Source organism: Streptomyces sp. NPDC006655 (assembly GCF_040703965.1).
GTDB lineage: Bacteria > Actinomycetota > Actinomycetes > Streptomycetales > Streptomycetaceae > Streptomyces.
In genome coordinates this window covers 1-55299 of sequence record NZ_JBEYJU010000030.1, presented here as the reverse complement: position 1 = coordinate 55299, position 55299 = coordinate 1, and the positions used below count along the sequence as shown (strand labels likewise).

The 55299-nt window shown below is 69.3% G+C and carries 63 protein-coding genes (1 of these 63 only partly in view); 19 read left to right on the top strand and 44 right to left on the bottom strand.

Translation table 11 applies throughout. The annotated features are described in order from the left end of the window. The 10 genes from AB0958_RS19500 to AB0958_RS19455 form a co-directional block, all read left to right on the top strand. On the top strand, nt 1-303 hold the 3' portion of the coding sequence (locus AB0958_RS19500; protein WP_366891692.1) for a GAF domain-containing protein. Its footprint begins 306 nt before the window's first position; only the last 303 of its 609 coding nucleotides appear in the window; its start codon lies beyond the left edge, outside the window; the stop codon is at nt 301-303. Nucleotides 304-357: 54 nt separating this feature from the next. After that, nucleotides 358-1587 (top strand): acyl-CoA dehydrogenase family protein, encoded by a 1230-nt coding sequence (locus AB0958_RS19495; protein ID WP_366891691.1) that lies wholly within the window; start codon nt 358-360, stop codon nt 1585-1587. A 45-nt stretch (nt 1588-1632) separates the two neighbouring features. After that, nucleotides 1633-2415 carry a zinc-dependent metalloprotease gene (locus tag AB0958_RS19490; protein WP_366891735.1) on the top strand — a complete coding sequence of 261 codons (783 nt, stop codon included), beginning with the start codon at nt 1633-1635 and terminating at the stop codon, nt 2413-2415. 162 nt (nt 2416-2577) lie between these two features. Next, entirely contained in the window at nt 2578-3066 is a 489-nt protein-coding gene (locus AB0958_RS19485; RefSeq protein WP_366891690.1) for a hypothetical protein, read from the top strand. Nucleotides 3067-3085: 19 nt separating this feature from the next. Next, complete coding sequence (locus AB0958_RS19480) at nt 3086-3898, top strand: SAM-dependent methyltransferase (protein WP_366891689.1); 813 nt, start codon at nt 3086-3088, stop codon at nt 3896-3898. Further along, nucleotides 3895-4890, top strand: coding sequence for an endonuclease/exonuclease/phosphatase family protein (locus AB0958_RS19475; RefSeq protein WP_366891688.1), 996 nt, complete (start codon nt 3895-3897; stop codon nt 4888-4890). Before AB0958_RS19480 ends, AB0958_RS19475 begins: the two co-directional genes overlap by 4 nt. A 165-nt stretch (nt 4891-5055) precedes the next feature. Continuing rightward, nucleotides 5056-5814 carry a GntR family transcriptional regulator gene (locus AB0958_RS19470; RefSeq protein WP_366891687.1) on the top strand — a complete coding sequence of 253 codons (759 nt, stop codon included), beginning with the start codon at nt 5056-5058 and terminating at the stop codon, nt 5812-5814. Beyond that, complete coding sequence (locus AB0958_RS19465) at nt 5811-8027, top strand: tetratricopeptide repeat protein (RefSeq protein WP_366891686.1); 2217 nt, start codon at nt 5811-5813, stop codon at nt 8025-8027. The genes AB0958_RS19470 and AB0958_RS19465 overlap by 4 nt, the downstream gene beginning before the upstream one ends. A gap of 32 nt (nt 8028-8059) precedes the next feature. Then, nucleotides 8060-8995 (top strand): hypothetical protein, encoded by a 936-nt coding sequence (locus AB0958_RS19460; RefSeq protein ID WP_366891685.1) that lies wholly within the window; start codon nt 8060-8062, stop codon nt 8993-8995. A 161-nt stretch (nt 8996-9156) separates the two neighbouring features. Further along, nucleotides 9157-9822, top strand: a complete 666-nt coding sequence (locus tag AB0958_RS19455) for a hypothetical protein (RefSeq protein WP_366891684.1) — start codon at nt 9157-9159, stop codon at nt 9820-9822. Nucleotides 9823-9921: 99 nt separating this feature from the next. Here the strand turns inward: AB0958_RS19455 and AB0958_RS19450 are convergent, their stop codons facing one another. Then, on the bottom strand, nt 9922-10677 hold the full coding sequence (locus tag AB0958_RS19450; protein ID WP_366891683.1) for an IclR family transcriptional regulator: 756 nt from the start codon (nt 10675-10677) through the stop codon (nt 9922-9924). Nucleotides 10678-11209: 532 nt separating this feature from the next. Here AB0958_RS19450 and AB0958_RS19445 point away from each other — a divergent pair. The 4 genes from AB0958_RS19445 to AB0958_RS19430 all read left to right on the top strand — a co-directional run bounded on the left by AB0958_RS19445 (nt 11210) and on the right by AB0958_RS19430 (nt 12821). Further along, a complete protein-coding gene (locus AB0958_RS19445) occupies nt 11210-11575 on the top strand; it encodes an SH3 domain-containing protein (RefSeq protein ID WP_366891682.1) in 366 nt (121 codons plus the stop codon). After that, nucleotides 11563-11961, top strand: a complete 399-nt coding sequence (locus AB0958_RS19440; protein ID WP_366891681.1) for a hypothetical protein — start codon at nt 11563-11565, stop codon at nt 11959-11961. The genes AB0958_RS19445 and AB0958_RS19440 overlap by 13 nt, the downstream gene beginning before the upstream one ends. A gap of 14 nt (nt 11962-11975) precedes the next feature. Continuing rightward, on the top strand, nt 11976-12308 hold the full coding sequence (locus AB0958_RS19435; RefSeq protein WP_366891680.1) for a hypothetical protein: 333 nt from the start codon (nt 11976-11978) through the stop codon (nt 12306-12308). A 93-nt stretch (nt 12309-12401) separates the two neighbouring features. Continuing rightward, nucleotides 12402-12821: a hypothetical protein gene (locus AB0958_RS19430; protein ID WP_366891679.1), complete on the top strand. Its 420-nt coding sequence runs from the start codon at nt 12402-12404 to the stop codon at nt 12819-12821. Between the two features lie 85 nt (nt 12822-12906). Here AB0958_RS19430 and AB0958_RS19425 read toward each other — a convergent pair whose 3' ends face one another. The 19 genes from AB0958_RS19425 to AB0958_RS19335 form a co-directional block, all read right to left on the bottom strand. Further along, nucleotides 12907-13161, bottom strand: coding sequence for a hypothetical protein (locus AB0958_RS19425; RefSeq protein ID WP_366891678.1), 255 nt, complete (start codon nt 13159-13161; stop codon nt 12907-12909). A gap of 4 nt (nt 13162-13165) precedes the next feature. Continuing rightward, nucleotides 13166-13450, bottom strand: a complete 285-nt coding sequence (locus AB0958_RS19420; protein ID WP_366891734.1) for a hypothetical protein — start codon at nt 13448-13450, stop codon at nt 13166-13168. Between the two features lie 123 nt (nt 13451-13573). Continuing rightward, the gene (locus AB0958_RS19415) at nt 13574-13897 is read right to left on the bottom strand and encodes a hypothetical protein (RefSeq protein ID WP_366891677.1); all 324 of its coding nucleotides are present in this window, start codon (nt 13895-13897) and stop codon (nt 13574-13576) included. After that, nucleotides 13897-14532 (bottom strand): hypothetical protein, encoded by a 636-nt coding sequence (locus tag AB0958_RS19410; RefSeq protein ID WP_366891676.1) that lies wholly within the window; start codon nt 14530-14532, stop codon nt 13897-13899. The genes AB0958_RS19415 and AB0958_RS19410 overlap by 1 nt, the downstream gene beginning before the upstream one ends. A 98-nt stretch (nt 14533-14630) precedes the next feature. After that, nucleotides 14631-15587 (bottom strand): hypothetical protein, encoded by a 957-nt coding sequence (locus tag AB0958_RS19405; RefSeq protein WP_366891675.1) that lies wholly within the window; start codon nt 15585-15587, stop codon nt 14631-14633. 204 nt (nt 15588-15791) lie between these two features. Further along, complete coding sequence (locus tag AB0958_RS19400; protein ID WP_366891674.1) at nt 15792-17405, bottom strand: hypothetical protein; 1614 nt, start codon at nt 17403-17405, stop codon at nt 15792-15794. Between the two features lie 214 nt (nt 17406-17619). Then, nucleotides 17620-18225: a hypothetical protein gene (locus tag AB0958_RS19395; RefSeq protein WP_366891672.1), complete on the bottom strand. Its 606-nt coding sequence runs from the start codon at nt 18223-18225 to the stop codon at nt 17620-17622. Between the two features lie 93 nt (nt 18226-18318). Then, nucleotides 18319-19065 carry a nuclease-related domain-containing protein gene (locus AB0958_RS19390; RefSeq protein WP_366891671.1) on the bottom strand — a complete coding sequence of 249 codons (747 nt, stop codon included), beginning with the start codon at nt 19063-19065 and terminating at the stop codon, nt 18319-18321. A 28-nt stretch (nt 19066-19093) separates the two neighbouring features. Continuing rightward, nucleotides 19094-19969 carry a hypothetical protein gene (locus AB0958_RS19385; RefSeq protein ID WP_366891670.1) on the bottom strand — a complete coding sequence of 292 codons (876 nt, stop codon included), beginning with the start codon at nt 19967-19969 and terminating at the stop codon, nt 19094-19096. A gap of 10 nt (nt 19970-19979) precedes the next feature. Next, nucleotides 19980-20141 carry a hypothetical protein gene (locus AB0958_RS19380; RefSeq protein ID WP_366891669.1) on the bottom strand — a complete coding sequence of 54 codons (162 nt, stop codon included), beginning with the start codon at nt 20139-20141 and terminating at the stop codon, nt 19980-19982. Between the two features lie 54 nt (nt 20142-20195). Continuing rightward, on the bottom strand, nt 20196-20600 hold the full coding sequence (locus AB0958_RS19375) for an Lsr2 family protein (RefSeq protein WP_366891668.1): 405 nt from the start codon (nt 20598-20600) through the stop codon (nt 20196-20198). A 61-nt stretch (nt 20601-20661) separates the two neighbouring features. Next, nucleotides 20662-21861 carry a peptidase M23 gene (locus AB0958_RS19370; protein WP_366891667.1) on the bottom strand — a complete coding sequence of 400 codons (1200 nt, stop codon included), beginning with the start codon at nt 21859-21861 and terminating at the stop codon, nt 20662-20664. 3 nt (nt 21862-21864) lie between these two features. Beyond that, the gene (locus AB0958_RS19365) at nt 21865-22644 is read right to left on the bottom strand and encodes a hypothetical protein (protein WP_366891666.1); all 780 of its coding nucleotides are present in this window, start codon (nt 22642-22644) and stop codon (nt 21865-21867) included. Continuing rightward, nucleotides 22644-24776, bottom strand: a complete 2133-nt coding sequence (locus tag AB0958_RS19360) for a hypothetical protein (RefSeq protein ID WP_366891665.1) — start codon at nt 24774-24776, stop codon at nt 22644-22646. The genes AB0958_RS19365 and AB0958_RS19360 overlap by 1 nt, the downstream gene beginning before the upstream one ends. A 3-nt stretch (nt 24777-24779) precedes the next feature. Continuing rightward, nucleotides 24780-25394 (bottom strand): hypothetical protein, encoded by a 615-nt coding sequence (locus tag AB0958_RS19355; protein ID WP_366891664.1) that lies wholly within the window; start codon nt 25392-25394, stop codon nt 24780-24782. Beyond that, the gene (locus tag AB0958_RS19350) at nt 25391-27940 is read right to left on the bottom strand and encodes an ATP-binding protein (RefSeq protein WP_366891663.1); all 2550 of its coding nucleotides are present in this window, start codon (nt 27938-27940) and stop codon (nt 25391-25393) included. Before AB0958_RS19350 ends, AB0958_RS19355 begins: the two co-directional genes overlap by 4 nt. A 15-nt stretch (nt 27941-27955) precedes the next feature. Then, on the bottom strand, nt 27956-28441 hold the full coding sequence (locus AB0958_RS19345) for a hypothetical protein (RefSeq protein ID WP_366891662.1): 486 nt from the start codon (nt 28439-28441) through the stop codon (nt 27956-27958). A 65-nt stretch (nt 28442-28506) separates the two neighbouring features. Further along, nucleotides 28507-28740, bottom strand: coding sequence for a hypothetical protein (locus tag AB0958_RS19340; RefSeq protein WP_356313628.1), 234 nt, complete (start codon nt 28738-28740; stop codon nt 28507-28509). Nucleotides 28741-28777: 37 nt separating this feature from the next. Beyond that, nucleotides 28778-29908 (bottom strand): conjugal transfer protein, encoded by a 1131-nt coding sequence (locus AB0958_RS19335; protein WP_366891661.1) that lies wholly within the window; start codon nt 29906-29908, stop codon nt 28778-28780. Between the two features lie 147 nt (nt 29909-30055). Between AB0958_RS19335 and AB0958_RS19330 the strand changes: the two genes are divergently transcribed. Further along, entirely contained in the window at nt 30056-30448 is a 393-nt protein-coding gene (locus tag AB0958_RS19330; protein WP_366891660.1) for a helix-turn-helix transcriptional regulator, read from the top strand. Between the two features lie 302 nt (nt 30449-30750). Here AB0958_RS19330 and AB0958_RS19325 read toward each other — a convergent pair whose 3' ends face one another. From AB0958_RS19325 to AB0958_RS19315, 3 genes are all read right to left on the bottom strand, one after another. Next, nucleotides 30751-31635 (bottom strand): hypothetical protein, encoded by an 885-nt coding sequence (locus AB0958_RS19325; RefSeq protein ID WP_366891659.1) that lies wholly within the window; start codon nt 31633-31635, stop codon nt 30751-30753. Between the two features lie 206 nt (nt 31636-31841). Further along, the gene (locus tag AB0958_RS19320; protein ID WP_366891658.1) at nt 31842-32468 is read right to left on the bottom strand and encodes a hypothetical protein; all 627 of its coding nucleotides are present in this window, start codon (nt 32466-32468) and stop codon (nt 31842-31844) included. Next, the gene (locus tag AB0958_RS19315; RefSeq protein ID WP_366891657.1) at nt 32465-32944 is read right to left on the bottom strand and encodes an ATP-binding protein; all 480 of its coding nucleotides are present in this window, start codon (nt 32942-32944) and stop codon (nt 32465-32467) included. Before AB0958_RS19315 ends, AB0958_RS19320 begins: the two co-directional genes overlap by 4 nt. 431 nt (nt 32945-33375) lie before the next feature. On the opposite strand from AB0958_RS19315, the gene AB0958_RS19310 reads away from it, so the two are divergent. Further along, on the top strand, nt 33376-34257 hold the full coding sequence (locus AB0958_RS19310) for a helix-turn-helix transcriptional regulator (RefSeq protein ID WP_366891656.1): 882 nt from the start codon (nt 33376-33378) through the stop codon (nt 34255-34257). 1 nt (nt 34258) lies between these two features. Continuing rightward, nucleotides 34259-34492 carry a DUF397 domain-containing protein gene (locus tag AB0958_RS19305; RefSeq protein ID WP_366891655.1) on the top strand — a complete coding sequence of 78 codons (234 nt, stop codon included), beginning with the start codon at nt 34259-34261 and terminating at the stop codon, nt 34490-34492. Between the two features lie 104 nt (nt 34493-34596). On the opposite strand, the gene AB0958_RS19300 is transcribed toward AB0958_RS19305, so the two are convergent. The 7 genes from AB0958_RS19300 to AB0958_RS19270 form a co-directional block, all read right to left on the bottom strand. Beyond that, nucleotides 34597-34866 carry a hypothetical protein gene (locus AB0958_RS19300; protein WP_366891654.1) on the bottom strand — a complete coding sequence of 90 codons (270 nt, stop codon included), beginning with the start codon at nt 34864-34866 and terminating at the stop codon, nt 34597-34599. A gap of 238 nt (nt 34867-35104) precedes the next feature. Further along, nucleotides 35105-36193, bottom strand: coding sequence for a hypothetical protein (locus AB0958_RS19295; RefSeq protein WP_366891653.1), 1089 nt, complete (start codon nt 36191-36193; stop codon nt 35105-35107). Nucleotides 36194-36203: 10 nt separating this feature from the next. Continuing rightward, nucleotides 36204-36674, bottom strand: coding sequence for a hypothetical protein (locus AB0958_RS19290; RefSeq protein WP_366891652.1), 471 nt, complete (start codon nt 36672-36674; stop codon nt 36204-36206). Between the two features lie 12 nt (nt 36675-36686). Next, nucleotides 36687-37733 carry a hypothetical protein gene (locus AB0958_RS19285; protein ID WP_366891651.1) on the bottom strand — a complete coding sequence of 349 codons (1047 nt, stop codon included), beginning with the start codon at nt 37731-37733 and terminating at the stop codon, nt 36687-36689. Then, nucleotides 37730-38002, bottom strand: a complete 273-nt coding sequence (locus AB0958_RS19280) for a hypothetical protein (RefSeq protein WP_366891650.1) — start codon at nt 38000-38002, stop codon at nt 37730-37732. Before AB0958_RS19280 ends, AB0958_RS19285 begins: the two co-directional genes overlap by 4 nt. Further along, nucleotides 37999-38148: a hypothetical protein gene (locus AB0958_RS19275; protein ID WP_366891649.1), complete on the bottom strand. Its 150-nt coding sequence runs from the start codon at nt 38146-38148 to the stop codon at nt 37999-38001. The genes AB0958_RS19280 and AB0958_RS19275 overlap by 4 nt, the downstream gene beginning before the upstream one ends. Before the next feature lie 157 nt (nt 38149-38305). Then, nucleotides 38306-38470: a hypothetical protein gene (locus AB0958_RS19270; protein WP_366891648.1), complete on the bottom strand. Its 165-nt coding sequence runs from the start codon at nt 38468-38470 to the stop codon at nt 38306-38308. Nucleotides 38471-38749: 279 nt separating this feature from the next. Here AB0958_RS19270 and AB0958_RS19265 point away from each other — a divergent pair, with 279 nt between their 5' ends. Next, nucleotides 38750-39553: a GntR family transcriptional regulator gene (locus AB0958_RS19265; RefSeq protein ID WP_366891647.1), complete on the top strand. Its 804-nt coding sequence runs from the start codon at nt 38750-38752 to the stop codon at nt 39551-39553. A 313-nt stretch (nt 39554-39866) separates the two neighbouring features. On the opposite strand, the gene AB0958_RS19260 is transcribed toward AB0958_RS19265, so the two are convergent. Continuing rightward, complete coding sequence (locus tag AB0958_RS19260; protein ID WP_366891646.1) at nt 39867-41852, bottom strand: hypothetical protein; 1986 nt, start codon at nt 41850-41852, stop codon at nt 39867-39869. A gap of 495 nt (nt 41853-42347) precedes the next feature. Further along, nucleotides 42348-42659: a hypothetical protein gene (locus AB0958_RS19255; RefSeq protein WP_366891645.1), complete on the bottom strand. Its 312-nt coding sequence runs from the start codon at nt 42657-42659 to the stop codon at nt 42348-42350. A gap of 535 nt (nt 42660-43194) precedes the next feature. Here AB0958_RS19255 and AB0958_RS19250 point away from each other — a divergent pair. Next, nucleotides 43195-43398, top strand: a complete 204-nt coding sequence (locus AB0958_RS19250) for a hypothetical protein (RefSeq protein WP_366891644.1) — start codon at nt 43195-43197, stop codon at nt 43396-43398. A 4-nt stretch (nt 43399-43402) separates the two neighbouring features. On the opposite strand, the gene AB0958_RS19245 is transcribed toward AB0958_RS19250, so the two are convergent. The 12 genes from AB0958_RS19245 to AB0958_RS19190 all read right to left on the bottom strand — a co-directional run bounded on the left by AB0958_RS19245 (nt 43403) and on the right by AB0958_RS19190 (nt 54969). Continuing rightward, nucleotides 43403-44182, bottom strand: a complete 780-nt coding sequence (locus AB0958_RS19245; protein ID WP_366891643.1) for a hypothetical protein — start codon at nt 44180-44182, stop codon at nt 43403-43405. 236 nt (nt 44183-44418) lie between these two features. Next, a complete protein-coding gene (locus AB0958_RS19240) occupies nt 44419-45096 on the bottom strand; it encodes a hypothetical protein (protein WP_366891642.1) in 678 nt (225 codons plus the stop codon). Between the two features lie 12 nt (nt 45097-45108). Further along, nucleotides 45109-45978, bottom strand: coding sequence for a hypothetical protein (locus AB0958_RS19235; RefSeq protein WP_366891641.1), 870 nt, complete (start codon nt 45976-45978; stop codon nt 45109-45111). Next, complete coding sequence (locus AB0958_RS19230) at nt 45968-46360, bottom strand: DUF6211 family protein (protein ID WP_366891640.1); 393 nt, start codon at nt 46358-46360, stop codon at nt 45968-45970. Before AB0958_RS19230 ends, AB0958_RS19235 begins: the two co-directional genes overlap by 11 nt. Before the next feature lie 740 nt (nt 46361-47100). Continuing rightward, on the bottom strand, nt 47101-48225 hold the full coding sequence (locus tag AB0958_RS19225; RefSeq protein WP_366891639.1) for a hypothetical protein: 1125 nt from the start codon (nt 48223-48225) through the stop codon (nt 47101-47103). 170 nt (nt 48226-48395) lie between these two features. Continuing rightward, nucleotides 48396-49439 carry a phosphoadenosine phosphosulfate reductase family protein gene (locus AB0958_RS19220; protein WP_366891638.1) on the bottom strand — a complete coding sequence of 348 codons (1044 nt, stop codon included), beginning with the start codon at nt 49437-49439 and terminating at the stop codon, nt 48396-48398. Nucleotides 49440-49499: 60 nt separating this feature from the next. Beyond that, nucleotides 49500-51008 (bottom strand): hypothetical protein, encoded by a 1509-nt coding sequence (locus AB0958_RS19215; RefSeq protein ID WP_366891637.1) that lies wholly within the window; start codon nt 51006-51008, stop codon nt 49500-49502. Nucleotides 51009-51133: 125 nt separating this feature from the next. Further along, on the bottom strand, nt 51134-51919 hold the full coding sequence (locus AB0958_RS19210) for a hypothetical protein (protein WP_366891636.1): 786 nt from the start codon (nt 51917-51919) through the stop codon (nt 51134-51136). A gap of 96 nt (nt 51920-52015) precedes the next feature. Then, on the bottom strand, nt 52016-52591 hold the full coding sequence (locus AB0958_RS19205; protein ID WP_366891635.1) for a hypothetical protein: 576 nt from the start codon (nt 52589-52591) through the stop codon (nt 52016-52018). A 138-nt stretch (nt 52592-52729) separates the two neighbouring features. Beyond that, the gene (locus tag AB0958_RS19200) at nt 52730-53380 is read right to left on the bottom strand and encodes a hypothetical protein (protein ID WP_366891634.1); all 651 of its coding nucleotides are present in this window, start codon (nt 53378-53380) and stop codon (nt 52730-52732) included. 116 nt (nt 53381-53496) lie between these two features. Next, nucleotides 53497-54054, bottom strand: coding sequence for a hypothetical protein (locus AB0958_RS19195; RefSeq protein ID WP_366891633.1), 558 nt, complete (start codon nt 54052-54054; stop codon nt 53497-53499). Nucleotides 54055-54186: 132 nt separating this feature from the next. Beyond that, nucleotides 54187-54969: a hypothetical protein gene (locus AB0958_RS19190; protein ID WP_366891632.1), complete on the bottom strand. Its 783-nt coding sequence runs from the start codon at nt 54967-54969 to the stop codon at nt 54187-54189. Nucleotides 54970-55299 lie beyond the last annotated feature (330 nt).

Sequence of the window (55299 nt, the reverse complement as noted above, 5' to 3'; positions counted from 1 at the left end):
TTCATGGAACGCACCAGCGGGTGGTGTGTCCACACCGCCGACCGCCGCAAGGCGCTGCCCCTCAAGAACGTCATGGACTATCCCCGCTGGATGAACAGGGCCATCCACACGATCGGCGCCCGCACCTACCTGGGCGCCCCGCTCATCCACCGGCCCACCGGCATCGTCCTCGGCACGTTCGCTCTCGTGGGCCAGGAGACGACGGACTGGAGCCGCCAGGACGTCGACATGGTCAAGCGCTACGCCGACCAAGTCCTGGACTACATCGAAGCGCTGCCCGACGTCACCCCCCCGCTGCACTAGCGCGACCGCCCGCCGTAGCCAAGGCCCGCCAGATCAGAGGGAGGGGACGGACCGATGTCCACCGCGTACACGTACCTGACAGACGACCACCTGCGCCTGCGTGACCAGGCCCAGGAATTCGGTCACTCAGTGATCGCCCCCTACGTCCCGCACATGGAAGCGGCCGGAACACACACCGACCGGGAACTACCCCGGCTGATGGGCGAGTTGGGCTGGTGCGGCGTGATCCTCGATGCCGAGGAGTACGGCGGCATGGGCCTGGACCACCTCTCCAAGACGATCCTGATCGCCGAGACCGCGTACTTCAGCGGCGCCGCCGCCGGCATCCTGCAAGCCTCCTACATCCCGACCACCGCGATCCTCTACCTGGGCAGCGAGGAACAGAAACGGCTGTGGCTGCCGCAGATCGCCCAAGGACTGTGGACCGCCATCCTGGTAACCGAGCCCGACAGCGGCAGCCACGTCCTGGGCATGGACGGCACCGCCCGCCGCAAGGGCGGTGAGTGGATCATCAACGCCCGCAAGTGCTTCATCGGCAACTCGCACATCGCGGGTCTCCACGTCGTCGTCGTACGCACCGGCAGACCGGGCGAGCCACGAAGCCTGTCGGCCTTCCTCGTCGAAGCCGACCGAGACGGCATCGAGGTGAGCCAGCCGGACCTTGTCGGCATGCACGGCTTCGCCTGCGGAAACGTGAATCTGCGCGACGTCCGCGTACCCGCCACGAACCTCCTCGGGGACGTCGGCGACGGCCTCGCCGCCGCGTACACCGCCTCGGTCGTCTGCGGGCGCCCCAACCTCGCCGCGACCGCCCTCGGCCTCCACCACCGCGTCGTGGACGAGACGATCGACTTCCTCAACGGTCGCCACCGCAAGACCGGCAAACGCCACCGCGAGACGCGGAAGCTCTCTGATCTCCCTGTCGTCAGGCACCGCCTCGCGGACATGGAATCCCGCCTGATGACGGCCGAGAGGCTGGCGTACGACGCCGTACACCTGCTCGACCGGGGACAGCCGTGTGACGGGGAACTCGTCCAGTCGAAGCTGTTCAACAACGTGGCGGCCGGCGAATCTCTGCGGGACGCGACCTCGCTCCACGGCGGCTACGCCGCCCGCACCGACCACCCCATCACGCGCCTGATGCGAGACATCCAGCTCGTCGGCGCACCGGCAGGCCCGGACGACATCCAGCGGCACCGGCTGACCGAGAAGGCTCTCAAAGTCGACCGCACCCAGTGGTCCGAAGACTTCATCCGCCGTACCCGCCTCGCCGCGGCCGCGTGACTCCCTCCTTCCCTACCCGCACCACGAGAGACCGCCGTGACCGACATGTACGTTCAGCACGAGACCCGCCACGCCGAACTGGCCGACCACATAGAGGAGTTAGTCAGGGCGGCGGTGCCGTGGGTGGAGAAGGTCACCGGCCTGCCGCTGCCCCGCCCCAGGTTCGAACTCGTCGACGTCGACGGGCTCGCCCTCGCGTACCGCGCGTTCGTCCGCCGTCAGATGGAGCGCGACACCGCGGGGCTGGACCTCACCCGCTGGGAACAAGCCAAGCTGGTCGGGCAGCCGCAGGCCGCCGAACTCATGGTCCGCCGCGGAGGGCTGTCGAGGAAGCCCGTCCTCGTCGCGACCAGCATCGGGAAGCCCTCGACGCTGATCGTCCCCGAAGCCCTCGGCCTCCAGAAACTGCGCGAGACCCCCGACCTCCTGTGCGACCTGCTCGTCCGCTCCCTTGCCCAGCAGGCCCAGGTTCTCGCCGGCGACGGCCAGATCGTACCGGCCCCGGAATGGCCGAAGAGCCCGACGGCGAGACACCCCATCGTCCAGCTCAGCGAAGGCCACGCACAGTGGACCAGCAGCCAGGCGACCAGACAGATCACCGGCAGCACCCAGCAGAACCGGGGACCCCTGGCGAAACGCCTCGCCCGCAGCGTCCTGGAACCCATGGCCGACCGACGGGTGGCCCGAGCCAGCGCCCTCGTCGACCAGGCCGTCAGTGCCAGGGGCCTGACCGCGTTCAACGCCGTGTGGAACACCCCCGGCCTCGCCCCCACCCTCGACGAGTTCCGGCACCCCGGCCGGTGGATCGGCCGGATGCCTCCTCCCTAGCACCCGCCATGTTCCACCCGCTTCCCGCGCACGGGCTGCCCCCACCGGGCACCCGGCCGCCGCCAACTACCCACCCCCCAGATCCGAACGGTTCCCGTGACCCCTCCCATCCCTCTAGCCCCCGCGCCGCGGCCGGACTCAGCACTCACCCACCGGCCCGACGTGGCCGCCCCCCGCTGGACGGTCCCCACCCTGGACGACGGCGAGACGCACCGGCAGGCATACCAGCTGCTCGGCCCGGCCTGGCGGAGCTCCGCCCCCAGCGTCATCAGCACCGGAACGGGCTTCGACGTGGTGCAGGCGCCGCAGGACTACGCCGCTGCGGCCCTGGACCGTATGCGCACGCTCGGCACACCGGTCGGAGCCGTGTACGCCGAAGGCGACAACTGGCGGTTCTTCGTACCGCCGGGGTCCGGAACGCTCCCCTGGTCCGCTCCCGCATTGTGCCTGAGCGGTCCTGCCCTGCTGGCACCTGCGCGTGCAGCCCGCGGCCCCGGCCCGGATCTGCGGTGGATCACCCGCGGCGAGCCGTGCGGACAGCTCCTGTGGACACCGCCCACCGTCCTGTGGGCCGCGCTCGCCGCCCTTGCACCCCCAGCCCCCGCCCCGGTCACGCACACACCCGCGACACGGCCCGCTGACCTGAGCTGACAGCCCTCGGAAGAAACCCATGATCAGGCACTTCGACACGACGATCCCGAACTCCGCGCGCATCTGGAACTACTGGATGGGCGGCAAGGACCACTACGACGCCGACCGCCAGGCCGGCGACGCCTACCGCGCCATCGCCCCCCAGATCGTCACCATGGCCCACGAAGCGCGCGAGTACCTCAACCGCGCGGTCACCCTCCTCGCCGGTGACCTCGGCGTCCGCCAGTTCCTCGACGTCGGGACCGGCCTGCCCGCGGCCGACAACACCCACGAGGTCGCGCAGAGGGTCAGCCCGGCCGCCCAGATCGTCTACGTCGACAACGACCCGATCGTCCTCGCCCACGCCAGGGCCCTGTTCATCAGCACACGCGAAGGCCGCACCGCCTCCATCGACGCCGACCTGCACGATCCGGAGAAGATCCTCACCGCCGCGCACGGCCTCCTGGACTTCTCCCAGCCCGTCGCCCTGATGCTCATGGGCGTCCTGGGTCACGTCCAGGACCACACCGAGGCAACGGCGATCGTCCGCCGTCTCCAGGCCGACCTGCCCGTTGGCAGCTACTTCGTGCATTACGACGGCACCGACACCGACCCCGGCCTCGCGAAAGCCCAGGCGGGCTACAACACCACCGGCGCCCTCCCGTACGTTCTGCGCAGCCCCACACAGCTCGAAGCCTTCTACGACGGGCTCGAACTGCTGGAGCCCGGCATCGTCTCGTGCCCCCTGTGGCGGCCGGCCCCAGAGAGCTCCCCGGAGCCGACGCACATCTACGGAGGCATCGGCCGCAAACAATCCGCTCGCGCCGAAGGCCCAGCGGAGGTGAACAGATGACGTTGCTGGGTCACGATCCGCGGGAGATCATCACTCTCGTCTCGCTGAACCTGGAGAAGGACGGCGGACGAGACACGGGCGGGCAGTTCCCCGCGCGGTGGTGGGCGGCCATCGAGTTCCTGAAGGAACTGCGCCCGGACATCCTGCTCCGGCAGGAAGCCACCTACAGCGCCCTTCACGGAGCGCGGCGGCACCGGGCGACCTGCGAACTCCTCGGCATGCGCGGAATCCTCGCCCCCAACAACCGGGGGCGGAACCCGACCGCGCTGTATCTGAGGCCGGCAACGTTCCCCTCGTTCGAGATCACCTACGACCGACCCGGGCAGCGGGCGCTGTGGAGAACACCACCCGCCATGGTGATCACGCAACTCGCTGGGGTCCCCGAGGTCGACATCCTGATCGGCTCTTGGCACGCGGCGTTCAACTCGGCGGTGGCGCGCATGCTGGAGACCGACGAGCTCACCACCACCGTCGACAAGATCAAGCAGGGCCTGGCCTGGCTGGGCGGCGGCGACTGCAACGAGGCAGCGCACCCGTGGGGCGAGCTGGTGGGCCCGATCAACTGGGCGCGTCCCGGCATCACGGACTGGACCCACATGGTGCACCGCACCGTCGAACTGCCCGACGGCACTCGGGTCAACGCGGGCTACCTGGACCGCACGCTCCTCTCCTGTGGTCTCCACGACGTCGCCCGCTACGCCGCCCAGGCACACGGGCAGCTCACCGCGCTGGCACCGACCGGGGGGCACGCCCCCGGAGCCGTCGGGCAGGGAGGCCCGCAGCGGATTGACCGTGTCTACGCCGATCCCTGGCTCACCCAGGCCGTGATCTCGGTCCGCCGCCTGCGCACCGACCGCTTCAGCGACCATCACGCCGTCGAAGTGATCTTCTCCCGGCCGCTTCTCGAACAGGCACTACGACGTCAGATCGCCCCCCTGCCGCGCTGGAACCTCGGCCCTCCGTCCACCGACGCATTCCGGCTCGCGGTGTAGCGGCCCGCCGGGACCCCGGCCTCCGCATGCGTCCAGTCCTCGGCCGCCGTGCCCTGCCACGGGAAGCCCAACCCCCCCTGATGGGCGCGGTAATCACCGCACCCTCACCAACCACACAGCCCTCCGCCTGCGCCGCCTGGCGGCCCGACCCCCCGGTGTGCATATATGCCAGATTTAGAGCTTTCCGACCGCATCACCCAGTGGCTTCCGAGACACGGCCTGGAGCACGTCCAGCGCCTCTACCAGGAGCTGCGTGACGAGATCGAGCGCGGCGCACTGCCGCCCGGTCACATCGTCACCCATCCCGAACTCGAACGCCGTGTCGTCGCGCTCCGGCACGGGGCATGGCCTGTGGTGACCTGCACGCTGCGGCTGCTGGCCACGGACGGTCTCGTGGAGACGCGGCCGCACCTGGGTATGCGCGTTGCAGTCGAGGGCGAGACGTGGACGGTTGCGGGGAGGGCCGAACGCGAGCCGCTCGGCGTGTTCGTCGAGCGGATCGTGCGGAACCGGCTGGCTGAGGGGACTTACCCCCCGCACACGCGTATCCCGTCCCGCCAGGTGCTGGCAGATGAGTTCGGTGTGTCGGACAGGACCATCGGCACCGGTCTGCAACCGCTGGTCACGGCAGGGCTGCTCGTCGTATCAGACTGCCGGAAGGCCGGGATCAGGGTCAGTGGTCTCGTCAGGACGACGCCACGGGCTGATCTGCTGCGCCTTTCCGGAGGGTCGACGCGCCTGTGCCCCCGCAGCACGAAGTACCCCCTCGGGGAGGCGAGCCGGACGCTCGCCGAGTGGAGCCGGGATGCTCGGTGCGTCGTCTCCTACAGCGTGCTCAAGGCCCGGGTACGAGGGCTCGGCTGGGATCTCACGAGGGCCATGACAACACCGGTCAGGGGTGTCCCCCCGGAGCAGACCCCATGATCCCGCCCCACCCGGCCGACGGCCCCCGCCCGCCGGCCGGACACACGAACTCGATGGCCGACGTCACCGTGTACGGGCCCAGCGTGCAGGCCGGCAGCATCGGTCAGTTCCACTTCCACGCGCCGCAGTTCACCCCGCCCACTCCCCGTCAGCTCCTGCCGGTGCCCGCCGTGTGGACGGACCGGACCCACGACCTGGTCCAGCTGGCGGCCGCGGTCGACCGCATGTCCGCGGACTCCGTGCGCGTCATCGCGATCAGCGGTCCCAGCGGCATCGGCAAGACGGCCCTGGCCGGCAAATTCCTGCACGTCGAGAGCGAGCGGTTCCCCGGCGGGGCGCTGTACGCCGATCTGCGCGGCTACGTGCCCGGGGGCCGCGCCTCGACCCCGGAGGTCCTCGCCCGGCTCCTGCGGTCCGTACGTCCCGGCGTGCGCGCCAGCACCGCCGATGAACTCGGCGCGTGGTGGCGGACGGCGACCGCCGACCCCGCCCGCCCGGTCTGCGTCCTGCTGGACAACGCCGTCGACGCCGACCAGGTGCGGGCTCTGCTGCCGGGCGGCACCGGCCACGTCGTCGTGACCACGAGCCGCGCCCGGCTGGGCGGTCTCGCCAGCCACGGCGCCCGGTTCCACACGGTCCGGCCGCTCAACGACGACGCGGCACAGGACTACCTGGAGAACTGCCTCGGCCGTGACCGGGTCGCCGAAGACCACCGGGCCGCGCAGCGGATCGTACGGCTGTCCGCCGGACGGCCGATGGCGCTGGCCGTGGTCGTCGGGGCCCTCGCCTCCCGCAGCGACCAGTCCATGGCGGACGTGACCGCCTCCCTCATGAGCACCCACAGCGCGGTGTTCCTCACCCATCCCTCACTCACCCGTCAGGAGGCGGCTGTGCCCACAGCCCTCAACGACCAGTACCACCACCTGCCGTTCCAGGCCGCCACCGTGTACCGGCGCCTCGGCAGCCTGCCCGTCCGGGACTTCGATGCCCCGCTCGCCGCGGCCGTCGCCGGACTCACCTGGCAGACGGCAGCCGACGCACTCAGCACGCTGCACTCGGCAGGCATGATCGAACCCCTGGAGACCTGGGACGACGACTCGGTGCGAGGGCAGGTCTTCCAGTTCCACGACAGCGCCCGCGAGCACGCCGCCGAGAAGTTCACCCAGGAGGAGCCCACGGACCCGGACGATGTGCTCCGCCGGGCCCTCGACTACTACCTCGACACCGCGACCCGGGCCGAGCGCCGTCTCACCCCCTTCCACCGCCCGCTCGCCCGGGACTACCTCTACCAGCCCGCGGAACCGGTCGCGTTCGACACGGACGCCGCTGCTCTGGCCTGGCTGGAGGCTGTTCAGGCCAGTCTCGATGCCGCGATCACCGCGGCGGCTGACGCGGGGCTGGACTCGTCCGTGTGGCAGCTCACGCATGCCCTGTGGCCGCTCCTGCATGTCCACCACGACTACGGCCTGTGGGACCGCACCCACTCAGTCGCCCTCCGGTCCGCCCGGATCTGCCAGGACCCCATCGCTGAACTGGAGATCCTGGGCACCTGGGCGGGCGGACTGCGCAACGCCGGCCGGCACGACGACGCGATCGAGGCGTACGACCAGGTGCTGAGCCTCGCCCGTGCCGCCCACGACGCGCGGGGAGAGGCTCAGGCTCTCCACGAGCTCGGGGCCACCCACCTCGCGGCGGGCCGTTCGGAGGAAGCCGAGCCGCTGCTGGTCTTGGCGTACCAGCAGCGTGCCGCGCTCGCCCGCGCCGCCGCGGCGAACGGGAACAGCCGGGAGCAGGAGACGTTCGAGAGGGCGGTCGCTATCACCGACGTGTGTCTCGGCCAGGTCCGTCTCCTCCTCGACCGGCCGCCTGCCGATGCGGTCGCCCTCTTCTCCTCTGCCCGCACCACCCTGCTCACGCTCAAGGACTCCATCGACGCGGCCCGAGCGCTGGCCTGGCTCGGCCGTGCTCACGCCCTCAACGGCGACCTCGGCAAGGGCGGCCGGTTCGGGCGGAAGGCCGTCGCTGAGTTCGACCGCACCGGAACGCGCCGCTGGCAGGCACGCAGCCGCGAATTCCTCGGTCAGACCCTCCAGACCGCCGGCCACCACGACGACGCCGCAGCCCTCTACCGGGAGGCGCTGGTCATCTACACCCCCATCAGCCCGCCCGACGCGGACCGCGTCCAGGAGCGGCTGCACGCCCTGTCCTCATAGCCCAGTCGGACACACCTCGGAGGGGAAACACCATGGCGACCGACACGACCGAACTCGATCTGCTCGCGTGGAACACGCTGACCGGGGGGATCGACCGCGACGACCGCGGATTCCACGACTACCGCTTCGAGCAGCAGATCGACTACCTCGCGTCCCTCCCTGGTCTCGATTTCCTGTGGATCATGGAGGGCACCGACTGGCATCTGGGCGACGGCCGCCGTTTCAAGGACCTCGCCGACGCGACAGGTCTGGCCGCGCTCCCGTACATGACCTCCCGTGTCGGGGATGGGCGTAACCACTCCGTCCTGTACTACAGGGCGGAGAAGGCTCGGCTGGTGACGTCCGGCGAGCTCGCCCGCGGGGCCTTCCACCACGGCGCCATGCGCGCGGTGTTCGAGGTGGACGGCGTGCGCCTGCTCCTGCTCGGAGCGCATCTCGCCTACTCCAACGGCGCGGCCCGGTTGGGCGAGGCCCAGTTCCTGGCCGACTACGGGCAGCAGTTCGACAGCTGGCCGGAGGACGGCGTGCTGCTCATGGACGCGAACGGGCCCGACCGGTACGACCCTGAACCGGAGGACTGGTCAGCGGTGCCGCGAAACCTCTGGCACCGCTACCGGAAGATGCTGCCCGACGGGTCGTTCGGCGGATGGGACCTCGATGCCCCGAATTTGTTGATCAGGTCCGGCTGGCGGGACCCGCAGGACGAGATCCCGCTCCGGCGCAAGCCGACGGTCGGCTACTGGTATGCGAACGAGCCGGTGCCCCTCCATCTCGACCAGGCCCTCGTCACCGGCCGGCGCATCGAGGTGCTCGACTACCGCACCCTCGGCGCCCCCCAGAGCTTCGCCCCGGACATCCCCGCCCCGGACTCCCCTGACTCGGACCTCGACCTGACGGGCTTGTCCGACCACCTGCCGTATCTCCTCCGCGTCCGGCTCCACCGAGAACCCGTCGGCGCGACGGGCTGAATCGGGCTGCCGGAACCCCGGACGGCGAGAGCCGTCCGTAGTCACCAGACACTCAACGGACCGCGAAGAGAAGGGGCTGCCCAGCAGTGCCTGCAACACCCCAAGTCTCGTCAGACCAGGGACTGTTCATACCGATTCCTGTGCAGCGCGAGGTCGACACCATGGCCCGTGAAACCGGGATCAGACCAACGATCACGCAGGTCGACACGACCGCCATACGCCTCACTCACGTGAACGGCCGCCTGCGGATCGAAGCCGTTTTCAAACGCAGCAGCAGCGGATGGAAGCGGTCCGACTACCAGCTGTTCCAGGACGACGAGCGACGCACCACCCCGAAGTCCTGGCCGGAGTATGCCGCCCTCCTGGAGCGTCTACCCTCCGATGCCGCCGGTCCGGCGGTACTCCCCGATCTGACGCCGCTCGATGAACAGACCACGCTCCCCGCGGAGATCCTCCGCTGCCTCGGACAGTGCGAGAAGCGGCTGCGCGGCCGGGAAGGCGCCTCCGTCTCCGTCGGACGTGACAGCAAGGGGCGATACGTCCTCGCCATCAGGGGACCGAAAGCGTCCATGCACATGACCTTCGAAACCCAGCGCCGCCACGGCAGGAAGTGCGCCCAGATCGCCCCGAACAACTCCATCCGCGTGGTCACCATAGAAGGAAAGGACCTCACTGAGGAGATCCAGGGCAAGCTCAACAAGGCGCTCGCCCGGCTCCTCTCCGAGCCCCCCGGCGGCGCGGGAACAGCCGAGGCCGGCACCGGCAGCACGCAGGGACCACAGGGCGGCGGCCCCTCGGACCGCAGAGGCACTGTCCTGCGCCTGTAGATGTTTGTGACCGGGCTCCGGACGGTGGGCGTTGGCCACACACGGACGAATATCTGACACGGGCTGGGCCCGCCTGTCCCGGCGGTCCCAGCCCATAGCTCACCCGGCCAGGGGAAGGCCTCCGCCCGATACCAGTAGGCCGAAACGCTCGGCTGCCGCTACCGTCCGCGCGGCTGCTCCGGCCGCGTCCGTCAGCAACGAGGACGGCTTGAGCACGCTGATCGCGCCGTACACGGTGTCCCCCCACAGCACAGGTGCGGCGACCGCGCTCCACCCGGTGATCTCCTCCTCTCCGAGGGCGTAACCGACTCTCCGGATCTCTTCCAGCGATGCCCGGAACTCACCGTCCCCCAGCACGCCGGGCCCGGCACCGGCGGGGACGTCACCGGCCAGCGCCGTGTCGACCAGCGGCGCGGACAGGTGCGCGGCGATCACCCGCCCGGACGGACCGACGCGCAACGACCCGCCCACAGCGACCAGTTCGCTAGCACTGAGCCCCAGGGCTTCCAGGTCATAGCGGCCGGGCGCGTAGTCGGCGAGCACGCGCCGGGGGGCGCCGAACGGGGAGAACACCCACAACAGGGCCATGGCGTCCAGCGCCTTGCTCAGGTGTTCCAGGATCGGGTGGGAGGCTTCGGGGCCCGGCGTGTACGCCATCGCCTGCATGCCGATCGCTGCCGCCCCCGGCCCCAGCCTGTATTTCCCCCCTGGGCCCTGCACGAAGTACCGGCTCGGAATGCCGGACTGCAAGATGCGGTACACCACCGTGACATTGAGTCCGGTGGCCTCAGCGATTTCGCTGGGACCGTGCGCGGGACCGTCGAGGAGCGTGAATGCCCGCTCGACCATCTTCACCCGCCGGGCATGAGCGGTACCGCCCGCTCCTTGTGAATTTGTGGACTGGTCTCCTGCGCTTGCGTTGCTTGCTGCGGTGAACAAGGTGACTTTCCTCGTTGTGCGCGCCGCTTTCTCTGTGAGTCAGCTGAGCGCGACTATCCCCGACGGGCGGGTTCTCCTCATGGCACCCCGCCACGAAGTCCCCACCCCCGAACCCCCGGCTCCCCCTCACCCCCTTGGTTGCGAGATCAACCTCCTCTGCATCGTACATGCGTGGCGCGAAACCACCGGCAAAATTTATACCCCACCAAACCGGGCGTTGCGGGCCTTTGTTGCGTCACGCGAAATGGCTTATTGCGCTACGCGTAAATAGGAGCCGGGAGCGCTGCCCGTAGCTGCGATATTGCGCGTGGCGAAATCAAGCGAAAGCGCATTCCGTTGCGGCAGGCGTAAAAAGTTGACATGGCCCGGTGGAGTTTCATTGACTTCGGTCACGTTCCTAAAGCAAAGCCATTCTGAGGAACGGCGAAATTTCGAACGGGGAAACACGTTGCGCGCACGCAGAGCAATAGGAGCCCTCTCGCTGACGGTGGCCCTGGCGGGCTCCGGTCTCGTCGGCATGGTCGCCACCGCCGGTACGGCCGAGGCCGCCGCGAAGGGCTGCTACGTCACGGCGAAGTCGGCCAACCTCCGGTCCAAGCCGTCCACCAGCTCCACGGCGGTGGGCGTCGCCTACAAGAACAACAAGTGCTCCGAGAAGGACGTCGTCATCCGGGGCAACTACTTCTGGTACAAGGTCAAGATGACCACCGGTAATGCCAAGGGCAAGACCGGCTGGATCAGGGATGACCTCCTCCACACCAGCGCGGACGACCAGCACACATGCATCCCGGAGGACACGGCATGCCACAGCTGACCAAGAGCCCGCGGGCTCGCGCCGGCGCGGTCGTAGCGGCCCTGAGCGTCGCTCTCGTCACGGGTCTGGCCGCCACGCCCGCCTCCGCCAATAGCTCCGGCTGGTGGACCTCCCAGGGCAAGAGGGCCGAAGGCTTCTACAACGCCCTGAACGGCCGTGTCTACGCGAACGACACCAAGAAGGATGGCTACTCCGCGATCACCCAGGTCCGCACCGCGAAGAACGGCTATTTCGTGGTCGACGTCCGGGACAAGGTCGCCAACAACGGCGGGTCCTGGAAGACACCGACGCTGTACGCCGGGGTGCGCTTCAAGATGCGGGTCTGCGTCTACAAGACCGGCGGCAAGCCCAAGCTGTGCGGGTCCTGGCACGAGTTCGACAAGTAGAAGCTGAGGACGAAGTGATCAAGACACTCCTGAGTCGCACCACGGCCGCGGCCGCGCTCGGTCTCGCCCTCACGGCGGGTGTGGGCATCTCGGCGGCCGCGCCCGCCATGGCGGGCGACAGCTTCAACCAGCAGATCACCTGCAAGCGGGCGGACGTTCGCACCAAGGCGAACGGCAAGGGCAAGCACGTCATGTACGTGTACGAAAAGGGCAAGGACTACGGCCACATCACCGGGTCGTGGCTCGACAAGAACGACAACATCACGTACTGGTACGGCACTTGGCACCACGGCAAGACCGCCAAGAAGGGCTTCGTCAAGCTGGCCTGCGCCGACCCGCGCGCCTGACGCCAGGGCAAGGGCAACCAGAACAACGCCGCCGTCGGGCGGGCCCTACACGGGCCACCCGACGGCGTACGTGTCACCGAAGGAGCAATGCCCATGCTCAATTCCACTTGGGTCAGGATGGCTGCGGGCCAGGTCGTACGGGCGGACCGCATCGTGGCCGTCCGCCTGGAGCACGCCGAGGGGCCCACGACGGGCCGGTGGGCCGATCCGGGGAACGTCCGGATCATGGCCTGCCTCGATGTCGCTGAGGCGGACGTGGAGGACGGCGCCGGGCCGTCCTGGTGGCAAGAGGCGGCCGTGTGCTCCCGTGACCGCGGCGATGTCCTGCTCGTGAACCTGCTGAATCTCATGGCGGCGGCGGCCGAGACCTCCGGCGTCCGGTTCATTTACCCGGTCCTGCGGGACGACGACCGGCTCGACCGGTGGACCGCTGGCTCCTCCCTCCCGCTGATCGAGGGGGCAGCCGTCTCCGCGCTCCCGCAGGTCCCGCGCGGGGTGGCGGCCGGCGCCTAGGCCGTCTCGCCACCTCTCTTTGCCCCAACCGACAGACCCGGGGGGCCGCCGGACCTGACCCGGCGGCCCCCCGTTTTCCATGCCTTCACTCCAGGCCGGCGTACGCGATGCTCAGCACGGTCACGGTCTTGGTCTCCTGGCCCACCAGCAGCACGATCGCCAGGTCCCCGGCGGCCCACAGCCGCACCACACCGTCGTCGATGTCTCCGTACGGTTCGGTGGCCGCGATGGGGTCGGTGAGCGCGTCGACTAGGAACCGGGCGACTCGGTCGCGGGCCTTGTCGGGCAGACTCCTGTAGACCTCGTGCTGTGTGGCGTCCATGTAGAGCCGGTGGTTCATGAAGCTACGCGACCCGCCGCTCGGTGATCAGCTCGGTGACGTCCGAATACTCCGGGGGAAGAGCACCGCCGTGCTCCCGCTGGTAGGCGTTGACCTCCCGGGCCCGCTCGACACCGGTCTGCAGGTCCTCGATGACCTTGAGCCACCGGGCGCCGAGCGCTTCCAGCTCGCCGAAGGCGGTGAGGTTCAGCTGCCTCCAGAATTCCATCCGCATGTCCGGCGTCGGAAGAGCGTGAGCGATCGCGTCCGGGGTCCACTCCCCCTCGCTGAGGTTCACCGCCTCGCGCATGGTCACCGCCTCGTCCGTGGTCGCGCTGTGCCCGGCTCCGGTGGAGCCCGGGCCTCTCCCCCAGCGTAGCGGTGGCGAGGTCCCCCGCGGGAGACAACCGGTGGGGGACCTCACCCTCGGCGGCTACCTGCCGCCGCCCGGCGGTAGGGCCGGGCGGCCCCGGCGCCCCGCCACGGCGCGGCTGCCTCGGGTCTCGCCTCGACCGTGGGCGGGCTCCCCTCGTTCTGCCTGCACCGTGTGCTGAGTCTGGCCGTTTGGCGGGGCACCGGGGATGACCGTGAGCACGATCCGGTACGCGGGCGTATCCGGAGTGGTCTGCCGGTTCCGCAGTCGGCGCGGCGCGTCGACGGCGACCGGGACCGGGTACGCGGCCAGTGCCAGCCGGATCAGCTCGGCGACTTGTTCCTCCTCCTCGACCGTGGCGCCCATGATCCGTACCTCCGCCATCAGCCGGTCACCGCCTGGTGGCGGGCTGCCAGGGCACGGCTGTGCTCGTCCAGGTATTCGTTGATCGCCTTCTGGTCGTGGCCGAGGGCTTCGGCGGTGACCCAGGCAGCGAGCCAGGCGGCAGCCAGGAGGAGATCCCAGGAGTCGGCGGCTGCGTGCTCGTCGCGGACCCATCCGGTGACGAGATCGAGGATGTCAGCGCGGACGGCGCTGTCGCGCTCGTCGTCTTCGGCCTCGCCCAGCCGGGTGGCGATGTGGGAGGCGGCAGCGACGACGGTCGGGTCAGGGCTGCGTTCGTTGCCCGCCGCGGCGATGACCTTGCTGACGGTGTCGGCCTGGATGGTCAACCACTCGCTGACGCGGTCGGGTCCGTTGAGCAGGGTCAGAGCCGCCACGGTCACTTCGGACAGGGCCGCGACCATGGGCGCGACGTCACGGCGGACGTCGGCGCCGGCGAAGTAGTCGCGCATGTAGTCGAGCGCGATGCGCATGCGACCGGTCGCAGACACGACATAGCCGTCCAGGTCCCGGCTGCGGCGGAAGTCGTTGGCCGCGAGGGCTCGAATCAGCTGGAACGCCAACAGCCGTGCGCCGATGGTCTGTTGCGGGGTGTGGCCGGAAGGATGTGAGGTCACGCGGGGTCTCCCAAGGGAAGTCAGGCGAAGGGCCTGGTCACGTCGGCCCCGGGCCGTGCCGGGACCAGGCCAGAAGTAGCGGAGGGCCCTGCCCGCCGTCAGGCGAGGCCGACGACGGTCATCCGGGCGCCGAACAACAGGTCTGCGCGGCCCACGGCGAACAGTGCGGAGAGGTCACCGGTGCCCGCCTCCAACTGCGTGGGCGGCACCGAACCGGCCGGGGCGGTCAGGAAGATGACGCTCTGGTGGTAGTGCGCGGCCGCGAGCCACGCGGCCGGCGGGGACCAGGGACGGGACGGCTGGTACCAGCGGCCGGTGCCCTGCCGCTCGATGTATGACAGGCCGGTGCGGTCCGCAGCGATCGACCACTCCGGCAGCGTGCGCGCCTGCTGCCGGGACAGGTCGAGCGCGGGAAAGCCGTCCGACAGCCGGTCGGCTCGGAATCCGAGGGAGCCGTGACGGTGCTTGGAACCGGGCTGTAGGTAGAAGAGGGGCGCACTGTTCGGCGGCGCGGTGAACATGTAGTAGTCCTCCACCGGCACCCTGTTGCGGCGGTGCTCCTTGGGCGGGAGGTCGGCGGTGTCGACGCGCAGCCCGCGACGGCGCCGCTCCAGCGTGAGCTGTGACCAGGACCAGACCCGGGTGTGCCCGCAGGCTTCGTGTGTCCACACCGGGAACGTCATCTCCGTGACCGGTTCGCCCGGGTGCTGGACCTCGCGGAGCGCCAGGCCGAGGTGAACCTCCGGCTCCCTGGTGACGTCGATGGGCTTGTCACACAGGCCGCACATGATCTTGTCGGCCGCGTCGGGGCGTCCGTGCTTCTCCGCGTGCTCGACGAGCATGCTCAGCTGCTCCGTACCGAGCAGTTCCTCCGCACCCCACGCGCAGAAGTAGCCAGTGCCGGCGGTCTGGGGCCGGTACTCGGTGGGCCCGGCGGCGTCGTCGAAGCCCATCCGTTCGCGCTGTACGTCCTGCTGGGCTGCCTGGTAGCCCTGGCCGGTCTGCTGCTTCCGTCGGCGGGCGGCGTTCTTCCGGGCCTGGTTGCTGTCCGTCATGGTCGGCTCTCGTTCTCCGGCGCACGCGGTCCCGTGACCCGGGCACGCCTGAAGGACAGAGCGGACCTGGAAGCGGACTTCGTCATCTGGTGCTGTCGATTCCCGCGGGGCGGGTTCGGGCTGTCGTCGCCGTCCGGGTCACGGGCCCGGACTACTCGGCCATGGTCGTCGCAGCATGGCGACCTCGTTTCAGGCTAGCGGACCTCAGCCGGTGTGCGGGCCCAATTCCGTCCGGGTCTGGGGGAGGTGAGCGCGGCCCCGGCCGCGTGAGCGCCGCAGCAGCTCATCCCGCACGTACTCGCAGCCCTTGAGCGCGGACCAGCCGGTGACCTGGTCCAGCGGGCGGTCCGTGTCGGCCAGGGCCCACGACTCGGCGGCGGCAAGGTGCATCGGCCGCTTGCCCGCCCGTTCGGTGTCCTCGACGATGCGCTTCCGGTCGTCCCCGGGGTGGCACGGGACGATCAGCCGTCCGCGGGTCACATTCCGTACCCGGGACAGGACACGCTCCCACTCGGGCGCGTCCGCAAGGTCTTCGTCGGTCAGACCGCTGACCCTGCGCTCGCCCAGCGGCACGGTCGGCCGCACCCGGCGGTTGAGCAGTGCCTTGCCGGTGGCCACGTCGATGACGGCGACCTCGATGACTTCGGTGGTCTCCATGTCGGTCGTCGGTGTGCCCGAGGACCTGGTGCACAGCACCACCGGGTTGCCCGTCGCCAGCACCTCGCGCGCCCACCGGGCTTGGCGTCCCCATCGGGTGCCGCCCACCTGGATGTCCGCCCGGTGCCGGGCGGCCTGCGGGTCGGCCCGGAGTTCGGCGGCGACCTGCTCACGCGTGGGCCCCTCCTGGTCGCCGTGCGTCCAGTCCAGTTCCCACGCGCCGGTGCGGTCGTCGTGATAGGCCCAGACCTCGACCTGGTGGCGATCGGCGAGGCCGGCGGCGAAGGCATGGATCGCCTCGGCCCTGCTCGGTACCCGGCTGACGTACTCCCGCAGGGGACTCGGCTCCCCGGCCCGGACCGCGCGGACCTCCTCCCACGGCACGCCGGGCAGATCCCGCAGGGCCTCGACATCGCGCGTCACATACAGCGGCACGTCGATCCACCGGCGGCGCCCGACCTGGGCCTGCGTGAAGGTCTTCGGCTGGACCCATCCCGCATCGACGACGTACTTCCAATCCGTCGGGTACCGGATCTCCAGCAGTCCGGCCGCCTCGTCGCCTCGGATCAGCCGGTCGCCCGTCACCTGCTCGCAGAGCTCTTCGTCCGCGGCAAGCTCGTCCAGGTCGGCGGTCGCGTACCGGCCCCCCTTGCCCGTGCTGATCCGCCCCGCCTGGGCGGTCTTCTCCAGCTCGTGAACCGTCCAGCCCAGCCGCCCGGCCGCCTCGCCGGGCGGGAGACTCACCTCGACCCACGCCTGCCACTCGGCCTCACGGCGAGCCGTCTCCGCCTTCCGGGCCGCGATCAGCTCGGACAGCACGGAGCGGGCCTCCTTCGACTCCCCCAGGGCCCTCGCGTCCTTCACCGAGTACAGCGGGTGCCCCTTGTACTCGTCGACGACCCTGAGCCTCGACCGCTCAGCGAGGGGCGGCACGTCGGCCGCCTCGACCGCGAGTCCGGTCAGCTCGGCCAGCATCTCCGCAGTACGCCGGGAGCCGAGACCTTCGCGGTCCGCGATCCCCTCGCGGATCACCTCGACCCGCTGGGCGATCTCGTCGGCGACCTCGCGCGACCACCCGCGCGACTTGTCCCGCGGCGGGATCAGCCCCAGCTCCAGCCCCCGGGTCACCATCCCCGGCGAGATGCCGAGCTCACCCGCCAACTGAGTTCCGTTGACGACCCGAGGACGATCCTCAGAAGTCGCTCCGGCCGTCACTTCAACGGCTTCCTGATTCACCTTGCCCCTTCCAGAGAAACAACCTGACACCCAATTGAATAACACCGACAGATACAGCAGCGCAAGCAGAAAAGACACTCTGCAGTAAACGCGGAACGAGAAGGCCGAAATAGAACGTGCGGCATAATAACGTTATTGGTCATGACCCTTTCGCTGTTTCCTCCGAAAAAAGGGTGACACCCTTGGTTGGCCAGTGCTTCTTGATGCCCTGACGGACGATCGCGCCAAAGGTGATCACGTGGGCGCCGAGCGCCTGGCGCCGTTCGCGCTGTTCAGGGCTGAGCCCTCGCAGGTTCCCCAGCCCCTCGGCCAGGATCACCTTGATCCAGGGCTCGCTGATCCTCCATGCCGCCGTTCGGGCTTGCCAGACCAGGTCATAGTCAAGGGTGCACGCGAACGCGGCGCTGAAGTCCTCGCCCGGCCGTTCGGACCCAGGCCACATCCCGGGCAGCGTCAGGGCGACCCTCTCCTCTTCCGTCAGGGGCTCCCAATCCCGGGCAAGGTCGGGCTGGGCCATGCGGCCTCGGAGGCACGCCTCCGCCAAGTGGTCTTCCGTTGGCCATTCAGTAGGGCGACGAAGCTCCGCCTCAATCCGAATGGATTTCTTCTGCGCGGAAGTGGTGGCACTTTCCAGGGAAAGGCGACGCCACGTCTTTTCCGCCTCCCTGTATGAGCGGGCGGTGCTACTGATCCTCAGCGCCAGGTCCGGCGACATGTGAATGGTGACTCGCTTGGTTGCTGCCATACACTCATTAAACAGCCCACACAAGCATCACGCCAATAGAGTGGCGAAATCCGCCCTCCATTGGCGCGTTTATTTGCGTCTGAATTTTCAGCTCTACCGCTTGGGGGGCAGCACCTCGTCGGCAAGCCGTCCGATCTCGGCGACGGGCAGCGGCAGGAAGGCCTTCCGCTGGCGGCGGAGGTGGCGAGCCAGGCGGCGGGCCTCCACGATGGTCACCCCGTCGAACACGAGAGAGCCGCGGCGGCCGACACGAGCACCCTGCACGGCGATGATCGGCTGGACGTCGACGACGACGTGGCGCCGGAGGGCAGCGGCGGCCGACCGTGCCTCCCCCTTCACTGTGTCGACCGTCTTGTTCTGGGCGTAACGCCCATACCAAAGGGTCCGGCCGTCCTTGCTGACAGCTACTCGCGCGTCCTTGACCTGCCAGTTCTTCGTATCAACGTACGCGATGCCCCAGTGGCCGATGGCAAGATGATCAAGGTTGGCTTTCCGTCCGGGGATGGCCCGGTCGTGGAGGATGACCGCCCCGCGGCGGGCCAGCGGGGCGAGGATCCGAGCCGTCTTGCGCTCGCCCTCGGCTCCGGACCGCCAGGCCTTCACGTGCTGGGGGGTTGCGAACGATCCGCACCACGCCATGATCACCGCGAGTGCGGAGACGTGCCCGTACAGCGGGACACCCGTGGTGTGCCAGCCGACCCACCATTCCAGCAGGGCCGCGATGACAAGTACGACGGGCAGGCCGAACAGGAACCTGCGCCGGGATGCGGTCCGCCAGGACCGAAGGCGCCGTTCGTACTCGTTCTGCGCGGACTGGCCGGCGCCGACGCGGATCGCCATCGGTGTCTCCCCCCTCGTGGTCGGTGTGTCAGGAAGCGGCGGCGGACGGCAGTTCGGCCGCCCACTTCTCGGTGGTCACGACGATGACCTCCTCGGCGCCGACCGTCCTCAGGACGCGCAGGACCTCAGCGGTCCACTGGATCGCGGTCGCGGGGTCGTACGCGCCGGGGTACTTGGGCGACGGCTTCGCAAGGTGCTTCCAGCAGAAGTGACCCTGGCGGGCAAGCCGCAGAGTCTCCTCCCGAGGAGCCTGCTGCTGGTGCCGACGCTCGGCGGCCTGCAGATACAACGCCATGGCCATCGCCCAATGCCCCATGCGCAGGTTCAGGTAGGCCCGAACGGCGAGGACGTTCACGGTGTACGGGTGGACGGGGCCGAAAGCGTCGTCCAGGGCGTCTTCGAGGTCCTGCGCCGCGACGGCGGCCGCGGCCAACTGCCCTGTTGCGTCTGCGCCCTTCACCTGCTCGAACATCTCCCGGAACTCCTCGGGCAGCGGAGCCATCCAGTCGACGACGGGGGCGGCCGGCGCGGGGATCACGGGCTCACCGGTCGGCGGGGGGAGGGATGGTTCACCCGCTGGCGCGGAGTACACCGGGGCGGGTGCCTGCGCTGGAAGGGCAGGGGCCGGAGGGGCAGGGTGCGGGGCCTCCAGCGGAGTGACCGCGCCGTCGTAGTCGACGATCAGCGGCCACACGCTGCCGTCTGGCTCTTTGGCGTTGACCCGCACGGGATGACCTCGGCGGGCGGCCCGTTCCCGGACATCGGCCAGGGCAGCTTCGCGAGCGTCCTGGCCGTGCAGCTTCTCGACCGACTGTCCGTCCACGCTGGCCTGGTCGTCCTCGGTGATGACGATGGTGTAGACGGGGGTCAGGGGGACGGCGTCCAGGTCTGTCACAACGGGCATCGGCTCTTCCTTACTGCTCCCTGTGCAACCGGTCGGGGTCAGTCCGGGTGGCTGCACAGCGTCTTTGGGTGGCGTCGAGTTCGGCGGGCAGTGCGGCCGCCGGGGGCCGCAGGGTCCGGCAGACCGCGACGCGCCACGGGAGGCTGTCCGCGAACTCCTTGGTCGAGTTCACGGACAGCACCCCGTGGTCGGGAGGTGACGGCGGACGGCCCTCGCCTGGCTGCTGCTAGCGACCGGCATACGGGTTCTGCGTCGCCGCGGTTTCCGGCTGGCCCTGTGCCGGGACTGCTGGCTCCTGCGTCGCGCTCTGGGCCGTGGCGTACGCCTCGCGGACCTTGGCCGGTACGGGTCCGCGGTCCGGGACCTCGTACCCGTTCGCCTTCCCCCACTCGCGGATCCGCTTCGTCTCCGCGCTGTCCGTCTTCGCCTTCGTCTTGCTGCCCTTACGGCCGCCCGCCTGCTTGACGCGGGCAGCCTTCAGCAGCGGGGCCAGCAGGTCGGTGTACTCGTCCACGTGGACGGTGCTGAGGTCGATCTCGTAGTCCTTGCCCAGCCAACTGAATTCGACCCGCTCAACGCCCTCGGTGGTCTCCTCGTCGAGATCGTCGACGAGGATCGTCCTCTCAGCCATCCCTTTGTCTCCCTTTTGCTCTGCCTAGATCGTCTCAGAGGGCTCTGACACCGGACACCGGTTATCCGCCCTTGGGGAAGTAGGGGGGCGCCCAACCTACGTACGTGGAACCCCACTTGGACTCGATGTCGGTGGCCGGGACGATGGAGATGTGCCCCGGGGTGCGGATGTCGTTCGACGCGATCTGGCCGTTGCCGACGTAGATCGCGACGTGCCCGGCCCTGCTGCTGGTCCGCCAGTACATGAGCGCTCCGACCGGGGGGTTCCTGTCCCGGTTGTGCCTCATACTCATCGGCATCTCGTAGTAGTGGTCTATGGCGTACGTCGTGCCGCTGAAGTTCCATCCGTACGCCTGCGAGACGAAGGCCAGGCACTGGCGGTACCAGTCGCTGGAGCCGCTGTCGGCTTCCTGCTGTGCCCACTTGATGGCGTCCGCGGCCGAGCGAGGGTTCTTCACCTCTGCCGGCCAGGGGGAGTCACCGTCGTGGAAGGCGGTGCCGGGCTTGGCGGTGCTGGTGTCGTCGCTGTTGTCGTTGCACCGGGTGGTCGGGGTCTGGCCTGTCGTGTCCCCGGTGTCGCCGGAGGCGTCGGCGGTCGGCTGGTTCCCGGTGGCCTTGCCGGTCCGGTCCAGGTTGATCCCGGCTTCCTTCGCGATGCTGCGGGCCTCGGACTCCTGGCCGTCGTACAGGCTCGGGTATGCCGAGTGCTGAACAGCCTGGGCGGCCTCGCCAAGCCCCATGCTCTCCCAGTTCTTGTCGGCGAGCCCCTGCGGGCTGCCGTCCTTGTCACCGAGGAAGAACATGCGGGCCGAGTAGTGCGGGTCCATGATCTGGGCCTTGGTGCCCCAGCCTGAGGACGGCCGCTGCTGGAACAGCCCCACCGAGTCCTGGTCACCGTGGTCCAGGTTGATCAGGGTCGATTCCTGCAGGGCCGTCATCAGGCCTATGAGCGTGGCCCGGCCGGGGAGACCCGCCTTGGTCGCCTCCTGGTCGATGATCTTGGCGTTGGCCAGCTGCTGGGCGTGCAGCCCGTTGGTGTCGTCGGTGCCCCCCGTCTCGGTGCCATCGCCGTACTCGGTGTCAGGCTGTCCGGCACTGCCGCAGGAAGAGGCGGATGCCTGGCTGCTTCCGGCGATGCCGCCGACGATCCCGAGGGACAGAAGCAGGACGAAGAAGAGGATGGCCGCGGGGACGGCGAGTTTTATCGCCGCCCCGCGCCGCGCCACCCCCGCGGCCATGAATGCGGCCTGGCGCGAGTCCACTGATCAGACCCCCAGCACCCGCGACACACGCCAGTCGCTTCCGCTGTGCGTGAGTTCGGCCTGCAGCACGATCGTCTTGTCGTACTTCTTGTAGCCCTCGACCGAGGTCTGCACCGTGACCTTCCGCCACACCCTCAGCGGGGTGTCGACGGGCAGCCCCTGGGCGGCCTTGCCCACGTCCACGCCGGTCACCGTGGACACGCCGCCGTTCGACACCAGGTCGTTCCAGAGCTTGTCGTCGTTGCCGATGAGGTTCTTCGTCAGGGCGTCCGTCATCCAGGGCGCCGCCCGCTCGACGACCGTCTCGTGCTTCAGGTCGACGGGCGGGTTGCGGGCCAGGTAGACGCGCGCCCACCCTTCGGCGGTCTTCTCCGGCGTGCTCAGGTCCACCGCCACGGAAGACGAGGGGGAGGGCGAGGCCGGCGCGCTCGGTGTGGAGCTCGCGCCGCTCTCCCCGTCGTCCGTGACCGTCGGGGTGGGGCTGGTGGCCACCGTCGTACGCCCGCCGTCATCGCCCTTGCCCCACCAGTGGGTTGCGGCGAAGCCCGCGCCGAGGATGACAGCGATGATGACGGCCGCCCCCGCGGCGGTCATCGGCTCCCTGCGGCGTTCCTCTTCCAGGACCTGACGGGTGTTCACCCGCTGCTTCTGCCGGTGCTCCTTCCGGGCCCGGCGCCGTTCCCGGCGCTTGCCCTTGCGGGTCTCCTCCGGAACCTCGTAGTGCTCCTTCAGCAGCTCCCGGAAGTCCGCTGCGGTACGCGGCTTGTCCTTGTCGTCTGCCACTAGTTCCCCCTGCGACGGATCCCCGGCACCGCCAGGCGGCGCCCGCGGTTGCGGGATCCCCGGTTGTTGCTGGTCTGCGGACGGCTCGGGTTCGGCCCGGTCGACCCGCCCGGCCGGTTCGGCGTGCTGCGGATGACCTCACCCTTGATCACCTTCGGGGCCGAAGCGCCGGTCCTGGGACCGTGCCGGAAGGTGTAGTTCGGCGAGTCTCCCGACTCGGGCCGCAAGGTGGAGGACGGCCGGGCGGTGGACGTCTGTGTGGACTGCGCGGCCGCGCGGCCGCCGTTGGCGGAACCGCTCGACGCTGCGGTCTGAGTGCCGCTGGCACCGGTGCCCGCAGGCAGGGCCGGACGGGAGGGTGCTCCGGTGACCTCCGCCGGGCGGCGGCTTCCGGGGATCGCCTTGGCCGGTCCGTCGGCCACCGAGCGGCCGCGGGCGGGGGCAGTCGACGACGGCAGTTCCGGACGGCTGGTGAGCGGGCCGACTTCCCTTCGGCTGGAGCTGCCGGGCAGCGATGCCTGGGCTCCCTGCGCGGAGGGCAGCGGCGGCATGGGCCGGCGCGGGACACCTCCGAGCGCGCCGGGGCTACCGCCTCCGGGAAGCTGGGGCACCGCGCCGCCTTCGCCGCCTCCCCCTCCCCCGCCGCCGCGGCCGCGTCGCGGCAGCCGGGGCAGCCGCATGCGGGACAGGGCACCGAGGCCTCGGCCGGTGGCCTTGGTCAGGCCCCATCCGGCCTTGGCCGCGCCACGTGCGGCAAGCAGACCACCGATCGCCATCGCCGGACTGGTCATGCCGGTCACGCCGGTGATCGACTCCATGATGGACTTGAAGCGGAACGCGACGACACCAGTGGCGATGCTGATGCCGGCGGCGGGGATGTAGCCGTACTGGCCCATCATGGTCGTCGACGCGGTGGTGACCACGAGGACCGCGCCGAGCGTCATAGTCGCGACACCGCTCTGCAGGCAGAACCCGATCAGGAAGTCGAACCACCTCATGCCCCACTGCCGGGGCCGGCCTGGGATGATCCACAAACAGGCGAAGATCACCCCGGACAGCAGCAGCATCAATGCCCCGAGCAGTGAGGCCAGGGATGCGAACGCCAGGGCCAGCACCAGGGCGGCGAAGAAGACGACGCAGATGAGGGCGGGGACGGCCACCATGATGCGGCCGACCGGCTGGTGCCCGTCGATCCAGTTATTCGAGTCACCGCCGACCTGGTCTCCGCCTACGTGGTCGTTGAGCCAGTCCTTGCGCTTGCTCTTGCTGATGCCCTGGTCAAGCAGATCCTTCCCGTACTTCTTGCACGCTTCGAGACTGCCGAACTCACTCACACACCAGGGCGTCACGACATACGCCCGCCAGACGGCGTCGCTGGACTTCCTGAGCATGTTGTCGCGCTCGTTGTCGCCGTAGGTGGTCTTGTGGCCGAGGTCGATGGGCTCCTTGGTGCCGTCCCCGATGCCCGCGCTGGTCGCGTTCATCGCAACCGAGGCACCCACGTTGCGGACCGAGTCGATCCCGTTCACCCAGGTCTGAGGAGACGTCAGCAGCGAGATCGAGAAGATCGCCGAGACCGCGACCCATCCCAGCTGTCCAAGGCTGGAGCCCGCCGCCTTGCGGTGGTTGGCCCACGCGACCAGGGCACCGATAGCCATCGCGGAGGGCAGCAGCGTCGTCGTGAGGGTGCTCGCCGCCCCGCCGATCGACTTGGTCATGGCCTGTTCCAGCGGTGGAATGCTGGTGACGTTGAAGATCCACTGAACGAGGAGGACGCACGCGGACCCGACGGTGGCGGTCAGACCCATGCAGATGTCGGCCGGGACCTCCATGATCGGGTCGAGCACGTCCCACATGCCGTAGTCGCTGTCGATCTGGAAGAGGAGCGGGTTGCCGTACTCCTCGTAGAGGGTGCCCTGTCCCTTCGTCCACGGGATGCTGGGCGAGGGCAGGAGGTCACCGACGCCGACCGGCGTGATGTCCTTCGCCCATGCCGACTGGGCCGTGACCATGAGCGTGACGTAGATGCCGAGCAGGGGAATCAGCAGGGTGCGCTTGCGGGGCATCCGCAGGTTCTGCAGCCAGATCAGCAGCTTGAGCACGCTGAACCGGTAGGTCTTGCGCTCCAACACGGTTCATCCCCTCATCAGGGCGTCACGGACTGGGTTGCCGTGCGCGTCGTCCGATGCCGCGATGTCCTCGGCCTGGTCGACCAGCCACTGGTCGCCGTCCTTCACCACTCGCAGCGCACGGCGGGACGTCGTGGTGCTGTCGGGCCAGACGACCTTGTACTCGACCAACACGCCGGTTCCCGCCGGGTGTTCGCCGATCGCTGCCACGGATACCGGGCTGCTGGCCGTGACCGCGCCGGTCTCCGCCCGGTCGGGCCCGCTCGCGGTGGGCGTCTGCTTCGGCTGGACGACCGACCCGTCTGCCCGCTGCAGCGGGGGCACCGTGCTCTCGCTCGGCGACGGGGTGGGGCTGGCCGTCTCGGTCTCCGTGTTGTCGGTGACGCACTGCTGGACGGTTCCGTGGCGGTAACGCTCGGTCCTCATCTGGCAAGCCCGCTGCCAGTCCTGGTCGTTGACGGTCTCCTGGTACTTCTGGGCGAACTTCACCGCGGTCGCCGCGGTGTCGCCGCTGCTCTGGCTGCCCGGGTTCTTCGTCTTGCCGGTGTCCGACGAGCATCCGGCGATGACGAGTGCCGCGACCGCCACCGCGGCCGCCGTGACGGCGCGCTTCAGCTTCATACGCCCACCCCCTGCGGTTCCTTGGTCAAGTTGGTCCCTGCGGCGCCGTCGTCGATCTTCGGCGTCGTGCTCAGCAGCGTCAGCAGTTCCTCCGACGGCACGTCGAACTGCACGGTCGCCTTCTGGAACCGCCGGTCGCGCATGATCGCGTGACCGTGGCGGACCTCCTGTGTGACGTCCACGCCGATGGCCTGGATCAGGGCCCGAGTGTGCGGGCCGACCGGGAGGTCCAGCAGGGCGGCAAGGGCGTCCTGCTGCTCGGCCGACGTCAGCTGGAATCCGAACATGGTCGTGATCTGCTCGATCAGGCCGGTCAGCTTGGCGAACGACTCGGGGTCCTGGGTGTCGATGACGAGCGCGGTCTGAAGGGCCCGGCCGACCCGGGCGAGGTACTGCAGGAAGCTCGACCCCTCGCGCGTGGCGGTCAGCACGTGCACCTCGGGCACGGCGATGGCCTTGCGCAGGCCGCGCAGGTCCTTGCGGCCGGCCATCGAGATACCGAAGGCCAGCATCGAGTGGACCAGGGCGACCGAGAGCCGCTGGTGCACGGACCAGTCGTCGCGGTGGTCGTCGGGGCTCGGCAGGGTGATGCCGGGAATCTGCACTACCCAGATGCCGGGCTCGGTCCTCATGAGGGCGGCCCCGGACGGCTTGCCCATGAACGGGGCTCCGAGGCTGGTCTGTGCCAGTTCGTGAAGGGCCTCGCCCGTCTCGCGGGCCAGGTCGTCTGTCGAGCGTCGCAGGTGCTCGATGACCTTCCAGGTCTCCGGGTCGCCCTGGGCGATCACCTCGTTGACCGCGGACTGGATCGGTGTCTCCGCGCCGCGTGCCCGCAGGTGCTGAGGCAGCGCGATGCCGAGTTGGGCGGGGACCTCGGTCTGCGCCCGCTCGGCGCTCTCCCCGGACAGCAGGGTGAACAGGTCGCAGACGCCGGCGTACTGGCTGCCCGCCTCGACCAGGTGGGCGTTGAGCCCAAACCGCTGCCCGGCGGCGACCAGTCCTCCCATGTCGCCCTTGAAGTCCAGGGCCAGGACCCAGCTGCCCCGGAAGGCCGCGTCCAGCAGCATCATCATCAGCGCGGTCGTCTTGCCTCGACCGGACCGTCCGATGAGCGCGGTCGTCGTGGCGTCGCCCCTGGCCGAGCCGCCCGTCAGGTCGTTTCTCACGACGCCGGGAGTCGAGCCGGTCAGGTATCCGATGATCGGGCCGTCGTCGTCGCCGACGGACGCGCCGCCCCAGAACCAGCTCCCGGCGAAGGCGCTCACCGTGCGGATGTGGGAGAGGTCGGGCACCCGGACCTTGTCACCGGGCAGGGACTCCAGCCACAGGTCCCTCTGCTCCTCCTCCCCCACGGAAATGTCGATCCCCAGACCGCCGTAGAAGCCGATCACGGCGTCGATCTTGGAACGGAGGTCGTGGAGGGACACGTCGCTGCTGATGACCAGCCGCGGGTGATCCTCCATCAGCGTCACGTCCTCGCGCTTCATGTCACGCGAGAGCGCCGCCATGACCTCCTCGGTCTCCTCGATCTCCAGCGCTGTCTCACCAGCGCTGTGCTTCGCCGCCGACTGGCGCTGTTCCTTGGCCAGACGGCGGACCTCTTCGATCTGCTTGAGCGCATCGCGGCGGTGCAGCACCCTGAACCGGATCGACGCCTCGACGTTGACGGGAAGGATCTGGACGTCCGGGTCGACGCCTTCCTCGTCGTACTCCGGGACGTACGTGATCTCCGAGAGGGCCCGCAGCCACTCCCCCGGCCCCGGGCTCTCCATCTCCTCGGGGAAGCCGTCCAGGGTCAACACCGCGGTCCACGCGGCGACTTCGCCCTGCGCGTCGATGACGCGCACGTGGTCGGGGTACGGCAGCACCCGGCCGCGGGTCAGGTGGGCCAGCTTCGCGCCGGTGATCTGCCCGTTCGCGGTCGGCGTGGGCAGCTCGGTGACCCGGTGCTGCTCGCGCGCGATCATCCAGGCCAGCATCTCAACCGGGGCCGGCTGCGCCCTCCATGGCGTCGCCTCCAGCTGGCGGCCGAGCCTGCGGGCAAGGGCGTCCAGGCGGGCGAGTTCACGTTGAGGAACGGATGTCGAGCTGAGGCCGAAGGCGTCCTGAACGCCGCTGCGGCCGCGGGCCTGCGCGTGACCGGCCCGCTCCTGGATGCGTACGCCGAGCAGGAGGTGACGGGACGGGAGGGACAGGTCGTCCAGGCGCGCGATGCGGACGTCCGCCCATTCCTCGAAGTTGCCCGCCGAGAACAGGCTTTCAGCCTCGCCCCGGTAGTCCTCGGCGTTCAGCGGGCTCCACAGGATCCGCAAGTGACAGTCGTGTCCGGCAAGGATGCGGGCGAGCGCGCTGGACGCCTGGTCGTGCTCGGTGTCTCTCGCGGACTCGCTCATCAGGTCGGTGTTGCTGGCGCCCAGCACGTACCACGCCTCGGCGTGGGTCTCGGTGACCAGGACGCCGTCCGCGAGCGCGACGTAACGCGGCGGCGGCGCCGCGCGGTCCCCCGCGACGCCCAGAAAGCGGCCGATACCCCTAGCGATCTTCATCCCCGTACCCCTCTTCTACTGCTTCTTGCTGGGCGTCCGCTTCCGTGCCCGGTACACCGCATCGGGCCCGTACAGCCGCGGCCGGACGTCGAACCGCGTGGGCCGCCCCGCTGTCGGGCCCGGCTCGCTCCCGCCGAAAGCGCCCTCGAAGATCCCCATGCCGGGCAGGTCAAGGAACTTCTCGACCCGCTCTCCGAGCCTGGCCCGCAGCGGGAGCCATTCGACGCGTTCCGCGGCCCGGCGGCCGCCGTTGACGATGGGGCGGTGTCCCACCGTCAGGTAGCGGACGGTCAGGGCCCATCGGGTGAGGTTCCAGCGCCGTTCGTTCTTGCGGCTGCGCTGTGCGCCGTAGTAGGTGATGACGGCGGGCGGCGCGAAGTAGAGCGTGAACGTCAGCTGGCTGGGCATCCCGAACAGCAGCAGCAGACCCCCTGTCCACACTGCGTAGATCGCCGCGCCGGTGACCAGGAGGCGGCGGGACGGGCCCTCTCCAAGGTCCATCCCCAGGATTTCGTGCTGCCTCGTTTCAAGATCGAAATGCCGCGTGTAGGTGTGCCCGAGCCGGGTCATGCGCCCGCGACCTTGTTCCAGATCTCGACGAGCATGTTCTTCGTGGTGTCCGTCGCGAAGACGAAGCCGGCCACCACAACACCCGCCAGGATGTGGCCGATCAGTTCGCCCCACTCGCGCTTCGCGTAGTGCCCGATAGCACGGACCGCCAGGATGATCAGGAAGGCGTTCCCCGCGATCAGGAACACCCAGACCTTCAGGTCGGCGCCTGAGGTCAACGCCAGGTTCATGCCTCTTTCCCCTCGTTCATTGCGTGCAGACGGAAGCTCACGACGCTCCGCCGTGGACCTCTGCGACCTGCCAGCGCTCGGCGGCGGCTGAGGCCACCCGGGTCAGCTCGACCCGGTAGGTCTGTGTGAGTTCGGCACCCGAGACGTCCCAGACAACGACCGCGGTACCGGTGCGGTCGCTGCCCGTCCCCTTGTCGACGGTCCAGCTCTGGATGTCGCCGAGGTTCATGCCGGTCGGCAGCGGCGGGACCGTGGCGCCCGGGGCGGTGACAGTGTCCGCGTCGCCCTTGGAGTACTCGGTGAAGAACGTCTCGACCGTGCCCTTGGTCTGGTCGGCGAGGACGACGTCGCTCTCCACCGTCGTCTGGTCCGTGACGGACGGGCCGCTCGTCGGTACGCCGACGATGCCGGGCTGGCCGGTGACAACGATGCGCCCGGATGTGTAGAGGACGGGCACTTCCAGGCCCATCCACTTCTGCTCGGCCGGGGCGGCGGTCTTGTTCTTTCCCGTCGCCGGTTTGCCAGGGACGCTCACCAGGACGTCGACGTGCACCCGGGCCCGCTTGTCGCCGAGATCGGTGACGGTGCCGGGCAGTGTCGCGACAACGTTTTGCGTCCCCTTGCCGTTCCACCCCGCGGTGGTGTCGTACCCCTTGGGCATGTCGCGCGCGAGGGCCTTGGCCCGCGCGTCGCGGTCCGACTCGTCCCACGTGAGGTACGAGCGCGAGAAGCGTCCGGCGATGGCCTGCGCCTCCTCGACGGGATACGTCGGCCCTTCCTTCACCTTGACCGTCGTCGGTGCTTGGGGCTGGTCCGGCCAGAACCAGGACCTGACGCCGGTGACCGCGGCCAGCGCGACGACGCCCCACAGGACGACCCGGCCGAACTTGGCCAGCGCCTTGGCACCGCTTTTCTCGTCCTCGATGCGCCATGGCGCGGCGGCTTCGCGCGTTTGCTTAGGCTTCGTCGCGACAGCGGTTGCTGTGGCGGCGGCCGTCTCGCCCTGGAGGCGTTGGCCTGCGGCCGTCCAGCGCTGCACACCCGTGGGCGCCACCGATGCAACCTTTTCGGACGCCCGTTCGTCTTCGGTCTGAGGCTCGGGCTTGGGCTTGTCTCGGGGTTCGGGCAGGTTGAGGACCTTCCACATGATGGTCTTGAACGTGCTCATCCCCTAGTGACCCTCCCCGCGATAGGCCCGACCGATTCTGGACAGTACGCTGTCCGTTACTGATCGTCAAAAAATTTCGTATCGGGCCGAGTAGAGTGCGACGCCATGCGACCGGGGGCGGAGACTAAGCGTCTTCGGGGATGGCTCGTGCGCGAGTTGCGCAGTCTACGGGGCATCACCGAACAGGAATTGGCGAAGGCGGTGGGGTGTGCTCGCAGCACCGTATCCACGTGGGAAACGAGGAACCAGCCGCCGAATCCGGGCAACCTCACCAGCCTGGCGAACTTCTTCGGCGTCACGCCTGCTGACCTGCTCGAAGGCCCTCAAGATGCCTGCACGCTGCGGGATCTGCGCGTGCGCAACGGGTACACCCAGAAGCAGATTGCGGCCGTTCTCGGGGTCGTAGTCAGCACCTATTGCGACGTCGAGACGGGACGCCAGGGGCTTCCCGAGCGATGGGTGCCGATACTTAAATCGGCATACGGCGCGAGCGAACAGACCGTCAGAAAGAGCGTCCCATATCGGAGATCATGCAAATAACTTTGTCGATAAAGATTCACAGATTCACTGACCGTTTGATCCGCTTTGATCACTAATCGTGATCTTTTTTCTGTGAATTCGAACTCCCCTGAAATCGGGGAGACTTCCGGGCTCGCGTTCGCCTGAGCCCGGTCCGCCGCCACGGTCCCGGCGCCGGTTCGCCAGGAGCCGCCGGGCCGGCGCGGGAGCGGCGCTCACCGCCTCGGCGGCTCACAACTCGGCCCCGGTACAGGCAGGGTGATCCGCTGCACCGGGGCTTTGCACGGGTGTAGAGACACGGAGGGGAGACGGGTCGGCCTGGACTACCGGGGTCCGATACCTCGAAGCCACTGGGCGAGTTCAAGAGCCGACGGCCGCTGGCTGACATCCACTGTCAGCACGGCCCGCAGGATCGCCTCCAGCTGCGGCCAGTGCTCGATGCGTCCGAAGGGAACGGGGTTGCGCACGAGTACGCGGCGCAGTTCAGTCGCGGTGAACCGGTCCGGGTCGATCCCCACCTTCGCGTAGTCCAGGGGCCATGAGTTGGTGGCGGCCCACCACAGGGAGGCGGCGACCGCGTACACCTCGTCCGGCTGGGAGGTCACCACGGGCCGCTGCGAGGAAGCGGCCCGCGCCATCATGTCGCGCGACATCAGGTGAACCAGCCCGCCTTCGTAGGCGTACGAGGGCGGCAGGCTCATGCTCCACGCCCAGGAACAGTCGATCAGCCGGGCCCCCTGCGGCATGTGAAGCGAATGGTGCGGCTGGACATCACCGTGAACCCATCCGGCCTGGTGCATGCCGCCGACCGCCGTGCACAGGTCGACGGCGGCGGCCAGCGCCTGGCCGTTGTCGGGGTTGCCGTCGCGCACATGGCGGAAGCGCTCCCAGGTCGACGGCCCGTCGAACCAAGGGGTGATGAGCCACGCCGCCTCTTCCGTACGGCCGGCTTTGGCACGGGCGCCGTACGACGTGGCCGACACCTGCGTCTCTATCCGCTCCAGAACGGCGGCCTCGCGGGCTACGACTGCGGCGGCGCCTTCGCGGCCGATCTTCAGGGCCCACCGTCCGGCGGGCCCAGTGACCCGCCACACCTGGACGTCTCCCCGGTCCGTCTTCCGTTCCCATGCGGCCGGGGTACCCGCCAGTCCTTCAACCGTCTCACGGCCTTCTGGCGGGGCCGCCTGCGGCAGGCTGGCAGTGGTCATGAGTCCGTTCCTCTCTCGTCGACGTACAAGGGATCAGCCGCTGGCCTGCGCTTCACTGCAGGTGCGGGGAGTGCCACGGTGAACTCCAAGACCGCGTCTTCAACGGCTGTTTCGAACTCGAACTGGCGCCCGGCCCTGAGCACTCGGGTGACCTCGGCCCGGAAGCCTGGTGACCGAGGAGAGGACAGAGGGCTCCAACGTGGTGGTCACGTCGCCCCCGTTCCGGGGGCGGGGGAAACACCCCGGTCCGGGGGCGACGCTGTGGGCGCCCTCAGGGCGCCCCTGGTCCGCGGCGGACGGGGGAGCTCTCGTGAGCCCGCCGCGGTGGTCTGGGAGGAGGAGCGTGTGGTGGTCCCGGCGATGCCGGGGGTTTCCGCGTCGATCAGCCGGAGGTGCCATCCCCGCCAGACGGCGTGTGCGTAGTCGTCGGCACCGAGCCGCTTACGCAGCTGGAGCGCGATGGGGGACAGGTCCCAGTCCTCCATCCGCAGGTCATCGGCAATACGCGTGAGGGGGTGCCCCTGGGCAACGCCCTGCAGGACTGCCCGCTCCCTCCTCCGGAGCCTGATCGGAGGAGCGTCCTCCAGGGGCTCCGCCTCGACCTGGCGAAGGACCAGTGACCGGTAGACCAGCCCGCTGCGGACGCGATTGGGGCTCTTCAGCTTCACCGCGATCCGGTCAAGCCGGTATCCGATGGACTTCGGCGGCAGTCCCAGCCTGCTGGCCAACTCGGCGGAGGGGGTTGCTTGGGCGACGAGCCGGATCAGCTCGCGCTCGTCGCCGTCGAGCGACCGGCCGCGTAACGCCTGGGCGATGGAGTAGGTGACGGTCACGCGGACCCCTCCCGCTTGAGCACGGCCCAGACCCTCAGCCCGCTGCCGGGTGCCGCCTCGGCTCCCCACCGGGCGGCGAGCGTCTGCACGATCCCGAGCCCCCGGCCGTTCTGGGACAGGCCGGTCGGGTCGGGCTGGACGCTGAGCGGTGCCCGGGGGCGAGGACCGCTGTCCCGGACCGCGACCTCGATCTCCCCCGGGCGCCCGATGAGTTCGAGACTGATGCGCACACTCTTCGTGTGGCGGACTGCGTTCGTCGCCAGTTCCGAAACGACGATCAGCGTGGCGTCGATGCAGTCCGCCGGCGCCTGCCAGGCGGTCAGGTGCCTTCGAACAAGACGACGCGCTTGAGACGGCGCAGCGTCGTTGCCGTCGATTTCGTGCACCTCGTCTTGATCCGGCACCTCCGCCGGGACGGAAACCGGGAAAGAGTCCTCGGCCGCCTGCGACGCGCCAGTTCGCGCGGGCGGCTTCACCGCGGTCCTCCCCCGGTCGCGGCGGTGCACGCCGAACCCTGGAGCTCGCGTAAGCCCTGCCGATCGGTTGCGGACTGACGTCTTCCATGGGGTTCCTCCCCCATGGAACGGATCAGTCCGATGTGCGGCACCGCTTCGCTGGGCATCCGGGTCCCTCCCGGTCGGTTGGACCACGCTCCACAAGATCACTTGGAGTCGTTGGGTCGGCGCGCTGTGTGCTGACCCGATACAGGATGCCAGCAGATTCGCTACGGTGTGAACCCGTCTCGCAGAATTCTGCGGGAAGGGTTTCCGTTCGAACTGGCTTCCGTGGGGGGAGAGCTGACGAATGTTCATGCGGTGGCAGAATTTTTCGCGGAGTCGCAGAAGATTCCTTGCCGTGGCAGAACGGACACCGACACACTGGTCCAGGCTCGATGAAGGGATGCGGGATGAGTGAGGAAGCCGGGTCGGCAGCGCCCGCGTTGTGCCGCCTCCAGTTGGCGATCGAGCTGCGGCGCCTCCGGGAGGCAAAGGAGCTGACGGCCTCCGCGGTGGCCAAACGTCTCGTCGTGAGCCCGTCGAAGATCAACCGCCTGGAGGCCGGCGAGAACGGGATCGTTGAGCCAGCCGACGTGATGGCACTATGCGAGATCTACGACGCGGACGCCGAACTCCGCGACACGTTGGTCGGGTACGCGACCGTCACGAAGACGAAGAAGGACTGGTGGCAGAAGCGCGAGCTCGCACCTGTCATCAGCCCAGGGTTCAAGGCGTACTTGGGGCAGGAGGCCATCGCTGCGGCAGTCCAGAACTACGAGAACGAGTTCATCCCCGGCCTGCTGCAGACCGAGGCGTACGTCCGGTCCCTGCCGCTGAGGACGCCGGGACTGGGCCAGGACGAGAACGACAAGCTGGTGGCGGTGCGAATGACGCGCCAGGAGGCTCTACACCGCTCCGATTCCCCGCTCAGGCTGACCGCCATCATCAATGAGTCAGTCCTCAAGCGCCGCGTCGGCAGCGCCGCGGTGATGCGCGAGCAGCTGGCGCACATTGCCGAGCTCGCCACGTCTCTTCCCAATGTCCGCATCCAAGTCGTCCCATTCGAGATGGGCGCTCACCCGGGGATGAACGGCGCCTTCACCATCCTCAGGTTCGGCGACCGCTCACCGTTCCCGCCGATCGTCTACCTGGAGAACCGTGCGGACGCCTGGGTGCTGCGCAAGCCCTCCGAAACCGGCCTGTATGACGAAGTGTTCACCGACCTGCAAGCGGCTGCTCCGGGACCCACGGAGTCCGTGAGCATGATTCAAAAGGCAATCGAGGAGTTCTGACATGGTCCACCGGGACGACGCGCCGCAGACGGCTCACTGGTTCAGGTCCAGCTACAGCGACAACCAGGGTGGCCAGTGCGTCGAAGCGGCTCGCATAGGCAACGGGGCTTCCGGGACGATGTGGGTACGCGACTCCAAGGACCCCGACGGTCCCGTCTTCAAGTTCGGCCCCGCGGCCTGGACGAGCTTCGTCCAGGCCGCGAGTGAAGGAGAGTTCAGGGACCGGAACGCGTAGGCAGAGACAACGACAGTGGGGCCGCTCCCTCCGGGGGCGGCCCCACTGCTGTCCGCTGAACGCCGTACGTCGCACCCGTGCGCTCCGGCCGCCCCGCCCGCTGCTCAGAGGTGTGGGGCGAGAAGCATGATGACGACGAACACGGCGACGGCGATGGCAGGACCGCGCCACTGGTCGACGTACGGAGCGCGGGTGATGGCCTCCCCATCGGGTTCCACGATGGGGCTGCCGTGAACCCGGCGGCGGTGCACGGTGCGGGTCTTCCGGGCCTCGGCCTTGCTGAGTCCACGCGCCGTGATCTGGCAAGGGGGACAGCGGTAGGTGTAGGCCCCGAGAAACACGTAACTCTCCTCCAGCACACGGACGTTGGTCATCCATGGTGCCGCAGAAGAGGCGTCTGTGGGGCGGTAGACCGAAGTAGAACCGCCGGTAGGGGCGGTAGGGCTGAGGTAGAAACCGCAGGTCAGGGCATTGGTAGAGCGAGTAGGTAGGCCCCCTGGTAGGCGGCCGGCGGGAGAGGGGAGGCCGGCGCCGGTGCCGGTTCCGTCAGCCGGGTGAGGGGCCCGCGCGGGGCCCGGTTGGCGGGGCCGGTTACGCGCGGGCGGGCGCCCCTCAATCAGCGGTGTGGACGGGGGTGAGGTCTTCCACCAGAGAAGGGGGAAGACGGGGGCGCCGTCCAAGGTGGTTTTCGAGCTGGTCGTATCGGACTCCGGCGCGTACGCGCTGCTGTCCGTCGATGATGATCTTGAACCCCTTGGTGTGGACCGGGATACCGAGGGCGGTGAGGGTGGCGTTCAGGCGGGGGACGTCCCACTCGCCTCCCCGCGGTTCGAGGGGATCGAGGTGTGTGGGGCGGAGGTGGTGGTTCTCGATGCCCTCCAGGAGTGTTTCCGTGTGCACGCCCTTGTGCTTCTTCAGGTGAGCGGCGGCGGCTACGGCGTGCTCGACGTAGCGGGCAAGGAGGGCTGCGGCCTGCTCCCGGGTGGGGGGCTCCACCTGCCTCTCCCCTGCCTTTTCATGATCGTTTTGGGTGCCGGTCTGCTGCTCCGGGTCCTCCGGCCGCGCCTCCTCGGGGGTGGTGGGCTGGATGTCCTCGGTGCGGTGCCGTGACGCGATGAGCGCCGCCGCAGACCAGGCGGCGACCGCCAAGGCCGCGACGGTGACCGGGTGGTCCTTGCCCTCGTGGTACAGGCCGGCGGCGATGAGGAGGAGCAGACCGCCGCGCTTCACGAAGGCGGGCCACTCGGTGTCTTCGTCGCTGGCGGCGTCGGCCTGCGGCTTGCCCTTCTTCTTGGTCTTCTTGGTCTTCGGCTTGCTCTCCTCGGCGGTGGCCCACTCGACGATGCGTCCCCCGAGGATCACGGAGCCGTCCTTGATACGGACGACGACGATGACGGTGGCCCGCCATACGGCGCGGACGGCCCGCCGGGGCACGCCCGCGTAGTGGGCGGCGATGTCACGGATCAGCGCGCCGGTCTCGTGCGCGGCCTCGGTCCAGGCGTCGCGGCCGACAAGGGCGTTGATCTCGGCGAGGGTTCCCCCGGTCGGCGTCTCGTCCTCGTCGTCCTGGTCCTCATCGTCGCCGACCGGCGCGGGCTGTTCGTCGAGCGGGGCCGGCGGTTCCTTGACGAGGGAGAGGGCAGGGTGCGCCTCCCCCTCGTCGTCGGCCCCCTCGGGGACGTGATCAGTCTGTACGGTCACCGATGTCACCTCAGCCCGTCACCTTCGTGAGGACCCGGTCAGTGACCATGCCGATGATGTCCCAGAGGGAACCGGTGCCCGCGCCCGCGCACGTGATGTAGAAGAAGAACGCCCAGAAGGCGATGGCACCGGGCTTGGGGCGGGTCAACGCCAGGACGACGACGGCGAGGAGCGGCGGCACGGCGGGCCCCATGTCGCCCATGCCAAGGTCCTCGCGCATGATGTCGGCCGGGATGTTGGCCAGGCTCGTGAACAGGTCCCAGAACCCGCCCGCTTTGGCGCAGGCTGCTGCGAACAGGATGCCGATGATGATCACGGCGCCGGGCTTCTTCTTGAGCCTGCCCGCGAGTTTGGTCTTCCCCTTCTCGCTGAGCCCCAGGACGAGAACGGTGCCGAGAAGGAAGGCCGCGCCGCCTGCGCCGATGCGGCCGACAAGGTCCGTGATCGCGGACGATCCGGCGGCGAGGGTGGTCGGGTTCATGATGCGTGGTCCTTACAGGGTGGGGGCGGCGTAGAAGATCAGGGCGAGACCGATGGCGGCGGTCGGGGTGCGCATCACGCACGCCAGCGGCGGGAACCAGTGGGCGGTGCGCCGGTCGATGCACCACCAGGTCAGGGCGCCCGCGAGGATCGCGGAGCCGACCGGGGTGACGATGGCGGGGTCGAAGCCGTGGGCGGTCATGTAGGCGACGGTCCGCGGGCCGCCTTCGGCATATCCGACCCCGGCGACGACCAGTGACGTGACGGCCAGGAGCTGGCTCTTCTTCCTGGCGGCGAGCCAGAGGCCGCCGCCGAGCGCGGTAAGGCCGATCAGGGAGCCGATCAGCCCGTCGGGGGCGACGTAACCGGCGTCCATGTACGCGATGACGCGCCGGTGCCAGTCCAGACCCCACGCCAGGGCGGTGCCGGGCAGGTACAGCAGGGCGGCACGGCGGCGACCCTCGACCTTGGCGAGGGCCTTGAGCGCCTTGGCCTGCCGCCACACGCGGGTCACAGCGTCCTCGTCGTCTTCGTCGTCCTGGTCCTCCGCCGGGTCGGCGTCGCCGGTCTCGCCTCCCTTGGCGGACTTCACCTTCGCGAGGACCGCCGAGCCCACCCGCCGCTTCTTCTTCGAACCCGGGGCGGGGGTCTCGTCGGCGCCGTCCGTCTCCTCGTCGTCCGGCTCGCCCTCCTCCGGATCGTCGTCGTGGCCGTCGTCGGCCGCGGCCTGGGCGGGGACCGCAGGCGGGTGCGGCGGAGGGGGCGGGGCGTTGTCCGGGAGGTTGCCGGTGAAGGTGTCCTGGTCGGCCCGGTCGTCCCGGTACAGCGGATCCCACCAGTCCTTGTCGGAGGCGGTGGGTACCGTCGGCGGAGGCTCGGCCGGAGCCGGAGCCTCGGCCGGAGCGGGCTCGGAGGCCGGGACGGCGGGTGCCGTCTGCTCGGCCAGGACGTCATCGAGGTCGGCGAGGAAGTCGTCGACTTTGCGGACCGGTGCCGTGTCCGAGGATTCGGCGGTGTCGTCCGGGGCCTGAACTTCCGTGTGGCCGGTGGTCGTTGTCATCGGCTCCACCCCCAGCGGTCGATAGCGGCGATCATCAGCCGCTGGACACGGCGCTCGTCCGGTCCGGGCTGGGTCGGGTCCGCCGGGGTCACTGCCTCGGTCTTCGGCGTGAAGCCCGGCGGCAGGACCGGAAGGCGGAGGGGACGTTCGTCCCGCTGGGCCCAGGTCCGCCGGGACGGGAGGTACGTGCGGGTGTGCACGATCCCCGGCTCGGCGGTCCGCGGGCGGCGCGCACGGCGCGGGCGACGCAGGATGAGGGGAACAGTCACAGCTGGCTCCAAACAGCGAGGACCGTCACGACGGTCAGGACCGTCACGACGTCCTTGGCGATTCGGACCTTTCTGCTCTTCGGCCTGTAGAGGTGGGTCACGGCTGCCGTGATCACCCCGGCACCGATCAGAAGGTCAAGCAGCACGGGAGTCCTTGAGGACGGGACCGCTCGGCCCGCCTGCAAGGCGGGGCCGATGCGGTGCGGTCGCGGGGGCCTTGCGGCCGGCGGAAAGGCTCGGTGTTCACCGAGCGGCGGCGCCGGGCGGGCCGGAGTCCGGCCCGCCCAGCTGCGACGGTGAAGGTCAGGCGGTCCGGGGCTGCCCGTTGAGCGGGGTGCCCGGCACGGGCTTGTCCTCCTGCGGGTACCAACCGCCGCGACTGGCCTCGTACTGCGGACCGTTCTCGCGCTCCTCGGACGTCAGGTGTTTCCGCAGCTCGGCCTGAGGAATGGATCGGCGCAATGGCATGATGGTGGGCTCCTGTTCCGTGGGATCGGGATGGGAGCCGGGACGGGCCATCTGCTGTGGAGGTAGGGGGCCCGTCCCGGCGTACTCACGGCCCTGTTGGTGCTCGCGCACCGATGGGGCCTTTGTCGTGCAACACGACGCCGCAGCAAGCCAGTTGGCGTTCCTGCGTGCACCACCAGTAAACGCCAACCTCCGCAGGAGATCAAGCAAGTTCCGCAGGAGATTTAGAAATCTCCTCGGGAGATTGAGCAAGCTGCTGCGGAGCCTTACTCTCTGCTCATGACTCAAGCCCAGCCGTCCGCCACCCCGGAGTTCCGTCGCGTCGCCCAGCGGCTCCGCGACGACGTGACCGGCGGTGTCTACGCACCCGGCCAGCGGCTGCCGGCGGCCGCCGACTTGGCCGAGCGGCTGGGCACCAACCGCTCGGTCACCGAGCGGGCGGTCCGCCTCGCTGCGGCCGAGGGGCTGCTGACCACGCGCAAGGGCAGCGGTGCGTACGTCGCACGCATCCTGAAGCGGATCCCGCGCCGGGCCGCTGCTCTGCTCCGCGTGCCGGACGGCGGCGAAGCGGACGGCACCCGCGAAGCAGTCGAAGCAGAGCTCAGGGACATGGGACTCGCACCCCGCTACTTCCCCACTGTGAGCACGGAGCGGGCCCCCCAGGACATCGCCGGACTGCTCGGGGTGAAGCGGAGCGGAAAGAACATCCTGGTCTGGGAGACCCGAGTCTTCGCCGTGCCGATCGGGGCCCAGCCGACGGACCCCGGTACGCCGGTCGAGCTGATCAGGACGTACCTGCCACTGGACATCGCGGCCGGGACCGCGCTGGAACAGCCCGACGTCGCCCCGCTGGGCATCCGCGGCCGGCTCGCCGAACTCGGCCACCGACCGACGGAGTTCACCGAGACGATCGAGGTACGGCCGCCCCTCGACGACGAAGCCCAGTTCCTCGGACTCGACACAGACAACCGGGTCGTCCAGCTGACACACAGCGCGACGGCCGGGGACCGCACCGTGGAGATCAGCGTCAGCGTCTTCCCCGCTCACCTATGGTCATTCTCGTACCGGTGGTCGGCGTCCTGACCGCCTCTCCCCAACCGGCCCCCAGTCCCCTCCCACTACCCGGGTAGGCTGGTAGATCCGCAGGTCAGAGCCCTCTACCGGCGGCCTACCTACCCCCTACCGCCGACGGCAGAGGGGCCCCGGCCGGTCTCCCCTCCGCCCCCGCCCAACCGGCTCAGCGCCTCTTCGGCGCCCTTCCGCGGGCCGTGCCAGGCCTTCTCTAAAAAGTCACTCTCAGTGCCCGGTCAGCGGGCCGTCAGAGCCCCCTGTGGACAGCACACGGCGGGCTGGCCGGACCCTTGTTGGTCCGGCCAGCCCGCCGTTCGGTTGGGGGCTACACGCCCAGCAGCTTCTTGCTGGCACCCACCTGATTGAGGTCCGCGACGGGCCGCCCGAAGGTGTCCCTCACGATGCCGTCAGACGCCCCCTGGGCCTGGGGGGCCTTCTCGTCCTTCTTCTCGCCCCGAGGGGCAGGCACCTTCACCTTGCTCCCCCAGAGCTCCATGGCGTCGTTCATGTACGCGCGGGCGGTGCCCTGGCTGCCCAGACCGACCTCCTTCTGCACCTCGTACGCCACCGCGGTCCGGGCCCGCTTCGCGGCCTGCTCGCTGGCCTGCTCGCCCAGAAGCCGGGCATCTCCCTGCTCGCACAGCTCGTGGACACGCGCGATGAACCGCTCCTTGAGCGAACCGGCAACCGGAGCCGCCGCCTTGGTCTCCGCGGCCGCTCCGCTCGGCGTCCCCGCCTGCTTCTCCTGCTCCGTCCGCTTCACCGGCTCCTGCTTCGGCTCGGCGTCCTTCGCCCGCTCCGCTTCAAGCTCGGCCGTCAGCTGCTCCGCCTTCTTCCGCTCCGCGGCGAGAGCCTGCTCCGCTCCGGCCCGCTCGGCGGCCAGCTGCTCGGCCGCTTCATGCTTCGCCTGCTCGACCGCTTCGCGCTTCGCACGGTCCGCTTCGGCTCGAAGCTGCTCGGCCTGCTCGACTGCTCGGCGCTCTGCTTCACGATGGTTCCGCTCGACCTCCTCCGCGAAGCGCTTCCGCTCGGTGGCCAGTTGCTCGGCCGCCTCCGCTCGAAGCTGCTCGGCCTGCGCGGTCAACTGCTGCTTCGCGTCCGCTCGAAGCTGCTCGACCAGACCGCTCCACCGCTCGGCCTCCTGCTCGGCACGCCGCTCCGCGGTCTCCCGCTCCGCTCGGCGGTCGTCCGCGCCCTGCTTGCTGCGCTGCTCGATGTCCTCGCGGAGCGCGCGAAGCTGCTCGGCGGCCGACTGCTTCGCTTCGTCGCGCTCCCGCTTCGCACCCTTGATCTGCTCGCGCATCTCCTCGGCCAGCCGCTCGAAGCGGGCGCGGTCCTCCTCGCGCTCGGCCTCGATCCGCTTCCGCTCCTTCCGCTCGGCGTCCAGGTCCGCGAGCGCGGTGTCGCGGGCCTGCTCCGCCTTGCGCTCTGCGGCACGCATCTCCTCGCGAACCTCGGCCTTCTGCTCGTCGAGCCGACGCTGCACGAGCGTCTGGAGCGCGGGCAGAGAGACGACCGCGGAGACCACTTCGTCGGCGTTGCTGTAGTCGAGCTTGCCCAGCTGCCCCGCCTGCATGTGGCTCATGGTGCGGCGGACGACGGCGAGGGCCTGGTCCAGGTCGACCGGAGCGTCCGCACGGTCGAGCGCGAGGGCGGCCTCCGTGGTGAGGTTCCGTTCCCGCCGCTCGGCGAGGGCCTTCGTCCAGCGGAACCGGTGCGGCCGGCCAGCACGCTCCTGGGCCTGACCCAGCTCGATCACGGCACGGGAAGCACGCTGGGCCAGCAGCCGCCGGGAGGTCTCGTTCGTCGTGGAAGCGGCGTCCAGGCCGAGCCAGGCGAACAGCGCGATCCAGACCTTGCGCCACAGGAGTACGACGAGCCGGAGCGGGCCCGGACGGACCCCCTCTTCCTCCTCAGCCTGGACCAGCTCAGCAATCCGCAGGTCAAGACCGTGCTCCAGCAGCTTGACGGAGACGATCGGCACACCGGCCAGGGCCACCTTCGCCCACAAGCCGCCGCCCTCCGGCGCGTGAACCCAGTTCGCGGCCGCCGAGATGGTGGCCAGCCCCCACGCCATCCGGCGCGACCGGCGCATCCCCTCGGTCCAGCGCGGCTGTTCCTGCGCCGCCAGGGACCGCGCAAGGCCCAGCATCAAACCAATCTCGGCACCGTCAAAGATCGCGATGAAGAAGACCCGCAGCAGAACCGGGAGGCCGGCGGTCTCCTCGGCGAAGCCCCACAGCCCGTACATGCTGACGCTCATGCCGCAGATGCCGACGATGGTCCGCCAGCGGTCGTCGATCATCGCCATGACACGGGCCCGTGCCGCGTGGTCATCGTCCGTACGCGCCTTCTCAACGGCCCTGGTCGCTACCCGACCAACGAGCCGGAGCAGGAACACCACAGCCGCCACGGCGGCCGCCACGGCGACCACGGCAGCGACAGCAACAGCCCACGGAGGCACCCCGAGGGAGTCGGCAACCGCATGGACGCGGGTAAGCACGTTCACGCCCCCACCTCCGACATGAAGACACCGGAAGGTGCGCGTCCACCCGTTCTCGGGGGGATACTGAAGTACGTCATCAGAGCCTCATCTCTGGTGAGAGACCCCGGGTAGCCCGCCCTCCAAGCTGTGGCAACCCGGGGTTTCGTGCGTTCTGGCACTTTCAACCCCTCTCGGGGCATCACTAATTCTGCCTTATTTACGACTCCGTGTCAAGTTGGCGGTCACGCCTATGCATCGGCCTGTAGTCCTCATCTTGAGGCACCATCTTGCACTAGGTGAGGCCAAGGGTGTGGGACTTACTCAGCGAGACGGCCGATCCGGCTGGGAACTGGGGGGAAAGCCACGGGCCCGAAGCCAGTAGTCCAGCGCCAGGGCGGCGACGTCGCCTGGCTGCATGTCGTGCTCGACGGCATACCTCTGGATGCGCTTCCGAAGTTCGAGCGCTTCAGGGGTCCTGTAGTTCAGCTGCCCCCGTTCCGTCCCTCGGCTGTCGACAAGTTGAAGCGTCCATGGGTGCGGTGCAAGGGGATCGCCCTCTTCCTCACCTGACACCGATTCCAGCTCGTCAGCGATGCGCCGCAGTCGGCTGACTTGAGAACTCAGGTCGGTCACGTCTCACCCTTCTTGATTGATAGCGTGATATCTCTCTATCACGATAGCTATCATGATAGCAGTGCGTACACGAGAGTGGCCCGCCGGAAAGAACTCCGACGGGCCACTCTCTATCCGCTGGCTAGTAGCCGTGCGAGGTCAGCCACTCGTCGAGTGCGACGCCGACCACGTCTCCCATCGGCAAGTTTTCCAGGTCTCGATCCAGCGCGAACCTTCTCAGTCTCTTCGAGAGACGAAGGTCGGCGGGAACTGAAGCGTTAAGCGGGCTTCGGGTGATGCTCCTGCGCTGCAGAATCTCAACCGCGGGCGGGATGTCCGCCGGACGGCCGGGACCCGGCTCGAAGGGCTCACTGCTGCCCGTCAGCGGGTCCTCTTGCACTGGCGTCTGGGTAACCGCGGCACCTCCAGACGTTCTGGCAACGGCACTTCCAGGTCGAGAACTCTTTGAAGCTGCTCCGGCTGCCGGGGTCTGTCCCCTCCGCCGTGCCGCCTGACCCTCCGGTTCCGTTCCCTCAGCCGCCGCCGGCGAGGGCCCTTGGCCATTGGACTGCCCGGCCTGCTGGCCTGGAACACCGGCCTGGCCCCCAGCCCCTTGGGCCTTTCGGTGAGCCGGTGGCGGAGGTCCAGAGCGACGTCGCCGCGCCTGTGCTTGGTCCAGTTCGGCGAGGCCGTCGAGCTCCTGCTCCTGGCCCTGCCCCTCGGCCGGGCTCTCCTGCTCCTGGCCCTCCTGCTGGACTGACTCCTCAGTTTCCATAGCGGGTCACCGCCGTGTGCACACGCTTCATCTGCTCCACGAACGCTTCCTCCTTCTTGAAGACCGGCTCAGAGCAGATTGCCACCCGCTTCCTCCGAGTCTTGATCCATCGGTAGTACGACACCATGGGCCCAACAGGTACGTTGAACCTCTTGCTCATCTGCTTCAGCTGATCCACGTGGGTCTTCGGAGGTGACGCCTCCACCATGTAGGGGATGAGGAGAAGCGGATAGTCGCTGACGTCCTCCAGCAAGTGCTGAAGCGCTTCCATCTCCCGCGTTCCGAACACCACCGGAACCACGATGACCCGGGCCGCTGCGAGGGCTCCGTACGTGGATTCGCAGGCGTCCGGGTGGGTGTCCCACGTGACCTTCCGCTGCAGCTCCCTTGCCCAGCGGGTGATCTCGTCCTTCACCTTCTCTGCGGGGGGCTGGTGCTCACCGAAGGTGGAGTGGCCGGGAATCAGGTCTGGCTTACGCTCGCCTCCTCGCAGAGGGGTGGGCACAGTTCCCTTGTCGAACGCGTCGATCAGCGGGGCTCCCGCCCGCTGTGCCTCGTCGTAGCCCCAGCCCTTCGTCAGACCGCCCTTCGACCAGTCCATGTCGCCTGCGACTCCGTCGTCCAGGTAGGCGAGTTCCTGGGCGATCGTCGACTTGCCCACGCCTCCCTTCCAGTGGACTACGGCCTTGGTCTCCGGTTCCTGGACCGGAAAGGGCGTCGGTTGGCGTACGACCGTGAGTTCGCTGCCCTGCAGCACGTCTTGCGTCACCGCTGGCTCACCACTCGGTGGTTATGGTGGATGTTCACGGCTCATCTCCTCTTGGGTTGAAGTCGGTTCGGCGTCCGCCGGGGGTCTCGGTCCCCCGGCGTTCGCTTTCCTGGAGCCTCGGTAGCACCGAGGAGGAAAGCGCGCCTGCGCGGTCTGCCGCGCAATGCCCGAACCGCTGTCTTGCCGGAAGACAGCGTGCCACCACTCTCGCAGCCGACGAGACAAGGACGTGGCACCTATCGCAGTATCACGGGGACCGTTCCGGCCACCAGGTTGCCCTCCTTCATGGCTCGTCCGTAGGCGGCCAGGGGAGCCCCTTCAGCGTGTAGGGCAGAGCGATCGAGACGGCCCATGATGAGTGCAACCTCATCGGCTGCTGCAGCGAGCGTTCTCCATGCAGGCGGGGCGTACATCGCACCGCTACTGAGGTACGTCCGATGAGATGAAGACACCTGCACGGCCGTGCCGGGTCCTGCTGTCACTTCCCAACCAGGGCTGTGTGGAGCCTTCTTTCCGAGCGCCGCCACCCGGTGCAGTCCCTCGGCGAGCAGGGCCTTCAGCATGGGGTCCTCCCCACCAACGGTGATCTTCTCCTCGTACGCCAGCAGCAGCGCGGGCCTCAGTCCATCCACGCTGGGGATTCCGATTGCCCGGGGGATGAGGTCGAGCTCGTCAGCCAGCACCAGATCGCCAGCGCCGTACTCCCGCACCTGGGAGGACGCGCACCGGTGGTGCGCCACTCCAAGGTGGGACAGGCCTGGACTCCTACGGAGGACCACCACGGCCGGTTCCGCCCTGGCGTCGCCCGCAGTGCCGCACTCGACGCACTCGAACGTCGTGATGCTGGCCTGGAAGTCGGCAGCCTCCTGCAGGCCGACACGGTCGATGACGTCCGCGCTGACGGTGATGCTCACGGTCATACTGGCTCAGTCCTCCGGGTTCTGTCGGGCACTGGCAACGATGTGCGACCACGTCCCCGCACTCCCGTCGTGTTCACGGGCCAGCTGGCCGGCGAGATCGGCGTTGGTGGCCTCAGGGCTCGACTTGATCGCCGCGCGGGCCAGGTCCAGCCGGGGGTCTCCGTCGTACGGGTAGCGGCGCCCGGCCGCCGCCGCGCTGCCAGCCGGGCGGCCGCCGCCGCGCTCGCGGAGCTCGCCGTACTTCCAGATGTCGCCGCGGCGGTACCAGCGCTTGGTCCGGCCGCTGTCCGTGGTCTCCTCCCTGACCGGGTCGGGCCAGTGCCTGGGCGGCCGGACCGGGTACTTCGTGATGCTGGTCGGCTCCATGTTGAGGACGCGGGCGGCCTGGGAAAGCGTGATCTCGTCGTCGGCGTTCCCGGAGTAGTCGATCTCCGTGCGCCAGTCCTGGTTTGCCTTATAGCCCGCGTACCAGGCGTCCCACTCCTTCGAGCTCCAGTACATGACGCCGCTGACGACCTTCTTCGGCTCGATGTGCCCGTTCTCGTCCTTCTGGCGCCACAGCAGTTCCAGGGTGCTGCGGCCGAGCCCGGTCCGCTCGGCCAGCTGGTCGCGGCTCTCCAGCTTCTCCACGTTGGTGTGGCCCGCGTGCCACTTGCGCCAGTCCGCGGAGTACCAGACGAGTTCGCGGTCGATCGTGCCGGCCGGCTCGGGGTGTCCGTTCTCGTCACGCTCGCGGTACAGCCTCTCCAGCGTGGTGATACTGAGACCGGACGCCTCGGCCAGTTCCCGGCGTGTGGAGACGGGGCGGCGGTTGAGGGTGGCCATGGGTGTTTCCTCCGTGGTGAGTGTGCTCCGCGGCGGGGCTTCAGTGGTCATCGCCAGCCTCCTCGCGGTGGTCGTGGCCGGCGGGGCGGGGCAGGAGTACCACACCGGAGACCGACAGGCCGGGCTCGACGTCCAGGGGGACGTCGCTGGGCTCGGAGGTCTCGGAGGTCGGCGCGTACGTCCAGCTCATCACGCCGGATTCGATCGGCCTCATGATCGTCTGAATGTCGTTCTCCGCGATCGCCGATGCCCAGTCCAGGGCTCCGGGGGCCGTCTCGTCCGCGACCAGGATGAACCAGCCGCCGCCGGGCAGCGGGCCGTCCTCGATGCGGTACGTCACGGCCGGGTCGGCGCCGGCGGAGTTGTCGGGTCGAAGCGTGATCAGGTCGTCGAGCGCCGGTCGTGTGCTCAGCTCTGCGTCGTCTACCATCATGTGCAGATCGCCTTTCTCGGATAAGGGCTTGTTGAAGGGCCTGGGGCCGAGTGAGCGTTCAGGCGGCCAGTACCTACTGCCAATTGGGCTGGCCGCCGCCCTTTATCTGGGCGCTTCGACTGGAAGTCGAACCGGAACGCCATCCGGATTCACTAATCTTGCCTTACGTTGTCACTCCGTGTCCAGCAGGTAACCGAAGCTGGACTGCGAGACGGCTCCGACTCACACCCCCTCGGGGCGATCGAGACCTGAGCAATGATCACTTCAATCGGACCTCGACCTTCATGCCCTCGATGGACCTACGGCCGAGAGTGATCTTTCCCTGGGGGACTTCTCCCACCTTCCCGCATCCATAATTCTGCCTGTTCTTATGAGGCTGGGCAACTCCAGAAAGCGCAGCTGGGGCCACGTGCGGCCTGCTGGCAGAGCCTTCCGAGCGTCTCGGTCACTACACATGGGACGCCTCCGGCGGGCCCTTACTCCCAAGGGGGTCGGGAGGCCGTTGGCGAGTGCAGGTGCGTGGATGGCTGGGGTGGGGGCGGGGGCTCCCCTCGGTCGGTCGGTCACCCCCAAGGGGGCTACCCGGAACCCGGCGGGGGCCGCCAGGCCAGGCCGCTTCGCGGTCGCGCAAGCGCGAGCCTGGCACCCCCCGCCGGAACCCGGGTACGGCGTGCGCTGCCCGACCGACCGAGGGGAGCCCCCGCCCGGGGTGGGTTGTGGCGGAGGCCCGGCGCACCGGCTCAGGCCGGCGCGACGCGGCACCGGGTCAGGTAGGTCTCGGTCATGCCGTCCCGAATGGCGTGGCGTACAACTCTGCCGGTGACCCTGAGCCGTTGGCCCTCCTCGGGGAACGGCTGCGTCATCGACTCCCACGCGTACAGGCGTCCGGCGCCGTCGACGAACCGGATGCGCCGCCGCTGGCCCCAGTCGCTGGGAAGGGGGCTGACCTCGGTCACCGTGGCCGTGATGGACTCGCGGTCGGACCGTGTCAGCTGGCGCTGGGCCTCCCGCAGGTACATCGGGACGGCGGACACCAGGAGACCGATGTCCTTGGGGCGGACCGTGTCCCCTTCGGCGGCGTGGGCGAGTTTGCGGCGGTAGTCGTTCGTGGTGTCCTCGCCGCGGCGGCACCAGTCCCGTACGGCGGCCGCCGCTGCCGAGACGTCGCCTGCAGCCCGGAGGTGGTTGTGCAGCTGGCCCGCGGTGTCCGCGTCGGCACCGCCCAGCAGGAGGGTTCGTACCTGATCGGCGGTGGTCCAAGCTCCGCCGCCGCGCTTGACGTACCCGATCTCGGTGGTCAGGGCGGCCGCGTACTCCAGCGCCAGGTCGACGCTGATCCTCAGATCCGGCGGGACGGCGCCCGGCTCGTACGGCTCGACGGTCAGGCACCAACGGGCCAGCCGCCACAGCGTGTTGAGGGCGGGGGCCGGGAGCCCGGCGTACGGCTCGACGCACGTGTGCCCCAGCTGCATCGTCTGTCCGTCCTCGTGCCGCAGGACGTAGCTGGTGGTGCTGTCGGGGTCGCCGCACGCGTCACAGCGCGGCGTCACGCCGGCGAGGGTTTCGGCGAACAGAGGCAGCGCGGCGACCACCGCACCCGCCTCCGGGGCCTGGTCGAGCTGCGCGACGACCGTCCACCCTGCGTACGCGGGTACGGGCAGGGTGACGGTCACCTCCTCGCAGGGCACCGTGCCGACGGGGATTCCGTTGGCGTCGGGCCACTGCATCACGTCGGCGCGGCCGCGGGTGACTCGGCAGCCATCCATGCCGTAGGGGCGAAGTTGCCGATCGGCCTGGTGGACGGCTTGCCGGAGGGCGGTGAGCTGATCGGGGCGTACGGGAAAGGCCAGGGAATAGGTCGTCATCGAGCTGTCTCCGAGGGGGCGGAGGAGGCCCGGCCGTCGTCGACGACCGGGCCCGCACTCCGTTCATGTTGAAGGTCCGGGGCGCGCGAGGGGGCTGCCACCCCTCCCACAGTTGCTAATTCTGCCTTATCTAACGTGGCGGGTCAACGCCGGTGACCGCTGATCAGGGGCTATGCGGGCACCGCGCATCCGTCGCACCCCGAAGGGGTGTGCAGGATCGTGGTCTGGCTGGTGCGGGCCTTGGACTCCCATGTCGGCGGCTTCTGCAGGGCGGCGTGGACGTCGCGCTCCATCCGCTCGAAGTCCTCGTTCTCCTCGACCACGACACCGGGGTCCGGGGCATCGCGCCGCCGGGATCGCGCGATGATCTCGGCCATGGTGATGTTCGGGTTGAACGGCACCTGGCGGACGCGTTCGACCAGTGCGCACAGCTCGGCAAGCCGCGGCCGGCGTCCGGCGGAGAGCGTCAAGTCCCGGTTGTTGGCCAAGGTGCAGGTGGAGCACGAACAGCGGCTGGAGCCCCGCCGGTCCTTGGCGCCGGGGTGCGAGTCGTAGCACCAGTGGTAGGGCAGCCCCGCGTCGATTGTCCGCTCCCAGACCTCCTCGGTGGTCACCTGGTGAGCGGGCAGCCACTCGTCGACGACCCGGGCGGAGTTGTCGGTGGTACGGCGCCACATCTCCCGGGCCGCGCGGTCCGTGCTCTCGTCCGCCCTCATACCGAGCACGTTTGCGAACATCAGCGGGCCGTCCGTCTCCTTCCGTAGGGCGCGGACCTGCGGCGTGAAGGCCTGGTACACCATCTTGGTCTTCCACGGGCCGGTGCAGGTGCGGGCCCGCCCGAGCCAGGGCCAGTCTCCGCGTTCCGCCACAAAGGTGAGCAGGTCGAAGGGGACTCGCTCCCCGTTGACCTCGCGGGTGCGGCGGACCTCGACATGCCGCTCGGGCGGTACACCGAGGGCCTGGCTGTGCTGTGCGGCCAGTTCGCTGGCACTAGGCCAGCGCACGCCGTTCACCGTGACCGCGGGCCACTCCATCGGGCCCAGACTCGCGTGCGCGGTCCAGACGCGGTCGGCGACACCGGCCTGGCGGGCGGCGTCCATCGCCATGGCTCCGGCCACAAGTCCGTCCTTCCCGCCGGACAGGTTGATCACGATGCGGTGCCGGGTCGCGGCGAACTCGACTGGATCGACGTAGAGGGGACTGGGATTCGACACAACTCTCCTTAGGGGATGGGGTGTTGGGCGGGCTCCGGGGGGGTGCCGGAGCCCGCGGGGTCAGACGATGAGGGTCACGCCGCCGAGCGTCTTGGCCTGGCGGATCAGCGGCTTCCCGCCGGTCGGCCGCCGGGGCTCGGGAGGGGGCAGTTGGCGAAGCGGGGTCCAGCGGGGCCCGTCGTCGCCGGTGTGCCTGGTCCACGCGGCCTCGAAGTGCTTGCGCTGCTTGTCGCGTACTCCGGCCGGCGCGGCGACCGCGTACCCGACGGCGCTGGGGTAGCTGTCAACAGGTGGGAGGTAGTGGGCCCGCTGGATGCCCGACATCGCTCCGCGCCGCAGGGGGAGGCGGTACTCGGCGGCGAACTCGCGCACCAGCCGCTCGGCGGTGCGGCGGTCTCCCTCCCACACCGTGCGGACCGAACGCCAGGCCGTTCCCTTGGCGGCCTCACCCCGGCACCCGGCGGGCCCTGAGCACCACGGCGCGAAGTCTCCGGCGGGGTGGTCTGCACGGCATTGCTCGGTGCGGGGCTGGCGGCACCACCACTTCGGGGACCGGCACGAGCGGCCGTGGTGCTCGCGGCAGTCCGCAGTCCGGGCCGCGAAGTAGATCCTGCGGATCTCATAGATCGCGTACGGGGTCTGATCTAGCGACTCCTCGAACGCCGACAGGACCCGGTGGTTGCGGCCGTCCTCGGTGAGCCGCCGGTACAGGGAATCGGTCCCGTACAGGCTGGATCGCTCGTTGAGGGCCATGGATACGTGTTCCATGCGCAACACGTCGGCGGCGATGTACGGGTGATCGCGAAGCCGTTCCTCGTGAGCACCGCGGCTCGCGCACACCCCGCTGAATCCGCATTGCGCGCAGTACGACTTCTTCACGGGCTCGCCGAGACGTTCCAGGACGTAGCGCTCCACCGCGGCCCTGTCCTGGCAGGCCAGAATCAGCGGATAGAACGGCTCACAAATGGTCCGGCCTGCGGCCTTGTTCAGCTGGCGCTGAATGCGGGTGTCCTTCTCCGCGCGCTTCAACTCGCCGTAGTGGTAGCCGATCACGCGCCGGTAGCTGGCCGTGCCGAACTCGTTCTCCGTCCACTGGTCAAGGCACCAGCCCTTAAAACGAATGCTGCAGGTCCTCCGGCCGTTCGCGATCTGGGGAACCGTTCCGGCCTCGCGGAGCTCATCGGACAAGCGCCACGGTCCGCTCTGGAAGATCCGGCGGGGAGAACGGCTGTCGTCCAGGACAACCACACCGTCGGCGTCGTGGCGGCCGGCTCGGGCGACCTGAACAAGCCGGACCCCGGCCCGCCGGAGACGGGGCAGGACCAGACGGTTGACGTAGTCCAGGGAGTCGGGCCACTCGTCGCCGGTGACGGCGTGGATGACGATCAGATCGGAGAGGTCGGGGGCCAGGCCGTAGCGCTCGGGGTGGGCGAGGAATTCGATCAGGATGGCTGTGCTGTCGGCGCCGAGTCCGTAGCTCAGCACAGTCATTCCGGAGGACTGGCCGAACCCGGTTCGGGCCGGGGGCTCGGGCAGGTCGAACAGGGTGGGCAGGGCGGTTGCGGGCACGGGAAACGGGGTCCTCGGGATCGGGGGTCTCGCGCCGGCGGGCGGCGGTGATCGGTGCGGGCAGCGTGGTTGCTGCCCGGGAGGGGGCCGGGGGCGCCGGAACAGACCGGCGCCCCCGGCGTGGCTCAGCTCTTCTTCGGGCCGGTGCCGAGTTCCTTCAGCACCGCGGCGCGGGCGGAGGACGCCGGGCAGGGGCCGAGCAGCCGCGTGAGGTGTTCGCGAAGCGCCTCGGTGTCGTCGGCGCGGCGGGCTCGCTCGGCCTGCTCCAAGAGCTCGGTGGCCGTCTCAAGGTCGGTGGGGTGCTTGGTGTCGCACGGGCAGGTGGCAGCGGGCTTGCCCACCAGTTCGGCGACCTTCGCGGCCTGGTCCTCGAAGGTGATGCAGTCCTCGTGCCTCCACACGGGCCGCGGCGTGTTGTCGCCGTTCCGCCCGCGCAGGTGGCTCCACCAGCGGACGACGACCTTTCCATCCAGCCCGCACGTCAGCGGCCACGGGTTGTCAGACCCCGGGTAGCCGGTGACCTTCCCGTCCTGGTCCACGGGGGTCCACGCCAGTTCGGCGAGCCTGGCGAGCGCGATGGCCGCGCTGATGATGTTGCGCCGGGTCGGCTTCATCCGCGGGTGCAGCCACGGAACGATCGCTGCGGGCTCCTCGGTCTGCTCCGTCTCCGCGGCGGTGACGCCGGAGAGGGATGTGGCCTCCAGCCGGGCGGCGGCCTCCTCCTTGTTGGCGTGCGGGGTGACGACATCGCCCTCAACCGGCGTGCAGGCGTACCACTCGCCGTGCCAGCGGTGGATGAATCCGATCAGCTCGTCGTCGACCGTGACCGGGTACCGGCCGTCCGGCATGCGGTCGCCGATGGTGTAGCGGGGCTGTGGTGTCTCGGTCTCGGGGGTGGCGTTCGTCGCCATGGGGTTCTCCCTGGTTGAAGGTTCGGGGGTGGGGCTCCTGCCAGAGCCCCCTTGCGGTGGGCCCGTCCCTCTGCCTCGGGGCGGGCCCACCGGGTCTTAGCGGCGCCGCTCGAACAGGGCGCTGGAGGTGAGGGCCGAGGGGAGGGCGGCGACGGGGTGCCAGCCCTCGCGGATGAATGCGACCGGCCGGTGGTCGGTGTCGCGCACGATGATCAGACCCGGGCTGGTGGCGACCGTCTCTCCGCGTCGGGCGGCCCGGACCAGGAGGTCGCGCAGTTCGTAGTGCTCGGCGGCCTCGGGCTCGCGGATCGTCCGGTCCGTCAGCAGCTCGCTGGTCCTCCAGCGGCGGGCGAGCGGGATCGTGCGGGCCTCTTCGAGCGTGGGGACGTGGTGGTCGAGCAGTCCGTCAGCCACCGGGACGATGGTGGTCGTGACCGCGCCGTCCTCCTCGTTGATCAGCCGGATCACCTGGGAGCCGCGGGGCTGGTCGACCTTGACGCCGTCCGTGAGGTCGGCTGTCCGCACGGTCCACCACGCGGAGTTGATGTCGGCTGCGGCCGTGACCAGCTGGGGGAAGCCGTTCTCGTTCGACGCGTAGAACGTGGCCAGGTAGAGCGCGAATCCACCGATCTCGGCGCCGGGGGTCGCGGTCTCCAGCTCTGCCTGCTTCATTGTTGCTCCTCGTTGAAGATTCGGGGTGCGGGAGGGGACTGCCACCCCTCCCGGCATCACTAATTCTGCCTTATTCTGGCCTTGTTGTCAAGGCCGCCGCCCTACCCCTGCGGCCGCCTGGAGGGCGACCCGCCCAGGTCAGGTGGTGCGTACCCTCGCGCGCTCGGCGGTGATGGCTCGCGCCGCGTCCGCCGCCGTCATGGCCGCGTCCAGGTACAGCCCTTTCATCAGCCGCGAGGACAGGGCCCGTTCCGCACGCCAGCGCCAGGCCAGGGCCATGCGTCCGGCGGACGAGATCCAGATCCGGTCGGAGTGCGGGGACTGCGAGATCCAGCCCCGGGAGAGCAGGATCGAAGTCTGCACCAGGGGGATCCGGGAGAACCCGGCGGTGATGGCCACGGTCCGCCCCCGCTCGTCGAGCTCCGCGCGGGCACGGCGCTCGTACTGGTCGATGATCCGCAGGTCCTCATACTGGCGGTCCGTCATCTTCTTGGGGTGGGTGACGATGTCCAGCGTCCTGCTCTGCTTCGTGACCAGGTCGTGAGCGGAGGCCCCGCGGGGCAAGTTGGAGATGGACAGAGCCCCGTCCTCGTACACCCGGATCGTCCTGCCCTTGGCGACGGCGCGACCCACCATCAGGTCGGCTTCACAGCCGGTGATGTAGCCGGTTACGTAGTCGCCCTGACCGCTGACCGTCTCCTTGAATGCCGCACCAACGAAACCGGTGGGGGAGTAGTCGCGGGGCGTCAGGATGTGCGTCCCGTAATAGCGGGTCTGGGGGTGGGGCATCGGTCTCACGTCCTCGTTGAAGGTTCGGGGTGCGGGAGGGGACTGCCACCCCTCCCGACATCACTAATTCTGCCTTATTTGAGAGCTACGGTCAATCCTTGATCGAGCGACTTCGGTCACATGTCGTCGCAGGTCAACGCCGTTTCATCAGGCTGTACCGGGCGCCCGACGCGCACGGCCTTCTCGTAGTCGGCAAGCCGCACGATGCCGGACAGCACGCGGCCGCCGATCTCCGCCCCGGACAGCTCAGCGTCGAACACCCACCGGCCCCCGCCCGTCCGCTGCACCCACATCAGGGACAGAACCGTGTCGGCCTGCCCGCCGCCGGCATTGTCGTGACAGCGGCCGGTCGCCTCCACCTCCCAGACACCTACAGACGTCTCGCCGTCCTCGGAGTACCGAGTACCGGCGCGAAGCACCACGGCCCACCCCTCCGCCTCCGCAGCACGCGCGAACCGCACCGCACCGCGCGACACACCCTTGGTGCCGCCCACCGTGGCCGTAGACCACTGGGCGTAGGAACCGACCCACCACGACCGGTCAACCGCCACGCACGCCGGGGGCGTGATGGACGCCTCCCACGAGGGGACCGGCCGCGCCTCCGGGGCGGCCGCCGCTTCGCCCTCCGTAGCACTCTCCGCATCACTCACCCGGGAATCCGGGGTGTCAGCCATGCAGGTCATCAAATTCTCGCTCTCTCGGTGTTGAGGGTCCGGAAGGGGGGCACCCCCTTCCGTAATCCATATTTTTGCCTTACTCAGGCCGCCGCCCGTCGCGTTCCCGGGGCGGCGGCATCGCCGGGCGCTCTAGTCCTGCTCGAACGCCGACAGCATCGCGTAGAGCCCTCGCGCGACCCTGCGGACGTCGACCGAGCGGAGTACCAGCTGGACCGCCCGGCGGTCGTTGCCGACCTCCAACACGTCGGCGTACTGGGCCCGGTGAGACTGGGCCATGTACTCGCCGGGCTTCACCGACGCCCAGTCCTGGGCTCCGTTTCGCCACCGCGCATTGCGGAACCAGTGGCGGTCGACGGCATCCACAACGAACGCGCCCCAGACGGGTGCGGGCAGGTTCGCCGCCTCGACGTCGGCCCGTGCGCCGTCCTCGCTGATCATGATCCGCCAGTCGCCGAACTCCGTGCCCTTCGCCGTCAGGCTCGTCGCTTCCGACAGGTCGCCCCAGACCATCCGCATGAGTTCTGAGGCGCGCTTGCGGGCGGCACGCTGGGCCTGCTTGTGGGCGTCGATCGCCGCCTGGAGAGCGTTGCTGTCGGAGGTGAAGCCGTCGCCGCGCTGCCAGTTCTCCATCCGTACGTCCGCTGCCCCGGTGGCCAGGGCGTCACCCAGGTTCTCGGCTTCGGCCGGCGTGAGCTCGGCGATCAGGGCCCGGCCGTCGTGAGCTGCGGTGAGCGTCACGACTCGGGCACTCGTCTCACCCTCCGGCATTGAGTCAACGAAGCGCCCGTTCCGCTGCGCGAACTCGGTCGGCTCCCCGCTGGCATCGACAACCGGGGCGACCGTCCACTTGACCGCCTGGTTGAGGTGGTGAGGGATCCGTACGAACCAGGGCTTCTTGCGGCGGCTGAACATGTCTCTCCTCGGGAGTGATCTCCCCGTTGAAGGTTTGGGGCTGTCGTCCGGGGGGCTGCCCCCCCCTTCCGACATCACTAATTCTGCCTTATTTAAGGGTGGAAGTCCACCCGGAACACCCCTTCCGGGGAGTGATCCCAATCACACGTTTTCGCAGGTCAGGACCGGTTTCCGGCCTGGTTCCCGCCCCCGGACCGGCGGCCGCGCGGCGGCCCTTGGCCACACCTCACCCCTGGGCGGGGGCTCCCCTCGGTCGGTCGGGCAGCGCACGCCGCACCGCCGGTTCTGCGGGGGCTGCCAGGCTCGCGCTTGCGCGACCGCGAAGCGGCC

Excerpts from the sequence above, each read along its gene's own strand:
- AB0958_RS19495 (WP_366891691.1), top strand. The coding sequence starts at position 358 with ATGTCCACCGCGTACACGTACCTGACAGACGACCACCTGCGCCTGCGT.
- AB0958_RS19490 (WP_366891735.1), top strand. The coding sequence starts at position 1,633 with ATGTACGTTCAGCACGAGACCCGCCACGCCGAACTGGCCGACCACATA.
- AB0958_RS19480 (WP_366891689.1), top strand. The coding sequence starts at position 3,086 with ATGATCAGGCACTTCGACACGACGATCCCGAACTCCGCGCGCATCTGG.
- AB0958_RS19475 (WP_366891688.1), top strand. The coding sequence starts at position 3,895 with ATGACGTTGCTGGGTCACGATCCGCGGGAGATCATCACTCTCGTCTCG.
- AB0958_RS19470 (WP_366891687.1), top strand. The coding sequence starts at position 5,056 with ATGCCAGATTTAGAGCTTTCCGACCGCATCACCCAGTGGCTTCCGAGA.
- AB0958_RS19465 (WP_366891686.1), top strand. The coding sequence starts at position 5,811 with ATGATCCCGCCCCACCCGGCCGACGGCCCCCGCCCGCCGGCCGGACAC.
- AB0958_RS19460 (WP_366891685.1), top strand. The coding sequence starts at position 8,060 with ATGGCGACCGACACGACCGAACTCGATCTGCTCGCGTGGAACACGCTG.
- AB0958_RS19455 (WP_366891684.1), top strand. The coding sequence starts at position 9,157 with ATGGCCCGTGAAACCGGGATCAGACCAACGATCACGCAGGTCGACACG.
- AB0958_RS19440 (WP_366891681.1), top strand. The coding sequence starts at position 11,563 with ATGCCACAGCTGACCAAGAGCCCGCGGGCTCGCGCCGGCGCGGTCGTA.
- AB0958_RS19430 (WP_366891679.1), top strand. The coding sequence starts at position 12,402 with ATGCTCAATTCCACTTGGGTCAGGATGGCTGCGGGCCAGGTCGTACGG.
- AB0958_RS19425 (WP_366891678.1), bottom strand. The coding sequence starts at position 13,161 with ATGAACCACCGGCTCTACATGGACGCCACACAGCACGAGGTCTACAGG.
- AB0958_RS19420 (WP_366891734.1), bottom strand. The coding sequence starts at position 13,450 with ATGCGCGAGGCGGTGAACCTCAGCGAGGGGGAGTGGACCCCGGACGCG.
- AB0958_RS19415 (WP_366891677.1), bottom strand. The coding sequence starts at position 13,897 with ATGGCGGAGGTACGGATCATGGGCGCCACGGTCGAGGAGGAGGAACAA.
- AB0958_RS19405 (WP_366891675.1), bottom strand. The coding sequence starts at position 15,587 with ATGACGGACAGCAACCAGGCCCGGAAGAACGCCGCCCGCCGACGGAAG.
- AB0958_RS19395 (WP_366891672.1), bottom strand. The coding sequence starts at position 18,225 with ATGGCAGCAACCAAGCGAGTCACCATTCACATGTCGCCGGACCTGGCG.
- AB0958_RS19390 (WP_366891671.1), bottom strand. The coding sequence starts at position 19,065 with ATGGCGATCCGCGTCGGCGCCGGCCAGTCCGCGCAGAACGAGTACGAA.
- AB0958_RS19385 (WP_366891670.1), bottom strand. The coding sequence starts at position 19,969 with ATGCCCGTTGTGACAGACCTGGACGCCGTCCCCCTGACCCCCGTCTAC.
- AB0958_RS19375 (WP_366891668.1), bottom strand. The coding sequence starts at position 20,600 with ATGGCTGAGAGGACGATCCTCGTCGACGATCTCGACGAGGAGACCACC.
- AB0958_RS19355 (WP_366891664.1), bottom strand. The coding sequence starts at position 25,394 with ATGAAGCTGAAGCGCGCCGTCACGGCGGCCGCGGTGGCGGTCGCGGCA.
- AB0958_RS19350 (WP_366891663.1), bottom strand. The coding sequence starts at position 27,940 with ATGAAGATCGCTAGGGGTATCGGCCGCTTTCTGGGCGTCGCGGGGGAC.
- AB0958_RS19345 (WP_366891662.1), bottom strand. The coding sequence starts at position 28,441 with ATGGACCTTGGAGAGGGCCCGTCCCGCCGCCTCCTGGTCACCGGCGCG.
- AB0958_RS19340 (WP_356313628.1), bottom strand. The coding sequence starts at position 28,740 with ATGAACCTGGCGTTGACCTCAGGCGCCGACCTGAAGGTCTGGGTGTTC.
- AB0958_RS19335 (WP_366891661.1), bottom strand. The coding sequence starts at position 29,908 with ATGAGCACGTTCAAGACCATCATGTGGAAGGTCCTCAACCTGCCCGAA.
- AB0958_RS19325 (WP_366891659.1), bottom strand. The coding sequence starts at position 31,635 with ATGACCACTGCCAGCCTGCCGCAGGCGGCCCCGCCAGAAGGCCGTGAG.
- AB0958_RS19310 (WP_366891656.1), top strand. The coding sequence starts at position 33,376 with ATGAGTGAGGAAGCCGGGTCGGCAGCGCCCGCGTTGTGCCGCCTCCAG.
- AB0958_RS19305 (WP_366891655.1), top strand. The coding sequence starts at position 34,259 with ATGGTCCACCGGGACGACGCGCCGCAGACGGCTCACTGGTTCAGGTCC.
- AB0958_RS19300 (WP_366891654.1), bottom strand. The coding sequence starts at position 34,866 with ATGACCAACGTCCGTGTGCTGGAGGAGAGTTACGTGTTTCTCGGGGCC.
- AB0958_RS19290 (WP_366891652.1), bottom strand. The coding sequence starts at position 36,674 with ATGAACCCGACCACCCTCGCCGCCGGATCGTCCGCGATCACGGACCTT.
- AB0958_RS19285 (WP_366891651.1), bottom strand. The coding sequence starts at position 37,733 with ATGACAACGACCACCGGCCACACGGAAGTTCAGGCCCCGGACGACACC.
- AB0958_RS19270 (WP_366891648.1), bottom strand. The coding sequence starts at position 38,470 with ATGCCATTGCGCCGATCCATTCCTCAGGCCGAGCTGCGGAAACACCTG.
- AB0958_RS19265 (WP_366891647.1), top strand. The coding sequence starts at position 38,750 with ATGACTCAAGCCCAGCCGTCCGCCACCCCGGAGTTCCGTCGCGTCGCC.
- AB0958_RS19260 (WP_366891646.1), bottom strand. The coding sequence starts at position 41,852 with ATGGCGATGATCGACGACCGCTGGCGGACCATCGTCGGCATCTGCGGC.
- AB0958_RS19235 (WP_366891641.1), bottom strand. The coding sequence starts at position 45,978 with ATGACCACTGAAGCCCCGCCGCGGAGCACACTCACCACGGAGGAAACA.
- AB0958_RS19230 (WP_366891640.1), bottom strand. The coding sequence starts at position 46,360 with ATGATGGTAGACGACGCAGAGCTGAGCACACGACCGGCGCTCGACGAC.
- AB0958_RS19225 (WP_366891639.1), bottom strand. The coding sequence starts at position 48,225 with ATGACGACCTATTCCCTGGCCTTTCCCGTACGCCCCGATCAGCTCACC.
- AB0958_RS19210 (WP_366891636.1), bottom strand. The coding sequence starts at position 51,919 with ATGGCGACGAACGCCACCCCCGAGACCGAGACACCACAGCCCCGCTAC.
- AB0958_RS19205 (WP_366891635.1), bottom strand. The coding sequence starts at position 52,591 with ATGAAGCAGGCAGAGCTGGAGACCGCGACCCCCGGCGCCGAGATCGGT.
- AB0958_RS19200 (WP_366891634.1), bottom strand. The coding sequence starts at position 53,380 with ATGCCCCACCCCCAGACCCGCTATTACGGGACGCACATCCTGACGCCC.
- AB0958_RS19195 (WP_366891633.1), bottom strand. The coding sequence starts at position 54,054 with ATGGCTGACACCCCGGATTCCCGGGTGAGTGATGCGGAGAGTGCTACG.
- AB0958_RS19190 (WP_366891632.1), bottom strand. The coding sequence starts at position 54,969 with ATGTTCAGCCGCCGCAAGAAGCCCTGGTTCGTACGGATCCCTCACCAC.